This is a genomic window from Marinobacter sp. (assembly GCF_033722735.1).
Taxonomy (GTDB): Bacteria; Pseudomonadota; Gammaproteobacteria; order Pseudomonadales; family Oleiphilaceae; genus Marinobacter.
This window is the reverse complement of sequence record NZ_JAWVYN010000009.1, coordinates 1-56128: the sequence shown is the minus strand read 5'-3', so window position 1 is coordinate 56128 and position 56128 is coordinate 1. Positions and strand designations below refer to the sequence as shown.

53 protein-coding genes and 2 pseudogenes (1 of these 55 cut by a window edge) are annotated in these 56128 nt (G+C 61.0%); 32 read left to right on the top strand and 23 right to left on the bottom strand.

The window, feature by feature from the left end; translation table 11 throughout:
• The 10 genes and pseudogenes from R3175_RS18120 to R3175_RS08610 form a co-directional block, all read left to right on the top strand.
• Positions 1-97: pseudogene (locus R3175_RS18120) on the top strand (PAS domain-containing protein) (its annotated part extends 1286 nt beyond the left edge of the window); the annotation flags it as partial.
• 216 nt (positions 98-313) lie between these two features.
• A pseudogene (locus R3175_RS18115) lies at positions 314-1900 on the top strand (methyl-accepting chemotaxis protein); the annotation flags it as partial.
• 21 nt (positions 1901-1921) lie between these two features.
• Positions 1922-2764 carry a CheR family methyltransferase gene (locus R3175_RS08645; protein ID WP_318943788.1) on the top strand — a complete coding sequence of 281 codons (843 nt, stop codon included), beginning with the start codon at positions 1922-1924 and terminating at the stop codon, positions 2762-2764.
• Positions 2761-3363, top strand: coding sequence for a chemoreceptor glutamine deamidase CheD (cheD, locus tag R3175_RS08640; protein ID WP_318943786.1), 603 nt, complete (start codon positions 2761-2763; stop codon positions 3361-3363). The genes R3175_RS08645 and cheD overlap by 4 nt, the downstream gene beginning before the upstream one ends.
• Positions 3364-3366: 3 nt before the next feature.
• Entirely contained in the window at positions 3367-4431 is a 1065-nt protein-coding gene (locus R3175_RS08635; RefSeq protein WP_318943785.1) for a chemotaxis response regulator protein-glutamate methylesterase, read from the top strand.
• On the top strand, positions 4424-4747 hold the full coding sequence (locus R3175_RS08630; protein ID WP_318943783.1) for a hypothetical protein: 324 nt from the start codon (positions 4424-4426) through the stop codon (positions 4745-4747). The genes R3175_RS08635 and R3175_RS08630 overlap by 8 nt, the downstream gene beginning before the upstream one ends.
• Before the next feature lie 560 nt (positions 4748-5307).
• The gene (locus tag R3175_RS08625) at positions 5308-5829 is read left to right on the top strand and encodes a shikimate kinase (RefSeq protein ID WP_318943781.1); all 522 of its coding nucleotides are present in this window, start codon (positions 5308-5310) and stop codon (positions 5827-5829) included.
• Positions 5830-5894: 65 nt separating this feature from the next.
• Positions 5895-6179 (top strand): hypothetical protein, encoded by a 285-nt coding sequence (locus R3175_RS08620; RefSeq protein WP_318943780.1) that lies wholly within the window; start codon positions 5895-5897, stop codon positions 6177-6179.
• Between the two features lie 142 nt (positions 6180-6321).
• Complete coding sequence (locus R3175_RS08615; RefSeq protein ID WP_318943779.1) at positions 6322-7527, top strand: DUF5610 domain-containing protein; 1206 nt, start codon at positions 6322-6324, stop codon at positions 7525-7527.
• 116 nt (positions 7528-7643) lie between these two features.
• Positions 7644-7994: a DUF1428 domain-containing protein gene (locus R3175_RS08610; RefSeq protein ID WP_318943777.1), complete on the top strand. Its 351-nt coding sequence runs from the start codon at positions 7644-7646 to the stop codon at positions 7992-7994.
• Between the two features lie 76 nt (positions 7995-8070).
• Here R3175_RS08610 and R3175_RS08605 read toward each other — a convergent pair whose 3' ends face one another.
• The gene (locus tag R3175_RS08605; RefSeq protein ID WP_318943775.1) at positions 8071-8526 is read right to left on the bottom strand and encodes a YbaK/EbsC family protein; all 456 of its coding nucleotides are present in this window, start codon (positions 8524-8526) and stop codon (positions 8071-8073) included.
• A gap of 269 nt (positions 8527-8795) precedes the next feature.
• On the opposite strand from R3175_RS08605, the gene R3175_RS08600 reads away from it, so the two are divergent.
• Positions 8796-9983, top strand: coding sequence for a Xaa-Pro peptidase family protein (locus R3175_RS08600; RefSeq protein ID WP_318943773.1), 1188 nt, complete (start codon positions 8796-8798; stop codon positions 9981-9983).
• A gap of 39 nt (positions 9984-10022) precedes the next feature.
• On the opposite strand, the gene R3175_RS08595 is transcribed toward R3175_RS08600, so the two are convergent.
• Positions 10023-10784: a helix-turn-helix transcriptional regulator gene (locus R3175_RS08595; protein ID WP_318943771.1), complete on the bottom strand. Its 762-nt coding sequence runs from the start codon at positions 10782-10784 to the stop codon at positions 10023-10025.
• Between the two features lie 195 nt (positions 10785-10979).
• Here R3175_RS08595 and R3175_RS08590 point away from each other — a divergent pair, with 195 nt between their 5' ends.
• The gene (locus R3175_RS08590; RefSeq protein WP_318943770.1) at positions 10980-11249 is read left to right on the top strand and encodes a YiaA/YiaB family inner membrane protein; all 270 of its coding nucleotides are present in this window, start codon (positions 10980-10982) and stop codon (positions 11247-11249) included.
• Positions 11250-11254: 5 nt separating this feature from the next.
• Positions 11255-11959, top strand: coding sequence for a PspA/IM30 family protein (locus R3175_RS08585; protein ID WP_318943768.1), 705 nt, complete (start codon positions 11255-11257; stop codon positions 11957-11959).
• Here the strand turns inward: R3175_RS08585 and R3175_RS08580 are convergent.
• Positions 11943-12365 carry a DUF4399 domain-containing protein gene (locus tag R3175_RS08580; RefSeq protein ID WP_318943766.1) on the bottom strand — a complete coding sequence of 141 codons (423 nt, stop codon included), beginning with the start codon at positions 12363-12365 and terminating at the stop codon, positions 11943-11945. The two genes, R3175_RS08585 and R3175_RS08580, sit on opposite strands and share 17 nt — an antisense overlap.
• A 108-nt stretch (positions 12366-12473) precedes the next feature.
• On the opposite strand from R3175_RS08580, the gene R3175_RS08575 reads away from it, so the two are divergent.
• Positions 12474-12983, top strand: coding sequence for a GFA family protein (locus tag R3175_RS08575; RefSeq protein WP_318943764.1), 510 nt, complete (start codon positions 12474-12476; stop codon positions 12981-12983).
• A gap of 28 nt (positions 12984-13011) precedes the next feature.
• Here the strand turns inward: R3175_RS08575 and R3175_RS18110 are convergent, their stop codons facing one another.
• Together R3175_RS18110 and R3175_RS08565 are read right to left on the bottom strand one after the other, a co-directional pair.
• Positions 13012-13290: a peptidylprolyl isomerase gene (locus R3175_RS18110; protein WP_413231748.1), complete on the bottom strand. Its 279-nt coding sequence runs from the start codon at positions 13288-13290 to the stop codon at positions 13012-13014.
• Positions 13291-13393: 103 nt separating this feature from the next.
• Positions 13394-14926, bottom strand: a complete 1533-nt coding sequence (locus R3175_RS08565; RefSeq protein ID WP_318943760.1) for a diguanylate cyclase — start codon at positions 14924-14926, stop codon at positions 13394-13396.
• A gap of 262 nt (positions 14927-15188) precedes the next feature.
• Here R3175_RS08565 and R3175_RS08560 point away from each other — a divergent pair, with 262 nt between their 5' ends.
• From R3175_RS08560 to lpoB, 3 genes are read left to right on the top strand one after another with little or no spacing between them, the layout of a single operon-like run.
• Positions 15189-16724 carry a hypothetical protein gene (locus R3175_RS08560; protein ID WP_318943758.1) on the top strand — a complete coding sequence of 512 codons (1536 nt, stop codon included), beginning with the start codon at positions 15189-15191 and terminating at the stop codon, positions 16722-16724.
• A gap of 3 nt (positions 16725-16727) precedes the next feature.
• Positions 16728-17126, top strand: coding sequence for a DUF1425 domain-containing protein (locus R3175_RS08555; protein WP_318943756.1), 399 nt, complete (start codon positions 16728-16730; stop codon positions 17124-17126).
• Between the two features lie 11 nt (positions 17127-17137).
• Positions 17138-17737 carry a penicillin-binding protein activator LpoB gene (lpoB, locus tag R3175_RS08550; protein ID WP_318943755.1) on the top strand — a complete coding sequence of 200 codons (600 nt, stop codon included), beginning with the start codon at positions 17138-17140 and terminating at the stop codon, positions 17735-17737.
• A 36-nt stretch (positions 17738-17773) separates the two neighbouring features.
• Here lpoB and R3175_RS08545 read toward each other — a convergent pair whose 3' ends face one another.
• Entirely contained in the window at positions 17774-19732 is a 1959-nt protein-coding gene (locus tag R3175_RS08545) for a Clp1/GlmU family protein (protein ID WP_318943753.1), read from the bottom strand.
• 246 nt (positions 19733-19978) lie between these two features.
• Here R3175_RS08545 and R3175_RS08540 point away from each other — a divergent pair, with 246 nt between their 5' ends.
• Positions 19979-21709: a hypothetical protein gene (locus R3175_RS08540; RefSeq protein ID WP_318943751.1), complete on the top strand. Its 1731-nt coding sequence runs from the start codon at positions 19979-19981 to the stop codon at positions 21707-21709.
• A gap of 100 nt (positions 21710-21809) precedes the next feature.
• Positions 21810-22592 (top strand): crotonase/enoyl-CoA hydratase family protein, encoded by a 783-nt coding sequence (locus R3175_RS08535; protein ID WP_318943749.1) that lies wholly within the window; start codon positions 21810-21812, stop codon positions 22590-22592.
• 42 nt (positions 22593-22634) lie between these two features.
• On the opposite strand, the gene R3175_RS08530 is transcribed toward R3175_RS08535, so the two are convergent.
• Positions 22635-23567 (bottom strand): haloalkane dehalogenase, encoded by a 933-nt coding sequence (locus tag R3175_RS08530; RefSeq protein WP_318943748.1) that lies wholly within the window; start codon positions 23565-23567, stop codon positions 22635-22637.
• Positions 23568-23734: 167 nt separating this feature from the next.
• On the opposite strand from R3175_RS08530, the gene R3175_RS08525 reads away from it, so the two are divergent.
• The 3 genes from R3175_RS08525 (at position 23735) to R3175_RS08515 (ending at position 26329) form a co-directional block, all read left to right on the top strand.
• The gene (locus R3175_RS08525) at positions 23735-24280 is read left to right on the top strand and encodes a DUF1415 domain-containing protein (RefSeq protein ID WP_318943746.1); all 546 of its coding nucleotides are present in this window, start codon (positions 23735-23737) and stop codon (positions 24278-24280) included.
• A 177-nt stretch (positions 24281-24457) separates the two neighbouring features.
• Complete coding sequence (locus tag R3175_RS08520) at positions 24458-25234, top strand: SGNH/GDSL hydrolase family protein (RefSeq protein WP_318943745.1); 777 nt, start codon at positions 24458-24460, stop codon at positions 25232-25234.
• A gap of 63 nt (positions 25235-25297) precedes the next feature.
• Positions 25298-26329: a hypothetical protein gene (locus R3175_RS08515; RefSeq protein WP_318943744.1), complete on the top strand. Its 1032-nt coding sequence runs from the start codon at positions 25298-25300 to the stop codon at positions 26327-26329.
• A gap of 56 nt (positions 26330-26385) precedes the next feature.
• Here the strand turns inward: R3175_RS08515 and R3175_RS08510 are convergent, their stop codons facing one another.
• Entirely contained in the window at positions 26386-27423 is a 1038-nt protein-coding gene (locus R3175_RS08510) for a lipase secretion chaperone (RefSeq protein WP_318943743.1), read from the bottom strand.
• 52 nt (positions 27424-27475) lie between these two features.
• Positions 27476-28438 (bottom strand): triacylglycerol lipase, encoded by a 963-nt coding sequence (locus tag R3175_RS08505; RefSeq protein ID WP_318943742.1) that lies wholly within the window; start codon positions 28436-28438, stop codon positions 27476-27478.
• Positions 28439-28765: 327 nt separating this feature from the next.
• Here R3175_RS08505 and R3175_RS08500 point away from each other — a divergent pair, with 327 nt between their 5' ends.
• Entirely contained in the window at positions 28766-29596 is an 831-nt protein-coding gene (locus R3175_RS08500) for a helix-turn-helix domain-containing protein (protein WP_318943741.1), read from the top strand.
• Between the two features lie 24 nt (positions 29597-29620).
• Here R3175_RS08500 and R3175_RS08495 read toward each other — a convergent pair whose 3' ends face one another.
• Positions 29621-32026: a putative bifunctional diguanylate cyclase/phosphodiesterase gene (locus tag R3175_RS08495; protein WP_318943740.1), complete on the bottom strand. Its 2406-nt coding sequence runs from the start codon at positions 32024-32026 to the stop codon at positions 29621-29623.
• A 280-nt stretch (positions 32027-32306) separates the two neighbouring features.
• On the opposite strand from R3175_RS08495, the gene R3175_RS08490 reads away from it, so the two are divergent.
• The gene (locus tag R3175_RS08490) at positions 32307-33116 is read left to right on the top strand and encodes a transporter substrate-binding domain-containing protein (protein WP_318943738.1); all 810 of its coding nucleotides are present in this window, start codon (positions 32307-32309) and stop codon (positions 33114-33116) included.
• 4 nt (positions 33117-33120) lie between these two features.
• Here R3175_RS08490 and R3175_RS08485 read toward each other — a convergent pair whose 3' ends face one another.
• From R3175_RS08485 to R3175_RS08455, 7 genes are all read right to left on the bottom strand, one after another.
• On the bottom strand, positions 33121-33294 hold the full coding sequence (locus R3175_RS08485; RefSeq protein WP_318943736.1) for a hypothetical protein: 174 nt from the start codon (positions 33292-33294) through the stop codon (positions 33121-33123).
• 178 nt (positions 33295-33472) lie between these two features.
• Entirely contained in the window at positions 33473-34303 is an 831-nt protein-coding gene (locus tag R3175_RS08480) for a metal-dependent hydrolase (protein ID WP_318943734.1), read from the bottom strand.
• A gap of 152 nt (positions 34304-34455) precedes the next feature.
• A complete protein-coding gene (locus R3175_RS08475; protein WP_318943733.1) occupies positions 34456-35919 on the bottom strand; it encodes an NAD(P)/FAD-dependent oxidoreductase in 1464 nt (487 codons plus the stop codon).
• Between the two features lie 64 nt (positions 35920-35983).
• Entirely contained in the window at positions 35984-36913 is a 930-nt protein-coding gene (locus R3175_RS08470) for a succinyl-CoA synthetase subunit beta (RefSeq protein WP_318943731.1), read from the bottom strand.
• 32 nt (positions 36914-36945) lie between these two features.
• Positions 36946-37956 (bottom strand): DUF1835 domain-containing protein, encoded by a 1011-nt coding sequence (locus R3175_RS08465; protein ID WP_318943729.1) that lies wholly within the window; start codon positions 37954-37956, stop codon positions 36946-36948.
• A 117-nt stretch (positions 37957-38073) separates the two neighbouring features.
• Positions 38074-38847, bottom strand: a complete 774-nt coding sequence (locus tag R3175_RS08460; RefSeq protein ID WP_318943727.1) for a transporter substrate-binding domain-containing protein — start codon at positions 38845-38847, stop codon at positions 38074-38076.
• Positions 38848-38942: 95 nt separating this feature from the next.
• Positions 38943-40436 (bottom strand): L,D-transpeptidase family protein, encoded by a 1494-nt coding sequence (locus R3175_RS08455; RefSeq protein WP_318943725.1) that lies wholly within the window; start codon positions 40434-40436, stop codon positions 38943-38945.
• Positions 40437-40706: 270 nt separating this feature from the next.
• On the opposite strand from R3175_RS08455, the gene R3175_RS08450 reads away from it, so the two are divergent.
• A complete protein-coding gene (locus R3175_RS08450; RefSeq protein WP_413231747.1) occupies positions 40707-41438 on the top strand; it encodes a murein L,D-transpeptidase catalytic domain family protein in 732 nt (243 codons plus the stop codon).
• A 312-nt stretch (positions 41439-41750) separates the two neighbouring features.
• Here R3175_RS08450 and R3175_RS08445 read toward each other — a convergent pair whose 3' ends face one another.
• From R3175_RS08445 to R3175_RS08435, 3 genes are all read right to left on the bottom strand, one after another.
• Positions 41751-43157: a sodium-dependent transporter gene (locus R3175_RS08445; protein WP_318943722.1), complete on the bottom strand. Its 1407-nt coding sequence runs from the start codon at positions 43155-43157 to the stop codon at positions 41751-41753.
• A gap of 102 nt (positions 43158-43259) precedes the next feature.
• On the bottom strand, positions 43260-44360 hold the full coding sequence (locus R3175_RS08440) for a Glu/Leu/Phe/Val dehydrogenase (RefSeq protein ID WP_318943720.1): 1101 nt from the start codon (positions 44358-44360) through the stop codon (positions 43260-43262).
• Positions 44361-44488: 128 nt separating this feature from the next.
• The gene (locus R3175_RS08435; RefSeq protein WP_318943718.1) at positions 44489-47974 is read right to left on the bottom strand and encodes an indolepyruvate ferredoxin oxidoreductase family protein; all 3486 of its coding nucleotides are present in this window, start codon (positions 47972-47974) and stop codon (positions 44489-44491) included.
• A 583-nt stretch (positions 47975-48557) separates the two neighbouring features.
• On the opposite strand from R3175_RS08435, the gene R3175_RS08430 reads away from it, so the two are divergent.
• The 6 genes from R3175_RS08430 (at position 48558) to R3175_RS08405 (ending at position 52367) form a co-directional block, all read left to right on the top strand.
• Positions 48558-49361: a sulfite exporter TauE/SafE family protein gene (locus tag R3175_RS08430; protein ID WP_318943716.1), complete on the top strand. Its 804-nt coding sequence runs from the start codon at positions 48558-48560 to the stop codon at positions 49359-49361.
• Between the two features lie 147 nt (positions 49362-49508).
• A complete protein-coding gene (locus R3175_RS08425; RefSeq protein ID WP_318943714.1) occupies positions 49509-50048 on the top strand; it encodes a hypothetical protein in 540 nt (179 codons plus the stop codon).
• 158 nt (positions 50049-50206) lie between these two features.
• Positions 50207-50902 carry an NAD(P)H-binding protein gene (locus tag R3175_RS08420; RefSeq protein ID WP_318943712.1) on the top strand — a complete coding sequence of 232 codons (696 nt, stop codon included), beginning with the start codon at positions 50207-50209 and terminating at the stop codon, positions 50900-50902.
• A gap of 124 nt (positions 50903-51026) precedes the next feature.
• Positions 51027-51737 (top strand): AzlC family ABC transporter permease, encoded by a 711-nt coding sequence (locus R3175_RS08415; protein ID WP_318943710.1) that lies wholly within the window; start codon positions 51027-51029, stop codon positions 51735-51737.
• The gene (locus tag R3175_RS08410; protein WP_318943709.1) at positions 51734-52045 is read left to right on the top strand and encodes an AzlD family protein; all 312 of its coding nucleotides are present in this window, start codon (positions 51734-51736) and stop codon (positions 52043-52045) included. The genes R3175_RS08415 and R3175_RS08410 overlap by 4 nt, the downstream gene beginning before the upstream one ends.
• 106 nt (positions 52046-52151) lie before the next feature.
• Complete coding sequence (locus tag R3175_RS08405; RefSeq protein WP_318943707.1) at positions 52152-52367, top strand: dodecin; 216 nt, start codon at positions 52152-52154, stop codon at positions 52365-52367.
• Here R3175_RS08405 and thpR read toward each other — a convergent pair.
• From thpR to R3175_RS08390, 3 genes are all read right to left on the bottom strand, one after another.
• Positions 52364-52888 (bottom strand): RNA 2',3'-cyclic phosphodiesterase, encoded by a 525-nt coding sequence (thpR, locus tag R3175_RS08400; RefSeq protein WP_318943705.1) that lies wholly within the window; start codon positions 52886-52888, stop codon positions 52364-52366. The two genes, R3175_RS08405 and thpR, sit on opposite strands and share 4 nt — an antisense overlap.
• Complete coding sequence (locus R3175_RS08395) at positions 52885-53565, bottom strand: hypothetical protein (protein ID WP_318943702.1); 681 nt, start codon at positions 53563-53565, stop codon at positions 52885-52887. The genes thpR and R3175_RS08395 overlap by 4 nt, the downstream gene beginning before the upstream one ends.
• A 133-nt stretch (positions 53566-53698) precedes the next feature.
• Positions 53699-54862 carry a GNAT family N-acetyltransferase gene (locus tag R3175_RS08390; RefSeq protein ID WP_318943953.1) on the bottom strand — a complete coding sequence of 388 codons (1164 nt, stop codon included), beginning with the start codon at positions 54860-54862 and terminating at the stop codon, positions 53699-53701.
• Between the two features lie 451 nt (positions 54863-55313).
• Here R3175_RS08390 and R3175_RS08385 point away from each other — a divergent pair, with 451 nt between their 5' ends.
• A complete protein-coding gene (locus R3175_RS08385) occupies positions 55314-56108 on the top strand; it encodes a SulP family inorganic anion transporter (RefSeq protein WP_318943700.1) in 795 nt (264 codons plus the stop codon).
• Positions 56109-56128: the final 20 nt, after the last annotated feature.

Sequence of the window (56128 nt, the reverse complement as noted above, 5' to 3'; positions counted from 1 at the left end):
CGACACCGAGCGGGAAGTGGTCTACATGAACGAGGCGGTCACCGACATGTTGCGCAACTCCCAGTCGGAGATCCGTCGGGACCTGCCGCAGTTCGACGTGGATAAGGTGCTCAACGGCAGCATCGACCGCTTCCACAAGAACCCGGCCCACCAGATGAAGATGCTCAACGAGCTGACCGGCACCTACAACACCGAGATCAAACTGGGGGATACCACCTTCGGGTTGATTGCCAACCCGATCTTCTCTGAGGACGGCGATCGTCTCGGTACCGTGGTGGAGTGGAAGGACCGTACCCAGGAGATCGAGGCCGAGAGCGCCGCCATCTACAACACCCGGATCCGCCAGGCGGTGGACAACTCCAGCAACAACATCATGATTGCCGATGCCGACCGCAATGTGGTCTACATGAACAAAGCGGTAGAGGGCATGCTGCGGAATTCCCAGGCCGAGATCCGCCGGGATCTGCCACAGTTTGATGTGGACAAGGTGCTCAATGGCAGCATCGACCGCTTCCACAAGAACCCCGCCCACCAGATGAACATGCTGAGCAGCCTGCAGGGTACCCATCGGGCCCAGATCACCCTGGGTGAGAAGACCTTTGGGCTGATCGCCAACCCGATCTTCGGGGCCAACAACGAGCGCCTGGGTACCGTGGTGGAGTGGTTGGACCGCACCGATGAGCTGAAAGCCGCCAACGACGTTACCACCCTGGTCGATGCCGCCTCCGCCGGGGACTTCAGCCTGCGGATTCCCAAGGAGGGCAAGGAGGGCTTCTTCCTCGAGCTGACCAATGGCCTCAACCAGGTCATGGAGACCTCCGACAATGCACTCAGCGACATCGCGCGGGTGCTGGAAGCCATTGCTGAGGGTGATCTGACCGAGCGGGTTACCGCCGACTATCAGGGTACCTTCCTCAAGATGAAGGACTTCTGCAACCGCACCACTGAGAACCTGACCCAGATGATCGGCGAGATCCGGGCGGCGTCGGATACCATCCAGACTGCCTCCAGTGAGATTTCCCAGGGTAACGCGGACCTGTCCAGCCGGACTGAGCAGCAGGCCTCCAGCCTGGAGGAAACCGCGTCCAGCATTGAGGAACTGACCTCAACTGTTCGCACCAACACCGACAATGCCAAGCAGGCCAATGTCCTGGCCGAGCAGGCGACCAATGTGGCCACCGACGGCGGCGACCTGATTCGCCAGGTGGTGACCAACATGGAGTCCATCAACGAGTCCGCCCAGAAGATCAGTGACATCATCGGAGTCATCGACGGCATTGCCTTCCAGACCAACATCCTGGCACTCAACGCTGCGGTGGAAGCCGCCCGTGCCGGTGAGCAAGGCCGGGGCTTTGCGGTGGTGGCCTCCGAGGTCCGGACCCTGGCTCAGCGTTCGGCCGATGCCGCCAAAGACATCAAGCAGTTGATCTCCGATTCCGTGGCCAAGATCGAAGGCGGCAACGCACTGGTGAACAAGTCTGGCGAAACCATGGACGAGATCGTCACCTCGATCAAGCGCGTCAACGACATCATGTCCGAGATTGCGGCGGCCTCCGTCGAACAGGCCAGTGGCATCGAGGAGGTTAACACCGCGGTGGGGCAGATGGATGAAATGACCCAGCAGACTGCGGCCCTGGTGGAGCAGGCTGCCGCGGCCGCCCAGAGTCTCCTGGGTCAGGCTGGTCAGTTGCAGCGCAACGTGAGCGTGTTCCGCCTGGATGACTCGGCGCTGCAGGCGACTGCGGCGACAGCACCGCGGGAGGGCGAGCCCAGGGCGCCATCGGGCAAGCCGACCTTGCGGCCAGTTAAGACCCAGCCCCCTGAGACGGCCAAGCCGGCAAAGGCGCAAAGAATCCAGCCGCCCAGGGACGACGATGAAGACGATTGGGAATCGTTCTGATGACGAGGCCATAACCGATCGATGAGCGCCCACCAGGAGCCCCGGCGGGAATTTGAGTACCGCCGGACGGATTTTGAAGCCATCCGCCGCAAACTCTACCAATGTGCGGGGATCAGCATGGCCGACAGCAAGCAACAGCTTGTCTACAGTCGCATTGCGCGTCGGCTCCGAGTTCTGGGGCTGGCGTCATTTTCCGACTACCTGGACTTCCTGCAGCAACACGATGAAGAGCTCGAACAGTTCATCAATGCCCTGACTACCAACCTGACCGCCTTCTTCCGGGAAGCCCACCATTTTGACACCCTGGCCCAGTACCTCCGCCAGCACGCCGCGCCGGGGCGCCGCTTCCAGCTCTGGTGCGCTGCCGCGAGTACTGGCGAGGAGCCCTATTCGATGGCGATTGCCGCCCTGGAGGCGCTGGGGGATAACCCACCGGTTTCCATTCACGCTACCGATATCGACAGCCGGGTGCTGGCACAGGCTGCAGGGGCCAGCTACCCAATAGAGCGGGTCAAAGAGATCGGCAGCCAGCGTCTCAAACGGTTTTTCCTCAAGGGCACCGGCAAGAACGCCGGCCGGGTGAAGGTTCGCCGCGAGGTTCGTCAACTCGTCCGGTTCAGCCAGTTGAACCTGCTGGCACCGGGGTGGCCTCTGGAGCCTCCCTACGACCTGATCTTTTGCCGCAACGTCATGATTTACTTTGATAAGCCCACCCAGGCCCGGTTGCTCGACCGGATGGTGCCGCTACTGGCGCCCGGTGGGCTCTACATTGCCGGGCATTCGGAGAGTTTTTCCCACGTCTCCAAGCGAATCCGGCTGGTGGGCAAGACGACCTATCAGGTGGCGGATGGGTCGGCGGCATGAGCCTTTCCGTGGGCCACTGGGCCACCAATGTCTATTACGACCGGCGGTTCGAACGTCAGGCGGCCAAGCTGCTGCCCGGTGAGTACTATGTCTCAGCCGAGCCCATGGTGATTGTGACGGTACTGGGCTCCTGCGTGGCGGCCTGTCTGCAGGATCCGGTGGCCCGGATGGGCGGTATGAACCATTTCCTGCTGCCGGACAACACCAGTGACGATGACTGCAAGTCCGCCCGCTATGGCAGCTTTGCCATGGAGTTGCTGATCAACGAACTGCTGTCCCGGGGCGCCCGGCGCGACCGGCTGCAGGCCAAGGTCTTCGGCGGCGGGCGGGTGATCGAGAGCTTCAGCGCCAACCCGGTCGGCGATCGCAACGCCGAGTTTGTCCGGCGATATTTGCAGGCGGAGAAGATACCCATTATTGCGTCGGATCTGCTGGGGGATTATCCCCGCAAGGTCTACCAGTTTCCGGATACGGCCCAGGTGCTGGTGAAGAAGATTCGTCACATCAGGAACGATACCATCTTCATCCGGGAGCGCATCCTCCGGGAGCAGGCCAGCCAGGATGCCGTTGGTGGTGAGATTGACCTCTTTGTGGAGTAGCGTATGGCGATAACCGTTCTAGTGGTGGACGACTCCGCGTTGATCCGCCAGGTGCTGGGAGAGATGATCCGAACCGCGCCGGGGTTTCAGTTGGTGGGCACCGCCAACGATGCCTACGCCGCGCGGGACCTGGTGAATGAGTTTGCGCCGGATGTGATCACCCTGGATATTGAGATGCCGCGGATGGATGGGCTCTCATTTCTGGCTCGTCTGATGAAGGCCCGGCCAACGCCGGTGGTCATGGTGTCCACCCTTACCGAGAGCGGTGCCGACGCCACTCTGAAGGCGCTGGAGCTGGGGGCGGTGGATTTCGTGACCAAACCCAAGCTGGATATCAAACGAAACCTGGAACAGTATCGTCAGGAACTGCTCGAGAAGTTACGGGCGGCCGCTATTGCCGGAGAGGCCGTCCGCCGTTCCGCACGCAAACCACCGGTGCCAGGTAAACCGCTCACTACTCACCTGAGTGTCCAGGGTACCGAGCACCTGGTGGCCATTGGAGCCTCCACCGGCGGCACCGAGGCCATCAAATCGGTGCTGGCGGCCTTACCGGTGGGGATGCCGGGTATCGTGATGACCCAGCACATGCCGCCGGGGTTTACCCGCTCCTTCGCCGAGCGGCTCGATCGCCTCTGCCGAATTCGTGTACTTGAAGCGCAGGGAGGCGAGCGCATCCTGCCCGGGCACGCCTACCTGGCACCGGGGGACCGGCACCTGTTGGTCGATCGGTCGGGGGCGGACCTGGTGTGTAAGCTGTCCGATGCCCCACCAGTCAACCGCCACCGTCCGGCCGTCGACGCCATGTTTGACTCGGTGGCCAGGGTTTGTAGCGCTACCGCCACGGGTGTCCTGCTCACCGGCATGGGCAAGGATGGTGCCCAGGGACTGCTCACCATGCACCAGCGGGGCGCCCGGACCCTGGCCCAGGACGAACGCAGCTGTGTGGTGTATGGCATGCCCCGGGAAGCGGTCAGACTGGAGGCGGTGGATGAAGTCCTTCCGCTGCCCGCAATTCCCGCAGCGTTAGTGGAACACATCAAACGCGTGAGCCGGGGTAACCGTGTCTGATCATTGCAAACCGGACAGGCCGCTAACGCCTGGCCGGAACACCTCCTCCAACGATGACCTCCTTGGGGATTACATCGGCGCCATGTTTGCTGAGCCGCCCCAATCGGGGGTGTGGCTGAGCTGTTCTGCCGAGTGGGTGGACGTGAAACAGGCCCTGCAGTGTACCTGGCGGGATGCCCCGAATCCGGCCAGTGCCGTGGTTGCAGCCTTGTCGCTCTGGCGGCTGTACCGCCAATTGCCGGCTGGGCGTCTAAAGACAGCGCTTCGAAGCCGGGGGATGACGTTGCTCGGCCAGAGTGTTGAGGGCGGTCAGTAACACTGGCCAAGTTCCCGTTCTACAGCCTCCCCTTAGACCGGTTTCAGAGGCAACACTATCCTTTGCCGGCAGCGAAGTCGGCGAACAGATCCTCGATCACCCGCAGGAACAGGAATGTCTGCCTCGACAAGGAGGCTGCATCGGTCGGAGACGGGGGCTGGGACATGGCGAATACCTCTCTCAAGGCCCGTGGCACTCAAGTTCATTAGAGAAGAGTTCACTGGTTTATGCAATTTTCCGTGGGAAGGCGTGTAACCAAATGCGGCGACTTATCTATTTGTAAGCCATAACGTTTTCTCGATTCTCCTAAAAATGGCTACATTCGGACACGGTATTTTTCAGTATTTGACCCCCGGTACGTTGAGACATCAATGACTCCCGTGCGTTCGCGCTTGCCGGCGGTGTCGTTTAACCTCTTGGGATAGTTCGTATTGACGCAGCTACGCCCATCACGGACATTTGGGCCCAGTCATTCCAGTGCGCTTTGGGTTCAGCATCGGACGCGGGAGAGCCAAAATCAATACCGCCGTTTTCACCTACTGCACAGGTAACACCATTCCATGACAGCGCAGAAGAGCAACATTGTCTTGATCGGCATGCCCAGCAGTGGCAAGAGTACCGTTGGCGTGCTTCTGGCCAAGGCGCTGGCCTACGGGTTTATCGATACCGACCTGCTGATCCAGTCTGACCAGGGACGAACCCTGCAGGAGATTGTCGACCGGGAGGGCTATCTGGCCCTCCGACGGATTGAAGAGCAGGTGCTGTGCCGATTGGGTGGGGACCGGCAGATCATTTCCACCGGTGGCAGCGCGGTGTACAGTGAACGAGCCATGGCCCATCTCCGGGAGCTGGGCGTGGTGGTGTTCCTGGACATTACCCTGGACACGGTCAAGGAACGGCTGGGCGATTTCAGTCTTCGGGGGATTTCCAAGCGTCCGGATCAAAGCCTGGAGTCGCTATTTGCCGAACGCAGTCGCCTCTACCACCAATACGCCGACGTGCTGGTCTCCGGCGAGGGCCGTAACCAGGATGAAGTGTGTCAGGCGGTGCTGGACACGCTGCCTGCAGGGTTTGCTGAATAATGCTTCAGGGCATCCCTGGCAGGAGGTCATGGCGCCTCGTCGGTTGTCTCTGGCTAACCCTCCTCGTGACTGGCTGCCAGACCGCTCCCACGCAATCCCAGCGCATTGGCGAGATGGTAATGGCCATTGATCAGGCGCTGGCCCACCCGGAAGCCCCACATGCGCTGGAAACCATTGCCCGCTACGGCACCGACAGCCGTCATTATGTGATGATCCGCGGTTGGCTGGTGCAGGAGCTGCGGGCGGCGGAGAGTCAGATGGCGGCTGCCAGCGACCCGGTGTTGCAGCATCGCTTCAGTGCCCGGGTGCAGTTCCTGCGCCAGGCCATTCGCCGGATCGACCTGGAATAATGCGGTTAGATGGCCGGGTGTTCAAAAGTTGCTTTGCTATGTCGAATCGTTCCTAAAGTCCTCTGTCCCGCTGCTGGCAACCATTGGATACTGGAATAGGTGCTTCTAGTGCCTGATTGTGTGAATAGCGAGGGCAGTACCAATGGCTTCTCCGATTACTGGCCCCGGATCTGATTCCGCTGGCCGCATCCTACCTGACTCCCGAACCAGGCAGTCTCCCCAACCCGGTACGAACCAGGCAGCCGGGGGCGAACGGCCTGTACGTACTGTTCAGGACGCCATCAACATTCTGCGTACCCGTCTGGACCAGCGCCTGCAGCAGAGTCTTGGCAGCGTGGAAGCCAACGAGAGTGGCTTGGTGTCTGCGCAGTTTGAGCCGCCCAGCGCGGCGGATGTCGCCGCCCGGGTGTTGGGCTTCATTCAGGGGCGGCTGCAGCAGGAGGCGCAGTCCGGTGCTGATCAGGGGCGTCTGGCCGAGCTGTTGTCCCAGGCCCGGGCCGGGGTGGAACAGGGGTTCCGGGAGGCCAGGGAACAGATCGAGGCTTTGGGCATGATGAACGATACCCTGTCCTCAGACATCGATGACAGCTTCAATCGCATACAGGACGGGCTGGGCGATCTGGAGGAGCGGTTCCTGGGCCAGGCACCGGGCCAGCCGACGCCGGTGGAGGCGACCTCGCTGAGCCAGGTGGAGGCCATGGCCCGGGATACCCTGGCCTTTGAGGTTCGTACCCGGGACGGCGATGTGGTGCAGCTGCGCATGGACGAAAGCCGCTATGGAGGCATTCGTGTGGCCAGCGGTGGTGAGGGGGAGCAGGCCCGGACCGAGGCCACCGCCGGCACCCTGTTTGCCGGTCGATACAGCTTCTCCGTGGAGGGTGAACTCGACGCCGGTGAGCGGGAGGCGCTGACCGCACTGTTTGGCGAGGTGCAGAATGTGGCCGGCCGCTTCTTTGACGGGGATGTTCGGGGTGCCTTCGAGGCAGCGCAATCCCTGGGGCTCTCCGGTGACGAACTGGCCAGCTTCAGCCTCAACCTGACCGCCAGTCGCACGGTTCGGGCCGCCACCTATGAAGCCGTGTCCGGGCAGCCTGAGTCGTCGGCCCGTCAGCTTCGCCCCCTGGGTGGGCTGGCCCGGGAGATCCAGGATCTTGGCCGGCAGGCCCAGGCCAATGGCCTGGACCTGCCGGCCCTCGACGGTCTGATGTCCCGTATCCTGTCGGATATCCGGAACGCCCTGCCGGCATCCGAACAGGCAGCGGATCAGGAGCTGAGCCAAATGGACGACTTTTTCCGCCGCGTCCTGGAGCGGCTCCAACCGGAGACCTCCGGGCCGCCCGAGCCTTGATGGTCGGTTTTGATCGACCGGCCCCCGACGTTTGTCGATTTCCCGCCCCGCCGTTCGACCAACCATGGTAGTCGGCCTGGGCCGACCTTTGATTAATCCGGGAAAGGAGTAGGACGATGAGCTATATCGACGGCTTCGTGGCGGCGGTACCAACCGCCAATAAGGACGCCTACATCAAGCATGCAGCCGAGGCGGCAAGGGTGTTCAGGGACCATGGGGCCCTGCAGGTGGTGGAAGCGTGGGGAGACGATGTGCCGGAGGGCAAGGTGACCTCTTTCCCCATGGCGGTCAAATGCCAGGACAATGAAACCGTGTGCTTTTCCTGGATTGTCTGGCCGTCCAGGGAGGTGCGCAACCAGGCCATGGAGAAAGTGATGTCCGACCCCAGGCTACAGCCGGAAAGCAATCCCATGCCGTTTGATGGCAAGCGGCTGATCTATGGGGGGTTCGAGGTGGTGTTGGAGTGACTGACGGAATAGGTGGGCGGTCAAAAGACGGCCACAATGCGTTGCATGTGGCCGTACTGACGCCTGGGGCAGGACCTTAGAAGTGAACCACGTTAGGATGAACCAGCCGTTCATAATCCCGATAGCTCATTTTCATGACTTCATCGTGGCTACCGGCATTGAACGCGATGTTCTCATCGGCCCGTAAATGTTCACTGACAAAGACTTCCATATCGTAGAGATTGCCGAACGGCGGCATGGCGCCGAGGTCGCAATCCGGGAATGCCTGTTTTAGTTCGTCTTCGCTGCACAGGGACACTTCGGTGGAACCGAGCGCCTTGCGCAGTTCTGCCAGGTGGACCTGGTCAGTCGCCGGCAGTACCGCCATGCCAATGCGGCCATCGGCTTTGAAGATCACGGTCTTGGCAAACTCGCGGCCGGGCACATGGGCGGCCTGGGCCGTGCGCATGGCGTCCGCTGTGGAAGGGTGCATTTCCGTATGGTATTTGACGAGGTTCTGCTCCAGGAAGTTTCGCAGTCTTTCGCTGATCATGACTTGTCCCTCCGGTTGGTGGAGTTACAGCGACCATTCCCTGGGAATTCCCCAAATGAACCGGATCATCCATCTGAAGGATTCACCTTTATTATAGCTGGCCCGGGAACACAGGAAACCAAGAAATGACCGTCCCAGGTCAGTGGTCATTCCGAACTCTTTCAGTGATCCGCCTATATTGAGCCACTTGATTCCGGTGGAATTCGGAACCACGCTTCTGGAGAAGTGGTGAGGCCCGGTTGTCGAGGGACACTAGAGGGGGCGTAGTGATGGATTTCCTGGCATATCAGCGAGCATTGGCCCAACGGTACCGGGGGGTGGAGTGCCCCTTTCCGGCCCAGGAGTTAGAGCGCCGACTCCGGCTGGTCAGGGAGCAGATGGTGTCCCATCAACTGGATGCACTGGTGCTGACCAATCCTGCGGACATCTATTACCTGACGGGCTACAGCACCTTCGAAGTGTCGGTCCATACCGCGCTGGTGGTCCTGCCTGGGGACCTGCTGCTGCAGGTGCCGTCCATTGAAATGGGGCCGGCGATGACCGCCACCCATGTGCGACAAGTGGTTGGCTACCGTTGGGAGCGTGTCGAGCTGGTGCTGGAGCCGCTGGTGGATGTACTGGCCGGTGCGGGCACCGTGATCGGGGTGGATTTCTGGCACGGCTCCTTGCGACATGGCGTGGTTACCGGCCTCCGGGCACGCCTGCCCCAGCACCGGTTTGAGGATGCCAGTGGCCTGTTGAAGGGCATTCGAATCGTCAAGACAGCCGCGGAACTGAGTTGCCTGGAAGCCAGCGCCCGCATCACCGGCCGGGGGATTGAGGCGGCTGTGGCAGCGGTGCGGCCCGGTGTCAGCGACGGCGAGGTGGCCGCCGCCGGCGCCCGGACCATGTTGGTGGAGGGCAGTGAGTTCATGAGCATGCAGCCGATTGTCACCGCAGGCTGGCGCAGTAGCGTGATTCACGCCAGTCACCGTCGCCACACCATTAATCGGGGAGAGCCGGTGTTTCTGGAATTCGGTTCCGCCTATCAGCGCTACACGGCACCGATGATGCGCACCGTGGTGGCGGGTCAGCCAACGATGGACATGGTGGACGTGTTCGATGGCTGCCGGCGGATTCACGATGCCCTGTGCCAGGCCATGAAAAGCGGAAAGAGCTTTGATGAGGCCGCGCGGGCAGGGGAGGAGGCCCTCCGCCCACTGTCGAACCGGGTCTTCTTCTCCGGAGTGTTTGGCTATGCCGTGGGGGCCCAGTTCCCGCCATCCTGGGTAGAGGGGTCCGGGTACATTGCCCGGGGCGTGGAAGCCGTCTTCCAGCCGAACATGGTGTTTCACCTGCCCATTTGCCTGCGGGTTCCGGGCGAGTGGGGGATCGGCTGCAGCGACACGGTTCGGGTCACCGATCGGGGGGCCGTTGCCATCACCGATAACCCCTGGGAGCTGAGCGTCGTGGCGTAGGCCGAACACCGGTTGGCGAGCTGACGGCGGTCGGGGGCGCTAGCGACTGCCCGGGTACGGCTTGTCGGTGCCGGGGCGACGGTACTGCTGGAACACCGCCACCTCCCAGGGCCGGATGGCCAGCATCATGCTCATGCCAAAACGCTGGTCCAGTGGCAGCCCCAGGTCCTCCTGGTGGCAGTGTCGGAAGTCCAGTGCCAGGCGGCGCAACTTCTGTTGCATCGTCTCATTGGAGCGGGGTGACAGCATGCCGTTGAGAAACAGCCGCAGCTCGCCGGGGCGATTGAACCGGCACTGGAAGAAGTCCGCCTGTACCTGGGATTCGAAGAACCGCTGGATGGGGCCGTTCTTCTGCCACTGGAAGTCGTGGGTGATCAGCGGCTTGATGCGGTTGCCTGGCAACAGCTCAATCAGCCCCATTCGGTCCAGCCGGGCCAGTCGGGTAATTACCTCGTGCTCGCTCAACCGGTAGTTGTCGAGAATCTGCTGGAACCGCCACCGGTTCAGCGCGCAAATGGCCACCAGCAGCATCGCCGTTTCCGACACCAGCTCCTGCTCCTGTTCGACCGTCAGCCGGTCGATCCGGGCTTCCGGTTCCAGTCGCCGGACCAGGTCGCTGATTTCCAACCCCAGCAGGTTGCAGACCTGGTCCAGCCGTTTCAGCGAGAACTGGCGTTCGGCAAACAGCCGCTTCACGCTGGCTTCTGACAGCGCAAGCTCCTCGGCCACATGCTGGTAGGTCAGGCCGTGTTCTTTCAGTGCCCGCTTCAGGGCGTCGACGATGGCACGGGTCTGGGCCATGAGTACTCTCTTAGATCGGTTTGCCAAGTCGCCAGCATACGGCAGAAGGTCTCATTATGTAACACCCGCTGGAGTGAGGAATGCGACCATTTGGCTTTCACTGGTGATACCGTCGGTACCGCGAGATAGTCGGCGCTGAAGCAACGACACGGGGCGGTCTCGGTGACGGCCCCATTGGTAGAGTGGGAGGCAAACGTGGATAACGAACTGAGCAGTAACTCAAACAGCTGGCTGTTTTTTGTGAAGGTGTCCTTTGCGGTGGCACTGCTGGCCACTGGCGTGGGCATTGTGTTCGCGCCGACCGACATGCTGGTGAAAGGCTACATGGCCATCTGTGCGCTGTTCCTGGTGAGTACCACCATTACCCTGTCCAAGACCCTGAGGGACGAGCATGAGAGTCGTCGTATCCATAACCGGATCTCGGAAGCGCGGGCGCAACAGTTGCTGAAAGAATATACGGAGTAATCACAATGATGATCTGGAGAAAGGTTGGCACGCTGTTTCGGGCCTCCGCCTGCGAGCCGGCGGAGAAACTGGTGGACGCCAATGCCCTGCGCATCATGGCCCAGGAAATCCGGGAAACCGAGCAGGCGATGGTCCTGGCGAAACGGGAACTGGCGGGGTTGATGGCCGAAGGCACGCAACTGGCACGGAGCAATACCGAACTGGGGGCGGCCGTGGCGGAACGGGAAGCCCAGGCCGGGGAGGCCTTGAGCAAGGGCGAGGAAGCCCTGGCGCTGGAACTGGCAGAGCGGATCGCCGATGACGAGAACCTGTTGCAGGAACAGAGGAAACACGCCGAATACCTGTCTGAACAGGAACAGCTCTTACGCCGTCGGCTTCGGGAGGCCGCCCGCAAGCTGCAGCATTACAAGCGGGAGATGAGCCTGGCCCGGGCCAACCAGAATGCCGAGAAGGTGATCGCCCACCTGGGCCGGCAGACTGCGGGGCTGAACGCGCACATGGGCGACCTGGCGGAATCGCTGGAGCGGATCAAGCACCGTCAAACCCGTTTCCGGGATGTGGACGAAGCCCTGAATACTCTGGACTGGGAAGACGGCGGAAGCGACCTGGAGCAGAAGCTGCAGCAGGCCGGAATCCGGACCGGGCAAAAGGATGCCCGGGCCGTTCTGGACCGGTTGCGACAGCGTTCCGGGGCTACTCCGAGACAGTGACGGTGATCTTGTCCGACACCACCGGCGGCGTATGGGGGACGTGCATGTGGTCCCCCAGCAGGAGCTGCAGGGTGTGCTCGCCCGGTGGCAGGTCCAGCATCACCTCGGTCTGGCCGCCGCCAAAGTGGCGGTGATGGTCATCGGAAGGGATGGGCTGGTCGCCGGGGGGCAGGTGGTCAACGTCGACGAGCAGGTGGTGGTGGCCGGTCTTTTCCCGCTCGACACCCGCGGGTGCAACGCCCATGCCGGAGAGCCCAAAGGTGACCGTGAACGGGGCGGATACGGTCGCGCCGTCCTGCGGCGAGAGGATTCGGGTTTCGGCGTCTTCCGGGGCAGGCGTCGCCTGTCCGGACAGTGGGACCGCAAGCAGTGCGGACAGGGTGACTGCAGCGAGCGATCGTGGCATGGCATATCTCCTTTGCCGGTTGGAGGCTCCCTAAGCATAGGCGAGTGTGCAGGTTCAGCAACCTGAACTAGGCTAACCATATCAACTTCTTGCCAGGCTGGAAGCACCATGAAACTGCAAGGATCCTGTCACTGCGGCGCGGTTCGATTCACGGTGGACTGCCCGCACCCCTATCCGTTTAACCTGTGCTATTGCTCGATCTGCCGAAAAACCGCCGGTGGCGGGGGCTACGCCATCAATCTCGGGGGGCGGTACGATTCGCTGAAGGTGGAAGGGTGGGACCACCTGTCGGTCTATCATGCCCGATTGGTCGATGAGCACAGGGGCGAAGTGAGCCGCAGCCCCGGCGAACGACATTTCTGCCGTCATTGTGGCAGTGCCCTCTGGCTCTGGGACCCGCGCTGGCCGGATCTGGTCCATCCCCATGCATCGGCCATTGATACCGAATTGCCCATCCCGCCGGAACATACCCACCTGATGGTGGGCTCCAAGGCCAGTTGGGTGCCGCTTCATGCCCAGCCTGGGGACAAGGTGTTTGACGAATACCCGGAGGAGTCGCTGGCACAGTGGCACCAGCGGCTGGGGCTGGAAGACCCACCCGAGCCTTCGGGCGGGTGAGTCGATCCGGTCAATACGGAGTGGTGCCTTAACTGCGGCTGGTAATTTCCAGCAGGTGGTAGCCGAACTGGGTTTTCACCGGTCCCAGCACCTTGTTCAGCTCACCGCTGAACACCACCTTGTCGAACTCCGGGACCATCTGGCCCGGGCCAAAGGCGCCCAGGTCGCCACCATTGCGACCGGAGGGGCAGTTGGAATGCTGCTTGGCGACTTCGGCAAAGTCCTCGCCGCCTTCAATGGCTTTCTTGAGTTCTTCACACTTGGCTTCGCTGTCTACCAGGATGTGGCGTGCGGTTGCTTGAGTCATATTCCTGTTCCTGTTGTGGGCGGATTGAATGGAGTCAGAGGGTGATGCTGCCTTGCCCGGCCCCCAGTGGCAAGTGTTTTGGCCGGCCGGGCCCGGAAAGGGGTCAGGAATCGGTAATGGGGTCGTTGGCGTTGTTGATTTGCATGCGGTTACGACCGGCACGTTTTGCCTCATACAAAGCGCGGTCCGCCTGGGACACTAACCGGTCAAAATAGCCGCCTTTCCAGGTCGCTGCACCTATCGAAACCGTCAGGCGTAACGAGTGCTGATTGATGCGAAAACGATGGTTGGCAACGCTGCGGAGAATTTTTTCGCCCAGTGCCGCCAGGTTTACGTGGTGTGACTCGGGCACAATGATCAGGAACTCCTCGCCTCCCCATCGTCCTACCTGATCCATGGAGCGGATCTGTGACGACAGGATCTGGGCGAACTGTTTCAGACAGGTATCGCCGGCGTCGTGGCCATGGTTGTCGTTGACCTGTTTGAAATGGTCGATATCCAGCAGCAGTATCGCGAAGGGATGCCCGGTGCGCTGGCTGCGCTCCTGCTCGCGAGTACCTGCGGCGTAGAGCTGGCGCCGGTTGGCGATACCGGTAAGATCGTCGGTCAAGGCCAGATCCCGTAGCTGTCTGTTGGCCTGACGCAGTTCGGTGGTCCGTTGCCGTACCCGTTCCTCGAGTTCTTCGGCCAGGGATTGCAGTTCCGACAGGGCGCTGGTCAGTTCACGGGTGTGGCGACGATTTTGCTGAACAAAAGCTGCAACGTAGATCAGCAGCACCGTGAACAGACCCGTAAACTCCTGGGTCAGTAGCGCGCTCTGATCCTGTTGTTGGCGGATAAACGGGCCCAGGTCAGCGGCTGTGGCGAACGCTGCATACAGCGCGACGCTGGCAGACAACAGGCTACCTGGCAGGGAGCCGAAGCGGATGGCAATCCAGACTGGCAGTACAATGGCCAGCAGCGGTGTGACGGCCAGGTAGTTTTGCGACTGGATTTCCACTGAGAAGATGGCAAAGCAGATAGCCAGGGTGCAGAGCCAGGCGGCTGTTATTTCCGCCTGGTTGGCGATCGTCAGTGCCATGTCCCGCCAGTGCCGCCGTATATGGAGCAGCATGTGGATCAACGGGGTGAGGACGATCAGGCCGGTGGCATCTCCCACCCACCACAAACGCCAAAACGTCAGAAACGGGGATTCCCGTTCCAGCACGAAACTGTAGATGGAGGCGCCGCCGACCGCGGCCATCGGAGACACCACAAAGAACACGACAACCAGAAACACCGTGACATCTCGCGGCACCCGCCAATCCATTTCCCCCTTGTTGTATCGGCTCAGTGCGTATCGAATCAGGCCGGCCGCAAGCAGGCACTCCGCCACGTTGACCAGTCCGAAGAGCAGCGCCTCGACCACCGTAAATGCCGGAACATCCGCGGCCACTTCCGCAATCAACGCCGCGGCCGCCAGGGCCGGCCAGTGACGGGAGTGGGTACTGAGCATCGCGGCAAGCAGTACAGCGTTGGGAGGCCACAGGATGACGATACCGCTGGACAGTGCCGCGAAGTGGACACCTACCCATGCCCCCAGGTAATAAAGAGAGCCCGTTACGATACAGAGGCAAGCGAGACGGTAAAGGTGCAAGGTAACGTCCTCGGGTTCGCTCCTTGCATATGGATAGCCTTTGCAGCAACGCGTCCGTAATGCTGAAGGTACGTCCGGATGTCGTTTGGGGGGCGGGATGTCAGTTGAATTAAGGCCCACGCCCCGCGCATTCACTAGTATGGTGGTATGGAGCAAACGAACGTCCACTTTCTGATCAGTGTAGTTCGAGGTTGCCCCACTGATATGGGAATTTTGATATCACCTTGATATAAGACAGTTTTGGTTCTGGGTAAACTATGACATGAGTCTTCGGGCCTATCGCGGGTTGCCGGTTCGCTGGCTGCGCTGGACCGTGCTGTGGGCGGTGCTGATGACAGACGGCTGCGCTTCCCTTCAGCAACGAAACCAACAAGCCAGGTTCAACGCTGCGTACCTTGTCGGTGACTATGCGGCCGCCGCCAATGCCATGGCACTGTCTGGACAGGATGTCGGAACGCCTGTACTGGAACTGCTGCATCAGGGCGGCGCTTATTGGCTGACGGGAGATTACCAGGGTGCCATTGCGGTGTTTGACCAGGCCGAGGCCGGCATGAAGCATCTGGACACGGAGGGTGTGGTGGCCGGCCTGGGGCAGGACCTGATGTCCCTGCTGGTGAACGAGTCGTCCCGGGACTACCGGGCGCTGATGTCCGAGGCCATTCTGGTCAACACCTTCAAGGCCCTGGCGTTCCTGGCGCAGGCAAACACCGACTACGCCAGGGTGGAGTTCAACCGGGCCGATGATCGCACCCGGCGGGCCGTGGATTTCTTTGCGGACGATATTCGCCGGCAGCGGGACTCCATCCGGGAGAGCGCTGCGGATGCCGGGGATGTGCGGCGCTCACTCAATAGCGACGACCTGCGCTCGGCGGTTGCGCAGAACTACGGTGACCCGTCCATATGGGGCGTGTACCCGGACTACATGGTGCCGGTCAGTACCTACCTCCATGGACTCTACTTCCTGGCCAACGGGACCGGGCCGACGGAACGCGAGCGGGCGCTCGACTCCTTGTCCCGGGTGGCGCAGATGATGCCGGACAACCCGGTACTGAAAACGGATGTGCGGCTGGCGGAACGTCAGGCTTCCGGGCAGTTACGTCGTCGGTCATTGCCGCCACAGGTCTGGGTGGTCTATGAGAACGGGCTGGGCCCGGTGCCGGAAGAAGTCCGGTTCGAAGTCCCGCTGTTTGTGTCCGGCGATCATGGCAGCCAGCTGATCATCACCGCCATTGCCCTGCCGCGATACCGCGATCGGCTGGCTCTGCCCGGAGCCCTGCAGCTGGAGGGGGACGCCGTGGTCATCGCCGAGCCACTGGCGGAAATGGGGCGGGTCATCCGCACCGAGATGCAGGCCCGCTTTCCGGGTATCCTGATGCGGGCCCTGGCCTCGGCGGTGGTCAAGGGCGTCATGCAACGGCAGGCGGCGGACTCAATGGGGGCACTCGGCCAGTTTGGGGCGATGCTCTATACTGTTTCCACAACCCAGGCGGACCTGCGCAGCTGGCAAACCCTGCCCGACCATTGGGCGGTGGCCCGCCTGGCACGGCCAGAGTCGGGCCAGTTGCGGGTGAGTGACACCCTGACGGGCCAGTTGGGTGAGATATCGTTGCCGAACTGGCCATTCACCCTGGTGTATGTGAAACGGCCGACGGCCCAGGCCCCGGCGACGGTCATTGTGCTGGACCTCCAAGGTCGGCATGCGGCCGTGAACTACCGGTTGCCGAATGCGGACGATCAGGCGGCGCTGGCGGAAGCTCAGGACGGCACGGCCGGTCCAGGTTCATCCCAAATGGAGTGAGGAATGTCCAGATTTTTTCATACCCTGATAACCGTGGCGCTCGCATGCCTGGTGATCGCTTGTGCACCGCTGCAACCGGAGCGCGAGTATGTGCAGCGAGATGACCTCAAGGTGGACCCGGAGGTGCGCCACAGCCTGTCCGTGACGGAGCTTCTGCAAAGCCGCCTGGAACAACCCGGCGGTGGTAGCCTGTTGCAGATCCAGTTCTCGGTGGAAGCGTTCGAGGATACCGACATGGAATGGGCCGTCACCTGGTTTGATGAGGCTGGGATGGTGGTTCCCGGCGTGGGGGAAGGCTATCGGGAGGTGCGAATTCTGCGCAACCAGGTTCGGTTCTTCATGGCGACCGCGCCCCATGAGCGCGTTGTCAGCTTTCAATTACATCTGCGGGAAGATCGCTGAGGAAAAGCATGATGAAAAAACTGGCTGTGGTCACCCTGACCACCGTGTTAGTGGCGGCCTGCGCCGCACCCACCCGCTATGTGGACCCGGCAGCGGACACCGGACCGGTGACCATGACCATGGACTACCGGGATTTCGAACGGGCGGCGGATGCCGCCGTGCAGGACCTGCTGGCCAGCGGAGCGGTGGATCACCCGGGTGGTGAGCGCTATGTGATGGTGGTGAGCCGCATTGTGAATGATACCATGCAGCGCATCGACACCGACCAACTGGTCAAGAAAATCCGGGTGGCCCTGCTGCGTTCCGGCAAAGTGGTGACCACCACCGCCGTGGGGCTTGACGGCGGGGAAGACGAGATGAATAAAGCCGCACGGGAGCTGCGGGATTCGGAAGAGTTTGACCAGTCCACCGTTCAACAGAAAGGCACCCTGCAGGCTCCCGACCTGAGCCTGTCCGGCAAGATCATCCAGCGTAATCACCAGGTGGAGGACGAGCAGCAGGTGGAGTACTACTTCCAGTTGAGCCTCACCGACCTTCGCCAGGGGTTGGCCATCTGGGAGAACGAGACGCCCATCATCAAACGTGGCCCGGACGACACTGTGGCCTGGTAAGCCGACCATTGCCAGCAAGGGAGAGCGGGTGTTCCTTCAGGACAGTTCCTCCTTGCGCGGCACCACCAGCCGGTCGGTGAATTGCTGGAGTTCTCGGTAGACCTGGTCGCGCTTCTTCTCATACCGGTGCGAGAAATGAAACGCCACCAGCTGGTTGACCTGGGCCTGATTGGCAATCCGGGCGCAGGCTTCGGTGGTCAGGTGATGGGTGCGGGTGGCCTGCTCCCGGTCGGCGCACAGGAACGACGATTCGCAGAACAGCGTGTGAGCCTCCTGGGCCAGCTGGCTGAGCCTGGCGACGTTATCGGGGCTGTCGCCGAAGTCGGTGGCGTAGGTCAGTTTTTCCCCCGGTTCGGTCAGCAACAACGCCTGGGACAGCTCATCCACCGTGGGGGCGCTGCCATCGTTCAGGGCAATGCGGTGCTGCCAGTCGCTGGCCAGATAGGCCTGTTTCAGATCCTGTAGCCAGGGGCCGGGGGCCAGCCCCAGTTCCTGCAGTTTGTCCTTGCGGACATTGATCTGGCAGCGGGGCTCGTAGGCATAGGCAAGGACCGGAATGCCGTGATCCAGTTCCGTGGCACGGACCTGGAAGCCGGGTTCCCGCAACACCACACCGTCCGCCACCGGTACCGTAGCGAGGGTGTCGATATCCCGGTTGCCGGCAGTCACCCGCCAGCGCTTTAAATGGTCGCCGTGCCATTCATGGACCTCGAAACAGGGGCCGCGATCCTCCACCCGATCCCACAGGATGCCGTTCATCATACCCGCCACCTGATTAAGCAGCCCCGGCGGGCCAAACACCCGGCAGGGCGGGAAGTGGCCAATGCGGCTGCGAACCAGCCAGATGAAACCACCAATGTGGTCCGCGTGGGCGTGGGTGAGGAACAGGTCCGAGACCTGGTGGGCCGCCCGCAACGGCATGCGTCCAGTGTCGCCGATATCGAACAGCAGGCTGCGGGCGTGGTGCACCATCCGGACCTGCAGCAGGGGGTCCCCCATCACACCATTGACCAGGGTGGCCACCACGTTGCCAACCCGAACCGCCACTTGTGGTTCCCGGGCCACGCTGGTGAGTGCGCCCAGTTCCACCCGAACTTCCACTGCCCCGCTGTTGTCTGGCACTTCCGGTGCGTTGCTGGGTTTGCCCTTGGGCAGACTGCGCAGCCGCCCGCCTCGGTTCACCGCATCCCGCACCAGCAGTTGATCGGGGTGGTCCGGTGGCTGGGCCAGTCGGAGGCGAAAGCCGGATGGCCCGGCGCTCACCACTTCCCCCAGGGTCTGCAGCTCGTTGTTCTTCAACAACGCCACCTGTCGGCCTTTCCAGGCATCGGGCCGGTTCAGTGGCGGGGGCGTGCCGGTCAGGTTGAGGGTGTTGGGGTCGAGGGGCACCGTGATCGAGTTCGCCAGGTATCCGTTCCACATCTGGCTACGCCGCTGGAGCCGATCGGAACGGGTAATCGGGCGGGCCTCGGCCGCCGGGGGCAGGCGTTCGATGCGAACCGGCAGGCTGCGCAGAGTTGATGCCACCGGCAGTGGCTCATTGTTCGGCACCAGGGCCAGCAACAGGTCCACGTTGGCCAGCTCGGCGAGGGCGGGGATCAGTTCCGCGGCGCCGGTGCCGCGGGTCAATCCGGGACTGTCGACGAACAGGGTGCCCGTGGGTGGCACTTTCTCCAGCAGCGACCGGGTCGCCATCAGTAACGGCAGGCGAAAGCGTCCCGCGTCCAGCGTGCACAGAGGCTGGCTGGCGAGGACATTCCAGCGAGTGCCTTCGAAGCGTCCCAGGGAAAGCGTTCCGGGAACGCCAATCCCCGGCAGGCCGGGATCGCAGTTCAGGCAAAGGCTGTCCCGCCCGCGCCGATTCAATTCGGTCATCAACGCGGCAATCAGGCTGGACTTGCCCGAGCCGGAATCGCCCAGCAACAGGATGCGCTGGCCATCCGGGCAGAACCGGTCCACCAGCTCCGCCGGATTTGCAGCAACTGAAGTACCCATCCAGGAGAACCTCATCAAACCGCACCTCCTATCACTATGCGCCTGATGATCGGAAAAACAAAATTCGTTCAGCGGGGGGAGATGGAGGGGCGTGACGCTGTCTGCTGGTGACAACTTAATGTGAGTCACAATTGGGGGGCGGAAAACTGGCACTTTACCGCCAGACTGTTTTAATAGGGCGCCATGAGTGACACATAGCAATAAATCGTGGGCATTTCCCGCCCAGTTTGGTGACAAGGACGTTGTATGAAGCCGTTTTGCCTGATTTTCCCTTTGGTCGCGTTGTTGAGCGCTTGTGGCTCGGGAGACTCATCCAGCTCTCCTGAACCTGAGACCTATACCATTGCCATCGCCGAATCCGGTGTCAGGGCACCAGTTCAGGTGGCAATCAACGGCGAGCAACCCCACAGGATGCAAGTCGGCCAGAGTATGGAATACACCTCCCATCAAGCCCCATCCAGTTGGGATTGGCAGGTCCGGAGTCTGTCCAGGCTTCAGGGATGTGCTCCAAGCGATATTTCACCGCGTCCGTTAACGATTGAAATCGTATGCCAGGACAGCCTCTGGTTTATTGGTGGTGGCAATCGTGCGGCTTACCAGGGGGATTTGGGCTGGTATGTCACCGACGGAACCAGAGCTGGAACCAGCAGGTTGGAGGATCCATCCTTGGCGCCGTACGGGCGAGATGTGTTCAGCGATGGCCTGCGGGTACTTGAAAAGAGTGACACTGAAGATCCTCTGACCAAGCGTTTTTGGGTGACGGATGGTAGCAACGAGGGGACTTACCCTGCGACGTGGTCCACTAACGAAATTCGGGCCGTGGCCAGCGTGTCTCAGACATTGTACCTGTTGCGGGTTAGCGACTCGCAAGGTAGTGGCATCCTGCGGTTGGTGGATGGGGAGGCTGCGCCTACTCAGTATCTTTCTCTACCGGAACTGGACGAAGGGCAGGTCTATAACGATTTGGTTGCAATCCGACACGGCCTGGTGGTTAAAGTCGGGTCCACGGCTGAGGAACGGCCCTGGCCGGCGAATCAAGCGGGCCGGTTCTTCGTGACCGATTTCGCTTCGCCTGGATCCTTGGCAGGTCCCTTCCCGCTTTTCGAGATGGGAACAACCGTATACGCTCAACGGGTGGAGACGGAAGCCGGGGCCTACCTCTCCTGGAGTGATGACGGAGCAGATGAACACGATCAGCATCTTGACGGGAACGTGATTGTTGTTGATGAGTCCGTCGGTTCCCCCAGGAGTGTGGGCTTGCCGCCGGTCAGTCCATCCAGTATGGAGCCTGCTGATTTCGAACCATTGGGTCTTGTAGACGGTCGCCTTGTCGCTTCTCAGAGCTATTATGTTGAAGGCGTCGCTGGTCGATGCGTTCTGCTCTTCGTGCTTCAGGACCAAGGATGGGAACAATTGCATGATTTCTGTGGCGGCACTGACCCTATGTATTGGCGAACGGTGCATCTGGAAGAGGGGATGCTGTACGGAATCTCCGAACGGTTGGAAACCGGTCTGCAGGTTTCGGTTGTGCGGGATGTAATGGAACCCGGATCTGTGGAGTCCGTGGCCGCAGGGCGATTGGAGGGACAGCCAGCGCGCGTCATTGCCGGCGGCAACCTGCTTTACGTTCAAACTTTGGACGACGTTTCTGGGGGAACCGACATGGCACCCTTCCAGAGTGTGCATCAGGCCAGAGTCTATAGGCTTGATAGCGTGTCTCTACGTCCTCTGCTTTTGGCAGAGGGGTTATCACCCAGCGTGTTTGGGACAACCGGCTTTGCTTTGTCACGCCCTTATACCATGCACGGAAATCTGCTGTTTGGTCTGGCGCAGGAGGAGTCAGGTTTCGAACCTTGGGTCACCGATGGGTCTGTATCTGGCACTCGGCTACTGAAAGATTTGTTACCCGGGCAAGGACATGGTCTGGATCCATTTCATATGGATCTACGCAGAGGCTACGTTATGTGGTTCGATTAGGTATTGAGGTCTTCAATACATGTTGCAGGGATAGTTATCCAGTAATCTACCAAATTAGTTCGCAGCGCCAGGCCCTGGCGAAGAGCCAAAGGAGTCGAATATGGGAAGTCTCCCTGTTCAGGTAGCGCATCGGGGCGCCGTATGCATCATTACCATCAACCGGCCGGATAAACGCAACGCGGTGGACCGTCCCACCGCCACCGCCCTGCGCGAGGCCTTCGAGACGTTCGAACAGGACCCTGCCCTGAGAGTGGCGGTGCTGACCGGTGCGGGAGGGAACTTCTGTGCCGGGGCGGATCTGTCCGCCATGGGGGATCCGGAGTTGCGCAATGACGTGGAGCCGGAGGGCATTGGGCCGGGGCCCATGGGGCCGACCCGGATGCTGCTGTCCAAGCCGGTGATTGCCGCCGTGTCCGGTTACGCCGTGGCTGGCGGGCTCGAGCTGGCCCTTTGGTGCGACTTGCGGGTGGTGGAGCACTCCGTGGTGTTCGGCGTGTTCTGCCGGCGCTGGGGGGTGCCGCTGATTGACGGTGGCACGGTGAGACTGCCCCGCCTGGTGGGCCAGGGGCGGGCGATGGATATGATCCTCACCGGCCGTCCGGTGTACGCGGACGAAGCATTGCAGATCGGACTGGCCAACCGGGTGGTACCTGACGGAGAGGGGCTGGTGTCTGCCCTGGCGTTGGCCGAAGAAATTGCCGGCTTTCCTCAGCAATGTCTACGTGCCGATCGCCTGTCTGCTTACGGTCAATGGGACATGCCGCTCCCGGATGCCTTGCGTCATGAAGGGGCGGAGGGCTACCCGGTGGTCTTCGAGGAGGCCATTCAGGGCGCCGCCCGCTTTGCCAAAGGGGCGGGGCGCCACGGTCGGTTCGATGAATAACCGGTGCCGGTCGCCCCGCACAGTTGAGTTACAACGATGTGCTCAGCCGCTGGCGAGCTCAGACGCCTGACTGGGGGTCTTTTTCCTGTCCATCCTGGCCACCAGGTCGTTCACCGCCCGCGCGAACTGCACCGGCGAATCCTCCTGCAGGAAATGACCTCCGGTCAGAGTCTGGTGGGGCTGCCCCTGGGCGCCGGGAACCCTGTCCTGCATGTAGCGGTCGCCGCCACGGGTAATGGGGTCGCCATTGCTGAACGTGGTCAGGAAGGGCTTCTGCCAGTTTTCCAGCACCTGCCATGCCTTGAGGTTGGCGTCCCGGCCCGGGTCGTCCGGGGTGACCGGAACCAGGCGGGGGAAGGCGCGGGCGCCGGCCTTATAGCGCTTGCCGGGAAACGGGGCGTCGTAGGCTCGCAGTTCGTCCGGCCCCAGCTTGCGAAAGGTGCCGGTGTTAATGATTCGGCCAATCGGAAACCAGGGACTGTAGAGGGCAAAATTCTTCCAGAGCTGGAATGCCGCCGGCACCTTCTGATCCCCCGTGGGGAGCATACCGTTACCCACCACGATGGCTCGAAACCGGTCCTCATTTTCAGCTGCCAGCCTGAGACCCAGCAGTGAGCCCCAATCCTGACAGACCAGGGTGATGTCGGTCAGCTCCAGTTGATCCAGTAATGCCTGCAGCCAGTCCATATGGGACTGGTAGCTGTAGTCTTCAATCCCGGTCGGTTTGTCGGATTTGCCGAAACCGATCAGATCCGGGGCGATCACCCGGTTTCCGGCAGCCGCGCAAATGGGAATCATGTGGCGGTACAGGTAGGACCAAGACGGTTCGCCATGGAGCATCAGGATAGGCGCCGCGCCCCTGGCCCCCTCATCCACGTAGTGCATCCGCATGCCATCCACCTCGGCGTAGTGGGGGGAAAACGGATAGTCCAGCAGTCCTTTGAAGCGATGTTCCGGGGTGCGCACAACGTCCATGGTCTCTACCTCTCTGTCGGGGGTGGGAACTGGTATAATCCTTCAACGTTAGCAGGATCTGCCGGAATTGCCTCCTGGTGTCGTCGTGACAGGCTCACTCAAGCCGCGACCGGGTGACGGGCAGCCCCCTGTGTCTCTTTGCCGAATCTTGAACCCGGAATCCCAACTTGAATCCTCAGACCTGTATCGATACGACCCGCCAGTGGGTTGAACGGGTGGTCATCGACCTCAATCTCTGCCCCTTCGCCAAGCGTGAATTGGTCAAGGAGCGAATTCGATTTGCCGTCTGCCATGCGGATTGCGAAGAGGCACTGGCCCTGAGCCTGCAAGAGGAAATACGCCATCTTGACCGCCACCCGGAAACAGAGACTACCCTGTTGATTCATCCGGACGTGTTGACCGATTTCCAGGATTACATCGAGTTCCTGGCGCTGGCAGAGGGTATGCTGGAGCATTTCGGGTATGAGGGAACCTATCAGCTCGCCAGTTTCCACCCGCACTATCAGTTTGATGGCACAGACCCGGACGACGTCGAGAACTACACCAACCGCAGCCCCTACCCAATGCTTCATCTGCTCCGAGAGGCGAGCCTGAGCCGCGCCATTGATCACTATCCGGAGCCGGAGGCCATCCCCGAGCGCAACATGGAGCGGGTGAGACAGCTTGGGCCGGCACACATGAGAGCCTTGCTGAGGTTCTGTCAGGGCAAATAACAACGGCGTACCGATGGGGGAAGTGTTGGACGATCGCTCGGTCTTTTAGCCGTCCCTCAAAATAGGTGATAGGTCGTTTTGTCTGTGCAAATGTTAACCAGTCGTCGTTTCTCGGTTCGCGTCTTTGTTTAAATTTGTTTTGCAGTTCTTATACAAATACAACAAAAGGGAACGACGATGAAACAGAGAACCAATCTAAACGGGCAAGCCCTGCCCAAGGCATTGACCTTCGCTCAGTATCTAATGACATCGATTCTGGCGATCGCGCTGACCGGGTGCGGTGGCGCCGGCGGTTTGCTCAGCAACCCGAGGGTATCGGACGCCGATAACGACCAGGTTATTACCATCGGCGACTCCATTTTTGCGCTCTCCGGTGAGCTCCAGGACTTTCTGGAGGAGCGAGCGGGCGAGAGCTTTCGGCGCTACACCCTGTCCGGGGCAGAGCTGACCGGTGGCGTTGTGGCCACCTCGATTGCGGATCAGTATGCCATTGCCCGCGCCGACAACCCGGCCATCGACACGGTGGTGATGGATGGCGGCGGCAATGACATCCTCATTCCGGCCATCCTGTTTGATCCCTACGATTGCAAGACCCAATGGTACGAATTCGGCCAGCTGAGCAGTCGCTGTAAGGCGCTGATTGATGACCTGTATGTGGAAGGGGTCAATCTGCTGAACGACATGCACGCCGATGGTGTGGATAACGTCATTTATCTTGGTTACTACTACACCAAGAACGGGCTTTTCCTGCTCGATAGCATGGAGGAGGCGGTGGACTACGGGGACATGGCGCTTGCCAATGCCTGCCATTACTCTGCGGTGAGCTGTCAATTTGTGGACCCGCGCAGTGCGATCAATGACAGTGACATCATTGCCGATGGCATTCATCCCAACACCAACGGCTCCAGAAAGCTCGCTGATCTCGTCTGGCCCCGGCTACAGCCGCTGCTGTGAAGATCGTCGGCCGGGTGGAAAGTGCGCCCGGCCGCCCTTTCCCAACAGATCGGAGCCTGAGTTATGACTGGAAAACTCCTGCCGGTACTACTGTTTCTGTGCGCACTGGTTGCGGTCTATGGCATTGGCGAGTTGGATGCAGTGCCTGCGACGGGTAACGCGACTGCTGACGCAGAGATCGCCCTCAACAGCGCTTTGGTCGGGCCGCAACACCCACTGGAACAGGTTGATGCGGAACGACAACGCCTGGTCCGCAAGCTGGCGGTTGAGCTGTTGGAAACGTATGGCGAAGACATTCACGACAGGGCGGCGCAGGCGCTTTTGCTGGGGTTTCGGGAGCGGCTAATGGCGGATCACCCCATGATGGGGCGGGGCCTGTTTGAACAGGCGATCATGCTGGCGTTTCCAGACCATGCCAATGACATATTTACCACCTTGGCGAAGCTGGCGGCTTACCAGGATTGGCTGGAAGACAACTACCTGGTGCTAAACGAGATGACCTATCTGGAGCGTGAGGGCGCCAAATGGAATAAGCGGTTGGCTCTGTTTGGTGCCGATGCCGAGCGTATCTGGGCCGAGGAGCGTCAGCTTTGGGCGAAAAATCAGCAAACCGTTCGGCGAACCATAGAAACCCTCGATCAGGCGAGCGAGTACACACTGGATGAGACCCTGTTTCAATTGCAGAGCCAGTTGAAAGAAACCTACGGAACCGGTCCGGAAGCTCTGGTCGTGAACAATGGCTTGATTGCCCAGGTCTACTTTGGTCTGGGCTCTGTTCAGGAAAAGCTGAGGCAATTGTCCGCAGACGATCGCCAACAACAGATCAATCGAATCCGCCGCCAACTCGGGTATTCCCCAGCGCAGGTCGAGCGGCTGGCCAATCGCGACCAGCGCCGCAATGAACGATGGCAAAGAGGGCTGGCCTACATGACCGAGCGCCAGAAACTGGTGGAGCAGCAGCCCCGCGACCCGTTGGAGCCTGCGCTACAGTCGTTGAGGGTGGACTACTTCGGTCATGAGGCTGAGACCATCGCCCGGGAAGAGCAGAACGGTTTCTTTCGCTACCGACGGCCTCGGCTCTATGGTCGCAACTGACTATCCCGGTGATGGCGACTGGCACGCCCCAGCGGCCAGTGACTGAACGCCAGCCATCAGAGTTCTGGCGCCAGTGCCCGTACCCGCAGCGCTTCGGTGCCACTGAACTCGCTGCTGATCAATTGCTCGATCGCCGCTCGCTGGGCTCCCGGGCTCATTTCTGACTGACGGATACGTTCCTGCTCCACAGCGAAGGCATCCAGTCGCTGTTGCCATTGGGCGCGCTGTTGATCCAACTCGGCAAGGTTGGCGGCCGCCTCGTCGCCGAGCGCCTGGGCCCGGACCTGATAGAGTTCCGCACCGCTGGCTCCCTGCTGCTGCATTTTCCGGGTTTGTTCGTACAGGTCGGCGTTCCGGGTCACCCGCTGGCGCAGCTGGCGGACTTCGTCCGGCAGCGAATGTTCCAGCGCAGTCAGCGCCTGGGCGCGTTCCGGCTCGCTGAGGGCCGGGTTTTGCTGCACGCTGAGGTAGTCGAGCATGTACTGGTCCTGTACCTGGTCGAGAGCAAAGAACACCTCCGTTTCCTCGGCGCTGAAATGGGTGGCGCGCAACGCCTGCAACTGTTGGTGACGACTGCGCAGTGCTTCCAGGTTGAACCCGTCGGACGTCCTGACCGCCGCCGATGCCGATTCCAGATCGTCCAGCCCCAGGCGATAGTCCACGTAACGGGTCAGCAGGTTCCGTGCCTCGGCCAGGGCCCTGGGGCTGTCGGCCAGCTGTCCGGTCAACGCCTGTTCGATGCGATGCAGCACCCGTTCCAGGGGCTCATCGGTCAGGCCGGACAGGAAGAAATCGAACAGCCGGCGAAGGTCTGGCGTTGGTATCAAGGCCCCCTTGGCGTTGACCTGCAGTTGGAGGTCGGGGTGCGCATTGGCCAGGTGGGACGGAAGTGGCGGGAGAGTCTCGGCAGTGCTGGAGGTAATGGGAAGCGGCATCGGGCCGGTAACGGCCAACGCCGGTGTGGGGCCAGTGGCTGGTGCGGACACCGGGCCTGAAATCTCCGGCGTTTGTGGCGTTCCCGGAACCAACAGGTAGCCTGTTGCTACTGCCGCGGTGATGGTCAGAATCAGGATAAAGAGAGTCTGTTTTCGCATGGTCAGCACCTAGCTCGCCCGGCACGAACGGCCGGGCAGCGTGATCAGCGGATCAGAGACCTGCCCGCTTCAGGCGGTTGGCGTGGTTACGGAACAGGCTTTCCGGGCTGATTTCGAACAGCGATACCAGGCCCAGAAGATGGTTGTTCACGTCGATGTGGTTCATGGTGTAGTTGTCCTTGATCACCCGGCCGAAGTGGCTGGAACAACGACCGGTAACGCCGTCGTTCGGCTCGTCAAAGGCCAGACCGGTGATGGCGAACATCGGGTCGGACAGGTCGACGCCGGTGGTCACTGTAGCGGTTCCACTCCAGGAATAAAGCGCAATGTCGTGGCCGGCAATGGTGACCTGGCTGGCACCCTCGCCACAGGCAGAGGTTGGAACGCCGGCAGGAAACTGCTGGTTGAAGGCGGCAGCGCCAGGCTTGTTGAACTCTGACAGCATGGCGTAGATATCGGCGTCATCATGCTGATTGCCTGAAAGCAGGTTGACCAGGTCACCAACGGCGTTGGCGAAGGTTTCGAACGCGACGCCTTGCAGGGTGCCTTCCGGTGCCACGCCGGTGACAATGTCGGCCAGTGGAGAACCCTTGTGGGGGGTGTGCATGGTGGTCACGGAGGCGACCAGGTCCGGCCGCACGTTCATCACATAGCGGGACGTCACACCACCCTGGCTGTGGCCAACCAGGTTGAACTTGCTGATTTGGCCGTTGGAGGCGGCGCGGATCTCGTCCAGCTGTTCGATCAGCCGTTCTCCGCGCATGGCAGAGCTGTCGAAGGCGTTGATCTTGGGAACAAAAACGGTAGCGCCTTCGGACTCCAGGGCGGCGGGAATGCGATACCAGTAATCAACACCGGCGATGGTGTCGAAAGCAAAGATGCCCGGCACCAGCACGATGGGATGCCGGGTTTTGGCGTCGTCGTTGCTGAACCAGGCGCTGAATAGACCTGCGTGCGCAGAAGCGGTGGTGCCCAGGCCGAGGATGACGGCCAGGGCGAGGATCAGTTTTTTCATGTTTTCCCTTCCTGTTTATTGTTGTTACTGCATGAGTGATTACTGCAGGATGGATACAGCCGGGTGCGGGAAGCCCGATACCATCATGAGGAGCACCATAGCGGTGCAAAATGACGTTGGGCTTGTAAGAACTGATGAAGTTCTGCCGACTTCGGGGAAAACGCGGTTCCGGTCACGAATTGAACGAGCCGTTGCGGAATTGATCAGGGATTGGCATAGAATGCTCAAAGACCCAACAATAACAATCGGCAGTTTCCATGGGCGCCCGGTCTTCCTGATGCTGTTTGTTTCTTGCCGGGGCGGTCTGGTTCTGCCGGGGAATAACCAGTGCCAGATCAATCTTCTCCCAATCTTCTGTATCTATGGCCAAGGCGGACGCTGCATATTGGCCAACTGCTCGAACCGGTTCAGTTCAGTCAGGCGGCAGCGTCACTGACCGTGACCCTTGAAGGGGAGTTCAGTTTCCGAACTTCGGGCATGGCGACGCCAAGGTGGTGCCGGAGCCTGCTCCTTCCCCCGGGTGATTCGGTCACCGTGGACACCGGTGAGGCCATGATCGGCATCTGTTACCTGGATGCCCTGGGACAGGATTACGCCTGGTTGCACGGGCAGATGACGGATGTGGGGGAGGGAGCCGCCATCGACGTTCCCCGGGAAACTGAATTCCGTTCATTGTTCCGGGCTCTGCACCAGGCCCCCCAACCGTCTGACGCGGCCTATGCCGCCCTGGAACGCATCATTAACCCGCGTCAGAGTCCCTACCCCGAGGTGGATACGAGGGTGGCGAAAGTAGTGGCGCTGATCCGCGAGTCTGTTGAGGTTAACCGGTCCGTGGAAGAGTTGGCGCAGGCGGTCAACCTGTCCGTGCCCAGGTTGATCCAGCTCTTCCGTCATCAGGTAGGTGTGCCCATTCGACGTTACCGGCAGTGGCATCGGCTTTTTATAACCACCCTTGGCGTCGCTCAGGGCAAATCGTTGACGCAGGCGGCCGTAGACGCCGGATTTACGGACTCGGCCCATTTTTCCCATACCTTCCGATCCACCCTGGGGCTCAAACCCTCCGACGTGCTCACGGTTCTGGGCCGCACGCAGCTGATCGCTCCGACCCAGGCCGTCAGCGGTTCGGAGCAATCGGTGTCGTTCAGGCGTGAACCGTAGAGACGCCAGGTGACAAGCGCGCTGTCAGCAAGGCGGGTTGTCTTGGACCCGTCGGGCCTCCCCGTTCAGTAATTGGTCCAGAGGGCAGGGTGGGTGAATGGCGTGCCCCTGGAGGTAATCTATCCCCAATTTCCGCAACGCACTGGCAACTTGCTCCGATTCGACGAAGCTGCAGATGGTCTTGATGCCCATGGAATGACAGATATCATGAATGGCCCGGACCGTGGCCAGTTCGGTGTCGTCCTGGAGCAATTCCTTCATGTAGGCCCCGTCAATCTTCAGTTTGTCCACCGGTAGCCCACGCATGTAGCTGAACGACGTCAGGCTGCTGCCAAAATTGTCGAGGACGAAGTGACACCCAAGGCCGCTGAGCTGGTTCATGAAACTTTGGACGTCCACCAGGTGATGGACTGTGGTTTCCTCCGTGATCTCAAAGCACAGTTTGTTGCCGGGAAATTCGCGCTGCTGAAGCAGGCTGGCCACATAGGCCGCAAAATCCGGCTGATCGAAGGAACGGCTGGCCAGGTTGATGTGGCAGGCGGCTAGCTGCTCCAGGTGCTGCGGGGCTGCCGTTAATCGGTCCAGTACTGTCCTGATCACCCAGCGATCCAGTTCGTGCATGACGCCAAAGCGCTCCGCGGCCGGTAGAAAGTCGGCCGCCGTGACGACTCGGCCGTCATCGTCTGCCATCCGAATCAGGATTTCATAACGCAGTTCGCCACTGCCCGGTGTCGTCGGTGCCAGCTGTTGTGCGTTGAGAAGCAGACGGTTGCCGTCGAGCAGTTCATCGATGTTGTTCAGCCAGCTGTGGTGACGACGTTCATGCCACTCAGCAGGTAGCTCCTGGCTGGACAGGCACACCCGGTTGCGGCCCTGGTCCTTGGCGGTGTAGCAGGCAATGTCGGCGGCTTTCAACAAGGCACTGATATCCGGGGCATGCTTGTCAACCCGGACGATACCGATGCTGCAACCGATGTGGTGGCGCCGGTCCCCCCAGACAAAGGTCAGCTGTTCCGCTGTGGTTCGAAGTTTCTCGGCAATGGCGGCGGCAGTCTGCAGGTCGCAGTTCTCCAGAATGATACCGAATTCATCACCGCCGAGTCGGGCAAGAATATCCCCTTCCCGAATGCAGCCCCTGATAGTCTGGGATACCAGGCGTAGCAACTGATCACCGGCGCCATGGCCGGAAGTGTCGTTAACCTGTTTGAAACCGTCCAAATCGACAAAACAGAGGGCGTGGGCGGTTTCGTCATTCCTCGCCCGGCCCAGGGTGCTGGCCAGACGGTGCTCGAACGCCCGTCGGTTCAGCAGGTCGGTCAGCGGGTCGTGGGTGGCCTGATGGCTGAGTTCCCTGGAAAGACGGTGGGACTCCGAAATGTCCTCCAGCATCACAATGAAGTAGGGGTTGCGGTCGCTGGCGTCGTGAATAACCGACACCGTAAGCCGCGCCCACATGATATCGCCATTGCTCTTGACCAGGCGCTGCTCTCGGGTGTGGCTCGCCATGCCCCCGGCAACCAGGCTTTCCTGGACGTTGGCGGGCGGCTCCCAATCTTCCGGATGAACCAGGTTCTGGAACCGGATGGCCCGGAACTGCGACTTGTCGTAGCCCAGGATATGACAGCACGCGTCGTTGGCATCCAGCACGGTACCCCGATGATCCAACTGAAGGATACCCATCACCGACTGCTCGAAAATGGTACGGAACTTCTGTTCGGTGCCACGCAGGATTACCACCAGCCGGTTTGACAGTAGCCAGGCACCAAGCGCGACGAGTGCCAGAAAAATCAGACTGACCACCGACAACAGGGCTGTGGCGTTACGGGCCGCCCGCCCCAGCGCAAGGCGGAACTCCAGCGCGACCACTTCCAGGTTGGCGGCCAGCCGGGCAATGTCCTGTCGGGCCTGTTGGAGCACGGCCGGCGACGGCGGCGGATTGACCCAGGCCTGCTCAAGTCGGTTCGCGACCTCTGACAATGTTAGGATGTCCCGGTCTGACCGTTCCCATTCCTCGATCGCCCGATTGAAATCCGGGTACTCGGAAAAGTAGCGGTAGAGCCAGATCAACCGGCCAATGTCGTCTGGATGAATGTTGGCGCGAATCAGCGCCGAGCGGGTAGTCCTGAGATCGGGGGCTGGCCCGTCGAGTTCGAGACGGGCGCGGAGAATGCTAAGAGGAATGTCGAGCCATTTTCTGGCCAGCCTGAGGTCATCCGGATCGCCGGACTCGGCGTAGTCGTCCAGGTAGTTGACCGAGGCCAGTTGTGCCCGGGACCAAATGCCGTTGCCCGCCACGCAGGCCGCCACCGCCGCTTGGAGCTGGACGACCGCGACGGTGAAGATGACCGCGGCCAGAACCAACGCCATCAATCCGGTGACCAGGGAAACGATCTTCCACTGTTTTTTTGAACTGACTGAAAGTTCGAGCATTGATGCTGGGGTCCCGGCAGCGTCGTCCACCTTATCACCCATTTTAGCAGGCGGGTGCAGGGAGGTAGATCTTGGCCGAGATCGAGTACCAGCAGGCCGGAGCGGATTGGCCGATGGATTTTGCAAGAGTTTAAATTGCGCCCATGGTGTTTTCAGGGGGAATATCAACAATGAGTGTAAGCTGGAGCCTGAACGCCTGTTGGGGAAATGGCCAACGGGGCGGTGTGGTCTGTGTGCCGGGGTCGGCGGGCGCGGTGTTGTCAAACGGGAGAACGAGAAAATGGCCAAATTGAACTGGCTTCTGCTGTCGGGCGTACTGAGCCTGTTCACCTGGCAGGTGACCGGCGCGATGCCGAACAGCCAGTCGGATGGAGATGATGCCATCCCGACCAAGCTGACCGCGGCCCTGGCGGAGGCCGATTATCCGCCCTTCTATTTTGTCGATGATGGCCGCTTGCAGGGCATTTCCATTGAGGTGCTGGAACGGATAGCGGAACGTCTCAATCTGGAGGTTTCCTATCGTCGCTTGTCCTGGCCGCGGGTACTGCAGTCCTTGCAGGACGGTCAGGTGGATATGGTGACCACCTTTTCCAACACCGCAGAGCGGGCCCCGTCGGTGGTTTACGCGGGGGTACCCCATGCTGTTGAGAATAACCACCTGTTTAGCCGCGCAGGCGACGATATCTCATTTCATGGCCAGCTGGAGGATCTGGCGGCCTACCGCATCGGGGCGATCAGGGGCTATACCTATGGTGAGGCCTTTGATTCGGCGGATTACCTGCTCAAGGAAAGTGTGCTGGATGAGCCTACCCTGGTACGCATGGTCATGGGCGGACGGTTCGATGTGGCCGTGGGCAACCCGTTTGCCATCCGTCGTGCCGCTGGTGAGGAACAACGTGCAGCTGCGCTCCAGTTTATGGACCCACCCGTGAATCGGAGCCCGATCTACATGGCGTTCAGTCGCCGTAATCCGGCGGCCCTGGAGCTCGCCGCCCGGTTTACCACGACCCTGGTGGAATTCAAACAGACCCCCGCCTACCGGCAGTTGCTGGACAAGTACGGGCTCACCGTGTCTGAAATGGGGGAATAGCGGGTTAGCCCGCGGGCTTGGCTGCCAGGACCTTCTCCAGTTTTTCGTGCAGCTTGGCCCCTCGTTTGAGGAGTTGTTGGAGGGTCTTCTCGTCCCGGCGATGGGTGTACAGATCCACATAGGTCTGGGCGACCTCGTTCATCACCGGATGTTCTTGTTTGAACTGCTCATCTCTCATGACCTTTCTCCACTGCTGAATAGAAGCAATTGGCCTGGGAAGCATTCGTTAGGCTCCCTAACTACTTATCCTACGCCGGGCCCGGAGGGCTGGGAAATAACTTTTCGGCAGAACAAACAAAAGCCAGGATAGCAAAACGCATATCCTGGCTTTTTGAGATCGGCAGTGAAATCCGGAATCAGGCTGTGAGACCGGTCTTCTTGCGCCAGCGCTGGAGCAGGAAGTTGGTGTCGTGATCCCAGGGATGGAAGCTGGGCTTGAAGTAGTCCAGGTATTCCGGAATGATCGCGCTGAACATGCCGTGGCGGCCCCAAAGCGTGTTCAGGCCCTTCACCCAGGATTTGATATTGCCCAGTTGCTTGTCTTCGCGCATCAGTTCGACGATGAAGGCGTGAATGGCGACCATGATCAGGGTAGTTGCCAGGACCATGATGCCCATCCGCAGGGCGTAGCTTGCGATGTCCTTGCCGTAGATCTTCTCGAAGGTGTCGAAGGCAACCGCCTTGTGCTCGTTTTCCTCGACGCAGTGCCAGGCCCACAGGTTACGCATGGACGGATCGATCAGTTCCACCATGTCTTCCCGCTTCAACAGCTGGGCGGACAGGATACCGGTGAAGTGTTCCAGGGCCACCGTGACTGCCAGATGTGTCTTGTCGTTCTTGAAGATCGGCAGGTCGGCCACCGACAGGAACTTGCGGGTCCAGCCTTCCAGCTTCGGGATGTCGAAGCCTTCCTTGATGGCACCGGCGTTGAAGTTACCATGTTCCTTGGCGTGCATGGCCTCCTGACCAATAAACGCACCGATGTCTTTCTGCAGTTGCGGATCTTCAATTTTCTCACGAACGGCGCGCACACTGGCCACGAAGAACCGCTCGCCATCCGGGAACAGCGCGGACAGGGCGTTGAACACGTGGGTCATGAACGGATCGTTAGCCACCCAGTGACGAGGAACTTCATCAAACTCGAAATCCTGGCGACGAACCGGAAAAGACGATTTTACTGCAGACATAAGTGACCTCGGTTGAATTGTTGTCCTTGGAACCACGATACGAAAAGCAAGAAAGGAATGGTCGTTCATTTAAGGACAGAAGCTTTGCATCTGGCCTTAAATGAACGGGGATAGGGGCATTCGGGCAAATGTCGGGCTTGGCGGGAAGTCTTTCAGCCAGCGGAAGTGGGTGAAAACTCCAGATAACCGTCGTCAATCGGGTCGTTGAGCAACATGCTGCGGTCTTTTCCATAGTCGTTGAGTACCCGCCAGGGTAACCTGGCGCCCTGGCGCGGCAGGATACCGCTGGCCCGACGGATATAGCCGGAGCTGAGGCTGTCCATCACACTGCGCTCAGTGGCCGAGCCTTCCCTGTCCCGGGGCACGAACTCCTGCAGATTATTGAGCTGCATATGGTTGAGCAGTCGACACAAGTAGTTGGCGGCCAGGTCTGCCTTAAGGGTCCAGGAGGCGTTGGTGTAGCCGAAGATCCAGCCTAGATTGGGGAGCCCCTCCACCAGGACGCCTTTATAGGTCAGGCGCTCGCTCAAATCACAGGGGTGTCCGTCAAGGCTCACGGCCATGCCGCCCATCAGTTCGATCTGCAGGCCAGTGGCAGTGATCACGATGTCTGCCGGTAGGTCCTTGCCGGATTTCAGGCGGACACCTGTCTCGGTAAAGGTATCGATCTCATCCGTTTCAATGGAGGCCTGACCGGCTCTCAATACCTTGAACAGGTTGCCGTCCGGTACCGGGCAGATACGTTGGTCCCAGGGATTGTAGCGCGGGGTGAAGTGCCTCGGTTCAAAGTCCTTGCCCAGCTGCTTTCGCGCGTGCCTCAGCAGCAGCCTGCGAGTCGCGGACGGAAACCGTCGGGCTCCTTTGTAGATGGCAAGCTGGAGCAGAATGTTGCGTTGCCGGGCCAGCTGATATACCCATTTCTCCGGCAACACCTTGAGTAAGGCCGCGGAGACTGCATCATAGGATGGCAAGGCGAATACATAGGAGGGCGATCGTTGCAGCAGGGTGATACGAGCGGTGTCTGCTGCCATTGCCGGAACCAGGGTCATGGCGGTTGCACCGCTGCCGATCACCACCACCTGCTTACCCCGGTAATCCAGGCCCTCCGGCCACTGCTGCGGGTGAATGCAGCGTCCCTGGAATCGTTCAATGCCCGGAAAGTCCGGTAGGTAGCCTGCGCTGTAGCGGTAGTAGCCGGTACACACGACCAGGTAGTTGCAGGTATAGGTCCGCTCATCACCGGATTGGCTGTGATAACCCGTGACAGCCCAGTGCTGGTGCTCGCTGCGCCAGTTCGTTGTCCTGGCCTCAACACCGAAGCGGATTCTCTCTTCGATGCCGAAAGCCCTGGCGGTGTCGATGATGTAGTGCTTAATGGAGGGGCCGTCTGCCAGCACTTTCAGCTCGTTCCAGGGCCGGAATTCGTAGCCGAAACTGAACATGTCGGAGTCTGAACGGATACCCGGATAGCGGAACAGGTCCCAGGTTCCCCCTATGGCCTGGCGACGCTCCAGTAACGCAAAGTTCAGGTCCGGGCACTGGCGGGTGAGATGACAGGCCATCCCGATGCCGGATAATCCGGCGCCGAGAATCAGGACATCGTAGTGCTCATGCATGGTGCCAGTACCTCCGGCCGAACGCTGTGGCTATCGGTCATCAGGAATCAACGAGCGCTTACGTTTAGTGTAGTGGCTGTGTCGATGTTGCATCGCGAAGCAGGCGGATCTCGGTGAGATACACGGTTTCCGGGGAGGGAAGATAGGTGGTAAACAGAACGATGCGCCGTATCTCGTTCATGTCCATACTGCGGGTTGCCGGGGCGGTGCGAACTTCGTCCAGGTCGATGGTGAATTCATTGATACCCGGCTGCAGGAAGAGCCGGGTATTGAAGCGGTCGCCGTAGGCGTTGTCGCCCCGGTCGTGCCTGACATCGTTGACCCGCAGCGTCATGGTAAGCGGGGCGTTGGATGGATTGTGCAGTTCGAGATGGAGCGCATCATAGCCCAGCCAGTCACTCGGCAGGTTGTGGAGGGACACGCCGGAATACCGCTCCGTACCCAGGGCGATCTCAAGCGCTGGCCGGTTGGAGCCGCGAAAGTTGCTCACTCGGTTCAGGGCGCCGGACCAGTAACGCCTGGGGTGTTCCAATGAAAGATCGTAGAGGCGAGGCAATTGTCGATACACCTCGTACTGTTGGTAGGCCACCTGAGCGACCGACGAGATTTCCAGCAGCACCAGCGCTGCGGTGGCAAAGCGAGCCGTGCGCTGGAGGCTGAGCTGGATGGGTGGCGTACCGCAGGACCTCGATGGTTGCCAGGCCAGGACGAGCCAGGCCCCCATGAGGTTGCGCAGTAGATCGTGCCAGTCCGCCTGGCGGTCGATGCTGTCTTGAATGACCTCCACCCCGATGCCGATCAGGGTCGTCGCAACGGTCACCGACAGCCACAGCGACCAGCCCGACAACCATCGCCACGGATTGGCCCAGAGGGTGAGGAGGGCGAAGAATAACGGGTGTCCCAGATTCCAGGCAGCCTTATACAGCGGACCAGAGCTCCAGTCCGGGCCGCCAAAGAAAAACAGTGGAGCCAGCAGTACGAGGGCCAGCGCCACGAATCGCCTGTGCCAGGGGCTATACCGACGCGTTAGCTGAGCTTGAGGCATTGGCCAGCGTCGTCCCAGCGCCAGTCAGGCTGTTGATGCCCTAGCTTGGTGCCCCCCAGCCAGCGGTCCGGGGGGGCGCATTGCATCCAGTCCAGCTCGCCGTCCAGCAGGGCCAGGCCGGTCTCGGTCAGTCGCAGTTGATGGTGTGGCCAGCTGGCGTGGTCGGTGTTGGCAGTGATTGCGATGGGCGGATTGTCCGCGGACAGCAGTGATTCGACGACAAACCAGAACATCAGATCCCCCAGCCAGGGGCGGGGGTCAAGGGTCATGATGAGAGCCCGGAAAAGCTCCGCCACGGTGTGCGAGCCGGCCCGCAACTGCTCGAGGGTCAGTTGTTCGGTTAATCCCAGCCCATTGCTGGCCGAGGGTAACTCCTGCAAGTGGCGGTGCAGGGCGCCAGCCAGATAGGGCAGTGCATCCGTGGTCGGCTCGGTCATCAGGGCTGCCAGCGAAGCGGGGGAGGGCTCCCGCAAGGCCTGCCAACAGCGGGCGCCGAGCCGGATCTGTTCGGGTGTCACTGAGAGGCGCCGTTGCCAGAGATCCCTGAGGGCAGCGCTATTCAGTTGCCCCAGGCCGATGAAGCGTTCATACCCGGGGTAGTGGTCGGTGGTTACCATCTCCAGACACCCGGGGAGGTCATGGGTATGGAAGTGGTTCAGAATCCGGCACAGGATCAACTGGTCGAAGCTGTCATGTTCAAACCAGAGCACAACGCGATCATAATGACTGGCTGCCCCGGCCAGGGTGGTTTCCCAGGTCTGGAGCAATTCCAGGGTTTCCTCAAACCCCTCGGGCGTGTCCGCCTCGTAGGCACGGTTGATGAACTCTGCCCGTACCGTCAGCAGCTCTTCATCACTCGGGGGCACCGGGCCCTGGCAGACCGGGTCGGCGTATTCCAGAAAATCGCCTGCAAAACCGGCCGTTTGCAGGGACAGGCGTAAATCGGATCCGCAGCGAATGTGCAGGGTAGACTGATCGTCGTCGAGAGGCATGGCGTTCCTTCCTGGGTTGAACCTGACTCTGGGTCCTCTAACTTCATTTATAGCAGGCCCCCGGCGCTCGCCGCCGGGGGCTGGCCGCATGGGCCAATGGTACCGGTAACTTTACCCTCAGGGGAGCAGGCGTTGGCTGGTGCCCCCAAAGGTGGCCGCGTAGGTGCCGTCCTCCATCAATGCGTCGATTGCCTGGTCGAACCGGGCTTGCAGACGTTCGCCTTCCGGTGTCGCCTGGAATCGATAGGCCAGTTGCTCGACACCAAACTCTTCACCGTGGTGAACCCGGTTCATCAGGCCCATGGCCTCAAGCTGGCGGAGGCCATCGGACCGGTACTCGACGGTGGCATCGATCCTGCCGTAAATCAGTTTCTTGAAATTCTGTTCCAGGGAATTGGCCTCCTGGAAATCGACGTAGGGGGTGTCGACCAGCTCGTCGGGGTAGAAGCGGCCACGTATGAGACCCACCTGCCGTCCCCGGAGCTCGCTGGGGCGATCGAACACCTGGGTATCGATTCTTGAAAATATGACAAAGCCATAGGTCAGGGCCACCGGTTGTCCGGTGAAGCCAGGTTGGGTTGGGTCTCCGACGATTTCCGGGAACAGTACGTCAATCTGTTGCTCGCGAAACATCAGGTTGGCCCGTGCCCAGGCATCAACGAACAGGACATCGCACTTTGTGCCTCGTTCGTCCAGGTAGCGAGTAAGGTGCCGGGTCCATTCCAGGTTGGCGGCGGTGAGGTCGTCGTCGCTGGTGGGGCCAACCATCACGCGGCAGGGCGCGGACTGGGGATCCTCTGCCAGGGCGGGGGAGGCGCAGAACAGAGCAAGCCCGCACAGTACCATCAGGCCAACAATGCGACGGCACTCAATTTTTACATCTCTCGCCATTACCTATACCGATACACAATCAGGTTGCTTATGCCGGAATACCTCAACCATCGCTGCGGTCGATGTTAGCAACTGGGCAGGCCGATGCGGAGTCGTCAGATTGAACGGATGGGGATGGTATTCAGCTGACTCAGCTCAATGAGCAGTTGGTTATCAGTTTGGTAGGTATCGGGCCGAAAGTACAGATTGCCTTCGCCATCCGCTTCTGCGGTCCAGTAAGCCAGCAGGACCGGCACCCCCCTTGGCAGGTGCACGTTCTGTGTTTCACCGGACGCCCGCAGGCTCTGAACTTCCCGCCAGGGGGCTGTGTTTTGGTGCTCAAACAGCTTGGCGGTCAGGCTCAGGGCGTTCTCCACCCGGACACACCCGGAACTGAAGAAACGGCTGGACGACTCGAACAGCCAGGACGACGGCGTGTCGTGAAGGTACACGGCGTAGGGATTGGAAAACCGGATCACCACCTTGCCCAGTGCGTTTCCGGGCCCCGAGTCCTGGCGTAGCAGGATTCCCTCTGGGTTACGCCAGTCCACCTCCGCCTCACTGATTTCATGACCTTGTCGGTTGTAAATGCGGATATTACGCTGGTCCAGATAGTTGGGATTCTGCTGTATTTGCGGCAGCTGGTCTTTCAGGAAAATGGATGTGGGGATGGTCCAGGTCGGATTGACCGTGACGTGGGTAATCACCGATTTGAGCCTGGGCGTCTCCCGCAATGGACGTCCGACCTGTGCCCGGCCTGACCAGACGATACTCCCTTCGCGATAGTAGCGGATGCGGGCGGCGGCAATGTCCACCAGTAACAGATGGGGTTCCATATCCGCAGCCAGCCAACGCAGCCGTTCCAGGTTGGTTTTTATCTGCTGCAGGCGTGTGGTGGGGGGGATGTTGAGTTCGGCCAGGGTGCGTTCGCCGAGCTTGCCGTCCGCCTCCAGGAAATGCCGTTGCTGAAACAGCTTCACCGCGTCCTGCAGGGCATCGTCATAGCGGTCCGGTTGATCCAGCGGCTCTGCGTTCTCGGTCAGGTAGCCTTCTGCCTGGAGCCGTGCCCGCAGGATGGGGATTCGGGGTGAGCGATCTCCGGGTTTGAGTAAGGGGCCGTCGGGAATTTTTGGCCAGTGGGCGGGGAAGTTGCTCAGCGCTCTGTCGAAGGCGGCTCGCAAATTCACATACAGCGGCAGCGTTGGCCGTGCCTTCGCAAAGGCGGCCGCCGGCTGATCGGCATGGTTGAGGGCCAGGGAGGCCAGTTCGCTGGAGCGCTGCCGATCACCCAGTATGGGCGAGTACCAGATAGTCTCCCGCTCCAGGGTATTGAAACGGCCATAGCGAAGATCGGACAGGGCGCTCAGGAAGGCAAAGCTGGCCAGATCCGCGTCACAGGGCAAGACCGCTCCCCAGGTTGTCAGGAAATCCTGCACCTGCATCAGGGTCTCGATGTAATAGGCCCCCGGTTCCAGGCCATCAGCCTTGAGTTGCTGCAACTGCTCAATCAGCGCCAGCAGTCGACCCGGCTTCTCCCAGAAGTCGTGGGGTATGCCTCGCTGGAATTCCGTAAGCGCCAGTTGGTGGGAACCGGACAGCTCCGGCAACACCACGCAGTCCTCAGGTGTAAACCGGAAACTGGCGGTGGTCGACCATGGGAGTAGCAGCAATAGGCATAGCGCGGCGCTGGCGAGATTGGCGCGTGGAATGCGACAATTTGTATAAAATATGTACATGTTGATGGCCGTCCCAGACTTCCCTGCTAGAATGCGGCAATTTTCAGGGAACGAGGCGGTGTTCCCCCGGCGCTCCCCCGTGACCGGGCGGCCGTGCTGCCCAGCCCAAACCGTTATCCGCAGGAATCCAGTAGGGTTGATCGAATGCCAGAACTTCGCCGAATCTCAAAACTGAACCCCGCGCTGGGGGTGTGTATGGCGTTGTTATCAGGTGTCAGCATGGCGAACACTTTTCACGTACACCTGTACAGTAAACTAGCCAATGCGGCCCCAAATCTCAATCCTGAAGTCCTGCAATCGGCGCTTACGGCCTATGAGTGCGCGCGGGTCCATGGCATAGAGTCCTCAAGCCGACTGGCGGTGATCGATTTTTCCCTCCCGTCCAGCGAACAGCGGCTGTGGATCTTTGACCTGGAATCCCAGGAATTGGTTCTGCGTGACCTGGTGGCCCATGGCAAGAACTCCGGCCTGGCGTCCGCGACGGCCTTTTCCAATATCGAAGGCAGTCATCAGTCCAGTCTCGGTCTGTTCATGGGGAGCGAGAGTTATCGTGGCCAACATGGCTATTCACTCCGCCTGGACGGTCTGGAACCGGGGGTCAACGACCTGGCCCGGCAGCGGGCCATTGTGATTCACGGGGCCGACTATGTAGACCAATCCTGGGTTGCCGAATACGGCCGCATCGGCCGCAGCCATGGGTGTCCGGCGGTGAGCCAGGGTACTATTCGCGAGGTGGTGGACAACCTCAAGGGTGGGCAGTTGGTGTTTTCTTACTATCCGGATCAGGAGTGGCTGGCGTCTTCGGCTTTTTTGAACTGCAAGTCGGAGGCCCGGTTGGCGGAGGCTGATTCTCCACTTGGGTCTGCCGATGGTTGATGTTTTGTAGCCTGAGTTGTTCGGGGATGCGGCTGTCGGGGGTACTTGCTCCGCGGCCCTCTAAGGTACGTCCTGTACCTGTCGGGCCCCGCGGCATCCCTGCCGCTGCTCCGAAAGTAACCCCAACAGCCGCTTCTGAGCTTCCGTAATATCGCTATTGGTTCGTCCTAAAGGGGGGGCGCTTCAGGAGGGGTAAACCTTATTTAGGACGGGACCCAGAAATCAAAAAGGGCGTAGCGGCTTGAGCCGCTACGCCCTTTTGTTTTCTGGAGAAGGGGACAGGTTTGAAACCTGTCCCCTGACCGGAACCGATCAGCTCAGGTTGTAGATGAACACCACCAGTACCGCCACCGGAGTGAAGTACCGCAGGGTGTTGTGCCACAGCTTGAAGCTGGATTCGGACAGGGACAGCTCGTTCTTCAGCGCCTGTTTGGACATGAACCAGCCGGCGAAGACCGCTACCAGCAAGCCGCCCAGCGGCAACAGGATGTTGGCGGTGAGGAAGTCCAGCAAGTCGAAGATGGTCTTGCCCTCGAACATAGCGAACATGCCCAGCGGGGTGACGTCCGACCACAGGTTCAGCGACAGGATGGAGGCGATGCCCAGGCCCCAACAGGCCAGGCCGGCGGCCAGGGTGCTGATGGTGCGGTTCATGCCCTTCTGCTCTTCCAACCACTCCACCAGCGGCTCCAGCAGGGAGATGCCGGAGGTCCAGGCGGCGAAGATCAGCAGCACGAAGAACAGGGTGCCGAACAGGCTGCCCATGGGCATCTGACCAAAGGCCAGTGGCAGGGTCTGGAAGATCAGGCCCGGCCCGGCGCCCGGCTCCATGCCGTTGGCGAACACGATCGGGAAGATTGCCAGACCGGCCAGCAGGGCCACGGCGGTGTCCATGACGGAAACCGTGATCGAGGTCTTGGCGATGGAGATGCCTTTGGGCAGGTAAGAGCCGTAAGCCATCATGATCGCCATACCCAGGCTGAGGGTGAAGAACGCGTGACCCAGCGCCACCAGCACACCCTCGGTGGTGAGCTTGGAGAAGTCCGGCTGGAACAGGAAGCTGACGGCTTCGCCAAAGTGGCCGGTGGTCATGGCGTACACCACCACCGCAATCAGCAGCAGGAACAGCCCCGGCATCAGGATACTCACCGCCCGTTCCAGGCCGGCGCGCACACCGCGTGCCACCACGACCATCACCAGGGCCATGAACACGGTGTGCCACAGCAGCAGGGTACCCGGATCACTGAGCAAGCCGGAGAAAATCGCGCCGATGGACTCGGCGGTTTGTCCCGCTAGCTCTCCACTGGCGGCGGTGCCCACGTAGGAGACCGCCCAACCCCCGATCACGGAGTAGAACGACAGGATCAGGAAGGCGGCCAGTACGCCGATGATCCCCACCAGTTTCCAGGCCGGGTTGAGTTTGTCCCGCTCGGCAATCAGCCGAATGCTGTTGACCGGGCTGCGACCGCCGCGGCGACCGATCAGCACTTCCGCCATCATGATGGGAATACCCACCGCAGCGATGCACACCAGGTACACCAGCACGAAGGCGCCACCACCGTTCTCACCGGTGATGTAGGGGAACTTCCAGATATTGCCCAGGCCGACCGCGGAACCGGTGGCGGCGAGGATAAAGGCCAGTCGGGAAGACCAGAGTCCGCGCTTGGCGGAGGCCCCCTCCAGGGCACCAGTGGCGGTGGCAGAGGATGAATAGGACATAGCTGTCTCCTGCTTACGAATTTTTGTTTTCGGGGGACAGGGCTTGAACAGGAGCGCTCAAGCCCAGTGTATTCCGTCAGCTCTCGGGATCAGTGCGCCCAGTTAGCCGGCCTTGGCGAACCGGTGGGCGTGCTGCTCCTTTGAGGCGGGGATATGCTCGAAGCGCTCTTCCGCCAGTTCGTTGGCGATGGCGCCGGTGGGGCGGCCGTCGCGGTCGGAGCGGGTGAAGATCTCTTCCAGGGTGTCGCCGATGGATTCGACGTGGGCCCGGACCTTGTCGGCGTCGTGGTCGGTGCGCTCATGGAACACATCGATGATGCCGCCGGCGTTGATCACGAAATCCGGGGTGTAGAGGATGCCGCGCTTCATCAGCGCCTCGTCGTGGTGCGGGTGCTCCAGCTGGTTGTTGGCGGCACCGGCCACTACGGTGGCCTTCAGGTTGGCGATGCTCTGGTCGTTCAGTACCGCGCCCAGGGCGCAGGGGGCCACAACATCCACGGGCAGGGAGAGGATCTCGTCACCGCCGACCGGGGTTGCCCCAAACTCTTCCACGGCACGGTCCATCTGTTCCTGGTGGATGTCATACACCCACAGCTTGGCGCCGGCTTCGTGCAGGTGACGGGCCAGTCGATAGCCAACATGACCGATGCCCTGAACGGCGACTTTCAGCCCTTCCAGGTCGCTGCGGCCGAGCTTGTGCTTGACCGCCGCCTGGAGGCCCACAAAGGTGCCGTAGGCGGTGGCCGGTGACGGATCGCCGTTGCTGGGCTTGCCGTCGAAACCGATGTGGGACGAAATGCCGGCGACGTGCTTGGTGCACCGGCCCATCACCTTCAGGTCTTCAACGCTGGTGCCGGAGTCTTCGGCGGCAATGTACAGGCCATTGAGCTGCTCGACAAAGCGGCCCATGGCCTCCAGCAGGTCGTCGGTCTTGTGCTTGCGGGGATCGCCGATAATCACCGACTTGCCGCCACCCAGGTCCAGGTTGGCCAGGGCGGACTTGTAGGTCATGCCGCGGGACAGCCGCAGGACATCCCGCAGGGCTTCCTCGTCCGTGGCGTAGGGAAACATGCGGCAGCCACCGAGGGCCGGGCCGCGCGAGGTATTGTGTACGGCTACAATGGCCTTGAGGCCGGTCTTGGGATCGCAGAAGAACGAGACATGCTCGTGGTTGTCGAACTCGGGATGGCTGAATACGTTCATGGCGTTTCACCTTACTCCGTGGCCACTGGAACCCTTGTGAGGACAATGGCGCGTTTTTGTTTGGGCCGTCCCGGGATCGCCGGTCGGGCCCTCTCTTGTTAGTTTAGTTCGTAATACGATGATTCGGTTCAAGCCGCTGCACTGGCAATCCGGTTGTGCTCGGTGGACGCCGGATTGATCAGGGTGCGCAGTTGCTTGCGTTCCTTCTGGGCTGCCTCGTAGGCCGCTTCCTTCACCGGGCCAAAGCCGCGGATCTTGCCGGGCAGCGATGCCAGGTTACGGGCGGCGTCCAGATGGTCGCGGCTCAGGTGCTTGAGCAGCCACTGGATGTCGGCCTCGTACTCGCGAATCAGTGCCCGTTCCAGGCGACGGTCGGCGGTGTAGCCGAACACGTCCAGCGGTGTGCCACGCAGGGACTTGAAGCGGGCCAGGATGTGGAACACCTTCTCCATCCAGGGGCCGAACTTCAGCTTGCGGGGCCGCTCGCCGTTCTTGCCGCGGCTGAGCATGGGCGGTGCCAGGTTGAACTCCAGTTCCACGTCGCCTTCAAACTGTTCCTCCAGCTGCTTGCGCAGGCTGCCGTTGCTGAACAGCCGGGCCACCTCGTACTCGTCCTTGTAGGCCAGCACCTTGGCGTAGTTTTCCGCCACCGCACGGACCAGCAGCGGGTCGTTGCCGACCTTGGCTTCCACGCTGCGCTGGACCTTGCGGACCAGCATCTCATAACGCTTGGCCAGGGCCTCGTTCTGGTAGTCGGTGAGGTGACGCTTGTTCCGCTCAACCAACTGATCGATGGTCTCGACGATCTGTACCGGGCTTCCCGCGGATTCGGCGGCGCGTTTCGGGTAGGCGAGGGCCATGACCTTGTCCAGGTCGTAGGCTGCCCGACGGCCCCAGAGGAAGGCCTGCTTGTTCTTGTCCACCGCCACGTTGTTGAGCTCGATGGCGCGTTCGATGGACTCGGCGTTCAGCGGCAGCAGACCCTGCTGGTAGGCGAAGCCCACGGTAAACAGGTTGACCGCCATGGCGTCGCCCATCAGCTTCTTGGCCAGGTCGCCGGCATTGAGGAACCAGCTGCCGTCCGGCTTGGACGCCTCGCGCACGGTGTTCTCCATGGCTTCGCCCGGGTACTGCAGGTCCGGGTTGCGGGTGAAGGCCGCCGGCATGGCGGTTTCGGTGTTCACCACGCTGCGGGAGAAGCGGTTGTCCAGTTTCGCCAGGGCGTCGTCGCTGGCACCCACCATCAGGTCAAAGGCGATCATCAGGTCGGCTTCGCCGGCGGGAATGCGCACCGCGTGAATGTCTTCCTGGCTCTTGCCGATGCGGATGTGACTCACCACCGCGCCGAACTTCTGCGCCAGGCCGGCCTGGTCCAGTACCGAGACGCCCTTGCCTTCCAGGTGGGCCGCCATCCCCAGCAGGGCGCTGACCGTGACCACACCGGTGCCGCCAACCCCGGTCAGCAGGATGCCGTAGGGATCGTGCTCGCCGGCAAAGGTCGGTTCCGGCAGGGTGGGGAAGTCCACGTCCCGGCTGACACCGGCCGGCTTCTTCAGCTTGCCGCCCTTGACGGTAACGAAGCTGGGGCAGAAGCCGCGGACACAGCTGAAGTCCTTGTTACAGGCGGACTGGTCGATGGTGCGCTTGCGGCCCTGTTCGGTCTCCTTGGGCAGGATTGACAGGCAGTTGGACTGGATGCCGCAGTCGCCACAACCTTCGCAGACGTCGGAATGGATCATCACCCGCTGGTCCGGGTCCTCCATGGTGCCGCGCTTGCGGCGGCGGCGCTTCTCGGCGGCGCAGGTCTGGTCGTAGATGATCACCGAACAGCCTTCGATTTCGCGCATCTCCCGCTGCACCGCATCCAGGTCGTCGCGGTGATGGAAGGTGGTGCGGTCGGCAAAGTCGGCCCGGGACGGGTACTTGTCGATGTCGTCACTGACCACGGCGATGCGGCGTACGCCTTCACCGTAGAGCTGGTGACTGATCTGCTGCACGGTGAGGGTGCCGTCCACCGGCTGGCCGCCGGTCATGGCCACCGCGTCGTTGTACAGGATCTTGTAGGTGATGTTGGCGCCGGAGGCGATGGCGGCACGGATGGCCAGCAGCCCGGAGTGGAAGTAGGTGCCGTCGCCCAGATTCTGGAACACGTGCTTCTGGTTGGTGAACGGCGCCTGGCCCAACCAGGTGACGCCTTCGCCGCCCATCTGGGTGAAGGTGTCGGTACCGCGGTCCATCCAGGTGGCCATGTAGTGGCAGCCAATGCCGCCCAGGGCCCGGCTGCCTTCCGGCACCTGGGTGGAAGTGTTGTGGGGGCAACCGGAACAGAAGTGCGGGGTGCGCTCCAGGCGTTCCTTGGGCTGGGCCAGGCTGGTTTCCTTCTCGGTGAGGAAGTCCAGGCGCTGACGCAAGGTGTCGTTGCAGTAGTGATCCTTGATGCGCGCGGCGATGGCCCGGGCCACCATGGCCGGGGTGAGCTCGTCGTTGGAACGCAGCAGTTCGGCACCGGTCTCGTCGCGCTTACCAATGATGCGGGGCGCCTTGTGGTCCTGCCAGCCGTACAGCTGGGTCTTGATCTGGTCTTCGATCAGGCCGCGTTTTTCTTCCACCACCAGGATCTCTTCCAGACCGCTGGCGAACTCAAAGATGCCTTCCGGTTCCAGCGGCCAGGGCATGGCGACCTTGTACACGGTCAGTCCCAGCGCCTCCCGTTCGGCTTGACCCAGACCCAGGTCCGACAGCGCCTGAATGGTGTCCAGGTAGGACTTGCCGGTGGTGACAATGCCAAAGCGGGGCTTGCTGGCACCCAGCACCGTCTTGTCCAGGCGGTTGGCTCGGCAGAAGGCCTTGGCCGCCTCCAGCTTGTAGCGGTGCAGGCGTTCTTCCTGCTCCAACGGCTTGTCCGGCCAACGGGAGTTGAGGCCGCCTTCGGGCAGTTGGAAGTGCTCGGGAAACCGGATGTTGATGCGGCTCAGGTCGAGGTTGGCGGTGAGGGAGGAGTCCATCACCTCCGCCAGGGCCTTGAAGCCGATCCAGCAGCCGCTGTACCGGGACATGGCCCAGCCATAGAGGCCGAGGTCGAGAATCTCCTGAACACCGCTGGGGTTGAGCACCGGCATGGAGGCGTCCATGAAGCCGTAATCGCTCTGGTGCGGCAAGGTGGAAGACTTACAGGAGTGGTCGTCGCCGGCCACCGCGAGTACGCCGCCCAAGCGAGAGGTGCCGGCGGCATTGGCGTGCTTGAACACGTCGCCGGTACGGTCGACACCCGGGCCCTTGCCGTACCAGAGGGCAAAGACGCCGTCGTACTTGGCGCCCTCGAAAATATTCACTTGCTGGGACCCCCACACGGCGGTGGCGCCCAGGTCTTCGTTCACCCCTGGCAGGAAGTGGACGTTGCGCTGCTTGAGGTAGTCCTTGGCTTTCCAGAGTACCTGGTCGAAGCCGCCGAGGGGGGAGCCCCGGTAGCCGGAAATGAAGCCGGCGGTGTTGTGGCCGTGTTGCTGGTCGAGCTGGGCCTGCAGCAGGGGAAGGCGGGCCAGGGCCTGGCTGCCGGTCATGTAGACCGGGCCGGAATCGCGTTCCCACACGTCGTTGAGGCTGACATCACGCATAACTGTTCACCTTTTTCCGGTTAAGGCTGTCCGTGGCTGGCAATCGCTAATGAGCCAACCGACGACATCAATTCGTTGTGAAATGCGAATTCAGGACCGCATTCAGGACTGAGTTAACTGCAAGCGACCGAGGGCCGGACTGGCAGAACCCAGAACGATGGTCTGTACGGAAAACGGTGAACGTTGAAGCAGGTGCGGATGGCCGGATGCAGGGCTCCGACCAGCATGGGGGTATGCTGACTGTGGCATGGTTGAAATCCTCTCCCACCTGACCGGATCACGGTACGAGTGGTCGTCTTGTTGTTGTGTTCCGGCTTTTGGCCGGCATCTCGATTTCAGTGTCCATTGCCCTTGTGGGGCACGAACAAGGCCACAAACTAGATGCTTTTTCTAAACAGGTCAATGATTATTTTCTAACCAAAAAGTCGATGGTGGCCTGGTGCCATTTCCGGACGAGCGGACAGTCCGTTGATTTATGGGCGCCTCTGCGCCCTTGTAGTGGATTCTACGTAGGCTTCGGCCAGTGAGGTCCGGTACACTCCCATCCTTTGCCCAATTCCCTTTGTTCCCGACCAGGACTGTCATGACCGACCTGTCGATGCTGCAGTACGCCCTCATTGGCCTGATCTTCATCTGGAGTGGCTTCGTCCGCTCCGGCCTCGGCTTTGGTGGTGCGGTACTGTCCCTGCCGTTCCTGCTGCTGGTGTACAACGAGCCGCTGGTGTACCTGCCGATCATCTCGGTGCACCTGTTGGTGTTCTCGTCGTTGACCATTGTCATGAACAACCGCAAGAAGTCCGCGTCAGCGTCCGCGCACACAGGCCACACAGGCGAGGGGACGGTGGACTGGCGCTATCTCTGGCGAATTCTCGGGATCATGATTGTACCCAAGCTGATCGGCGTGTTTGGTCTGATCACCCTGCCGGCCAGCGTGATGAGCGGGATCATCTTGGCCATCGTGTCGGTGTATTCGCTGTCCTACATCCTCAACCGACCGTTTCGCAGTAACAGCCGGGCGGTGGACACCGCATTCCTGATGCTGGGGGGGTACATCAGTGGTACCTCCCTGATCGGTGCGCCCCTGATCATCGCGGTGGTGGCCCAGCAGTTACCGAAAGAGAAACTGCGGGACACCCTGTTTGCGCTCTGGTTTATCCTGGTGACCATCAAGATGGGCGCCTTCATCTGGGCCGGTGTGGACTTGCAGTTGATCCATCACCTGTGGCTGCTGCCCTGCGCCGCCATCGGCCATGTCATCGGGCTACGTTTTCACGATCGCATGCTGCAGGCGGAGACGCCGATCTTCTTCCGCGTGCTGGGTACCATTTTACTGGTGATCAGCGCCATCGGCCTGTGGAACGGCGTGGTGTCCCCCATGCTGTCCTGACCAGACTGCGCCACCTTAGTACTCACCGCGCTAAGTTGGCGCTTCATATCGCCAGACAATCTTAACCCCTTGAGATTCCAGGCACGTGCCCAGCGTATAATGGACTTTGAGGTGGTGTAACGTTCTCTCCGAGAGGGGAGGTGGCTTATGAAACGCTTATTCTATCTGGTTGACGACATCGAGGATGTCCAGGACATCTCCGACGACTTGCATGCCCGGGGTATCAGTGATTGGCGATTCCATATCGTCAGCAAGGACGAAGCCGGGCTGTACACCCATCGACTGCATCGAGCCAGCGTACTTGATCGGACCGACTTGGTGCGTTACGTGGAACGGGGCATGTTGATCGGCCTGGTGATCGGACTTAGTTTCATCCTGCCCGCCGCGTACTACGGCAATATGGAATGGCCCACCCTGGCGTGGGTTGCCCTGGGTGCATTCGCCGTCATGGCCGGCGGCTGGCTGGGAGGATTTGGCGGGATCAACGCCGAGAACTACCGTATCCGCAAGTTCCACAACGCGATTGAGGCCGGCAAGTACCTGGTGATGGTGGATGTGCCCCGCAAGTACGCAGAAGAGATTGAGCAGGAGATGCTGGAGAATCATCCGGAGGCCACCCTGGGCGGCGAAGGCAGTAGCATCAACAATCCCTTTGCCGGCAATGATGGCCGCGTCCATGTCGTCTAGGACATGAGAGCCCTGGACGAGGGTACCGGAGCGTCCTTCGCCTGAGGCGCTGCTCCCTGCCGTGTAAGATCCGGTTCGGGGAGAGGGTGGGTGTGTTATGTTTGCAAGGCTTTCCACCGACAGTGGAAGGCCTTTTTTGTTCAGGGAGGTGCATGGATATGAGGGTATTGCTGCTCGGCGCCACCGGGCTCACCGGTCACCAATGTCTCAAGGGCCTTCTGGCCACCCCGGAAGTCGAGCGGGTGGTGACGCTCACCCGTCGGCCGCTGGCGCTGGAGCACCCCCGGCTGACCTCCGCCGTGGCGGATTTCGACCATCTTGAGGCGTCGGCCCGTCATTTCGAGGTGGACGTCATCCTCTGTTGTCTCGGGACCACTCTCAAGCAGGCCGGCTCCCGCGAGGCGTTTCGCCGGGTGGATTATGGCTACTGCCTGGAGGCGGCGCGCATGGGCAAGGCGCGTGGCGCCAAGGCCTTTATCCTGATGTCGGCGGTGGGGGCTGCGCCCCGGTCACCGGTGTTCTACAACCGGGTCAAAGGAGAGCTGGAACGGGATATCAAGGCGCTTGATTATCCTTACCTGTCCATCTACCACCCCGGCCTGCTGCTGGGCGATCGTGCCGAACACCGGCGCGGCGAGTCGGCCATGGCACTGGTGATGCCCACCCTCAACCGGTTGCTACCGGGCCCCCTGTCGAAATACCGCGGTGTTGACTCAGCCGACGTGGCCCAGGCCATGGTGAACGAGATCCGGGAGCTGGAACTGCCCCGGGACATGACGCCCAGGGTACTGGTCCGGCACTACGAGGACATCATGATGTTGGCCCATGCCGCGCCCGTGGCCCAGGAAGCCTGACGCAGTCGCTTCGGAATCTACCTATACGCTCTCGAGGCCAACCTGACTAGTGTCCTAACAGATTGACATCTGATTGCCCCAGATCCGATTGCTACCCACTCTGCCAGGACGCCGGTTTGCCAAGATGGCCACGTTAGCCCCCAGTTACCAGTTACAGCCCGCCCGCGTGCGGGCGGAATTTGTTCGGTTGCTCCCCATCTCCCTGTTTGTGGTGGCGTTTGGCGCCGCCTTTGGCCTGGCTGCGGTACAGGCCGGCCTCGCCCCGTGGCAGGCGCTGTTGATGAGCACCTCGGTGTTTGCCGGCGCCTCCCAGTTTGCCGCCCTGGATATGTGGGGGGCGACGGTGGCGGTGGTGCCGCTGATGGCGGTGGTCTTCGCCATCAACTCCCGGCACCTGCTGATGGGAGCGTCCCTGTACCCGATGCTGAAAGACCTGCCGGTGGGCCAGCGTTATGGCATCCTGCTGGTGCTCACCGACGCCAACTGGGCGGTGGCCGCCCAGGATTACCAGAACGGCCAACGCAACCTGGAAGTGATCCTCGGCGGTGGACTGGTGCTGTGGCTGGCCTGGCTGGCGGGAACCCTGCTCGGGGTGCACTTTGGTGGCTTGCTGGAGAATCCCGAAGCCCTTGGCCTGGATATGGTGCTTGGCTGTTTCCTACTGGCCATGGCGCTGGGTGGCAAGAAGTCACCGCGGGTGCTGGTGGCCTGGGCGGTATCCGCTACTGCGGCCATGGCGGCCTATTGGTGGCTGCCGCCACACACCCACGTGGTGGTTGGCGCACTGGCCGGTGGTGTCGTGGGATACTTCTGGTTGGAGCATAAGCCGGCATGACCATCGAAACCACCACTGTCGGTACGCTGGCGCTCATTGTCATTATGACTGCCGTCACCCTCATCACCCGTTATGGTGGCGTGGTACTGATGTCGTTCGTGCGGATCAGTCCACGGGTCGAGAGCTTCATCAACGCGATGGCCAGCTCGGTCCTGATCGCCATCATCGTGCCCCTGGCCTATGAGGGCGACCTGGGTGCAAGGCTGGCCCTGCTGATCACTGCCGTGCTGATGCTGCTCACCCGAAAACCCCTGCCGGCCATTGCCGCCGGTATCGCCGCGGCCGCGGCCACCCGTTACCTTTTTTAACGACGTTTTCAGCCCCACGGGCCAGTCAGTCGAGACCGGCCTGACATTTCCGCCCTCCATGGACTAGGCTCAAGGAACAACCGTGACCGAGTAAACGGAGGTTTCCATGTCCAACCATCATACCTATAAGAAAGTGGAAGTAGTCGGTTCGTCCAAGTCAGGGATCGAAGAGGCCATCAACAACGCCCTGGAGGAATGCAGTAAGAGCATCCGTAACATCGAATGGTACGAGGTGCAGGAGATCCGTGGCCATGTGGTGGATGGGAAGGTCGGCCATCACCAGGTGGTGATGAAGGTTGGCTTCCGCATAGAGGGCAGCTAGTACCTCGGGGGTTTCGCAGTGCGGGCGATCACCTCATAGTGGGACCCCTGCGGTCCCTGGGCGCTGGAAAACAGGACGGCCTGCCGGACGGTAAACGGCGGTGACCGGAAATCCTGGTGAGTCTGTAAATAATCGGTGCAGTCGCTGCGCCGACCCAGCCTGGCAACAGTAACGTGGGGCCGGAAGCGGCGGTTTTCCGTTGGCCAGTCCTGCTCCGCCAACAGCGCCTTGAAGCTCTCATGCAGCTGGATAACCGGCTCATCAGGTGATACGCCCAGCCACAACGCGCGGGTTCCGAAACGGCCTGCACCAGTCAGTTGCAGACTGAATGGTGCGAATTGAAAAGCCGAGACCAGTTCGCAGAGGGCGGGGGCCTGGTCCTCCGGGACCTGGCCGATAAAATTCAGGGTCAGGTGTAACTGGTTGCTGTTCTGCCAACGGGCATGGCGGATGCCGTGCTGGGTTGCCCGTATCTGTCTCTTGATTGCTCCGGGCAACGTCAGCCCGATAAACAGTCTCACGAGTATCCCGTTCCCTCCCCCCGGCGCACCACCCGACGCCGGATGGCGTCGATCAGCTCGTTCATTAACTCCGGAACTTCGCCGTCGTAAAGCAGGCGATACTTCTGGTGCTGTACTTCCAGGTCATGGTCGCCACCATCGGAACGGGTGTCTCTCTGGATTTCCTGGTATTGGCAGCCGGCCAGGTGGGCCTTGATCTCGGCGTCGATCAGCTGGGTGGCCAACTCCTCCACCCGCTGGTGGCAGAAAGGGCGAACCTGATTGAGGACGGTCCTTGCCTCCAGCGCCGCATTCCTGGCGGAGAGGCGGCTGTCGTTCGCCGGCTCTTCGCTCTCCAGGGCCCTCAGGAAGGCCCCGAGTTTTTCATGCAGGTCGCAGACGGGCGGCCAGAGTCGATCGTAAGCGGACTTCTCAATGGCCAGCTGCTCCCGGCCCAGGCCGTCGGAGGCTGGGCCAGCGGCGTGATGCGGTCTCTCCATCTGGCCGATTCTCATGTCATCCAGCTCTTGCCAAAGCGTATCCAGACGTTGCTTTTGAACTTCCTGGTTTGCCTCCGACTGAGAACGGAAGCGATTGAACAAAATCAACAGCACCAGAGCCACCAGAAGGGCGCCGCTGGCAACGTAGAGCGGCAATTGATCATCGGCGAAAAGGGCCAGGAAACTGCCAGGGTCCATGAAATCCGCTCCGCATGAAATGGGGATTCAGCTCAAAGGTCACCGTCCTTTGGGCTCAAGGGCATCGCTGATGGCTTCCTAGAGTGTAGTCCAACTGATGTCATGGGATGAAATTCGTAAGGAAATCCGGGAACTACTCTGGAGGTGCTTCGGTCCGGTAGGGTAACGCCGTCAGTGCCTCGTCCCGATAGCGGATCACCTGCTCGGCCTCTTCCTGGCAGAATCGCCGGATGGCATCGTGAAAGCCCGGGTGGGCGATACCGTGCCAGGAGTGGGTAAGCACCGGGGCGAAGCCGCGGATCAGCTTGTGCTCCCCCTGGGCGCCGGCATCAAACCGGGCCAGGCCACGCTCGATGGCCAGCTCTATGCCCTGGTAGTAACAGGTTTCGAAGTGCAGGTGATCAAACTCCTCCAGACACCCCCAATAGCGGCCGAACAGTGTGTCGTCCCCAGTCAGGAACAGGGCGCCGGCAATGAACCTGCCGTGCCTTTCCGCCATCACCAGGTGCAACTGGTCTCCCTGTCGGTCGCGCAGTATCCGGAAAAATTCCAGGGACAGATAGGGGCGTTGGCCACGCTTGAAATAGGTCGCCTGATAGAAATCGTAGAAGGTCTCGAGAACATCGTCCGGCAGCTCAACCCCGGGATGGTGTTGGAAACGGATGCCCTGTTCCACCACTTGTCGGCGCTCCCGTTTGATGGATTTTCGCTTGCGGGAGGTGAGTGTGGCCAGGAAGTCCGTAAATTCCCGGTATCCCCGATTGTGCCAGTGAAACTGGCAACCCAGCCGATGGATGGCCTCGGCGTGATCGAGCAGTGCCTGGTCGTTGGCATCGGGAAACAGCAGGTGCCAGGACCGGGCCCCGAGGTCCTCGATCAGGCTATCCAGGGCTCGATGCAGGGCGTGGGGTTCAATCCGTTGGCGGGCTTTCGCGTCCAGTAACAGTCTCGGTCCCTGGGAGGGCGTGAAGGGTACGGCGATGACCAGCTTGGGGTAATAACGCTGGCCATAGCGATGGTAGGCGTCCGCCCAGGCCCAATCGAACACATACTCGCCCATGGAGTGGGTTTTCAGGTAGGCCGGGGCCACACCGACCAGCTCGTCATCGAGCAGCAACTGAAGGTGGCAGGGCGTCCAACCGGTGGCCGGGCTGGTACAGCCGCTGGCTTCCAGCGCGTCCAGGAAGCGGTGGCGGAGGAACGGGATTCCGGACCCACTGAACCGGTCCCAGGAGGCCTCCGGGATGTCACGAATTGTAGAGACGGGCTTCAGAGTCAGGTTCGGCATGGCATCCATGGGACTGGTCGCGGTCACCAGTAACCATACCGGCAAATCCGGTTTCAATCATCCCGGAACCAGTGTTTGTCGAGTGCGCGCCAGACGTGGATTCCGGCGTGTTCCCGTGCGTGTCTATCCCGTCAGACATAGGTCAGTGTCGTGAGCGGTCGGACGGCAGATACTGGTAGATGGCTGATGGCAATGGACCGGCGTAGGGATAAGGCTGTTGGAGGTCAGGAGCGTCATTGGGTGGGGCGAGAACCCTTGATTGGGGAAAGCTATTGGCGGTATTGATTTTAATATTCCAAAATAGTCTATGCATATAACCAAAAGTGTGTTTTAGTGTGGCCAGGTATTTAACCGTCTGATTGGAGAGTCGACTGCGTAAAAAATCCTTCCCGTTGTGTGTCTGCGGCCGCCTGTTGCCGGCAAACGACTCCCGAAACGGGGAGGGCAAGTCGCAACCATTATGATGAATCGAGTTGAACGCTACCTGCCGCTCCTGCAATGGCTGAAGGGATACCGGAGCGGGACTTTCATCAGCGATGCCCTGGCCGCGGTGATCGTAACCCTGATGCTGGTTCCCCAGGCCCTGGCGTATGCCATGCTCGCTGGGCTCCCGCCGGAGGTGGGCCTGTACGCCAGCATGATTCCCCTGGTGCTCTATGGGCTGTTTGGCAGCAGTGCCACCCTGGCCATTGGTCCGGTCGCTGTGGCTTCTCTGATGACCGCCTCGGCCCTGGCTGGCATGGCCGAGGTTGGCAGTCCGGAGTACGTGGGAGCGGCGTTGATTCTGGCAATCCTCTCAGGGCTGGTGCTGATGGCCATGGCAATGCTGCGTCTGGGTTTTTTGGCCAACTTCCTCAGCCATCCGGTGATTTCCGGGTTTGTCACCGCCTCCGGCATCCTGATCGCCGGCAGTCAGTTGGGCCAGGTCCTGGGTATTCCTGGCGGCGGTCATAACCTGCTGGAGATGGGCCAGGGGCTTTGGCAACAGCTGGATAACGTGAACCCGATGACCGTCGTCATTGGTGGCGGGGTCCTGGTGTACCTGTATTTATGTCGGCGTTTCCTCCGCTCTGGCCTGCTTGCGCTCGGCCTGTCCGAGCGTATGGCGGATCTCACCGGCAAGGCAGCCCCGGTGTCGGGGGGGGGGGGGACCCCCCCCCCGGGGGGGGGCATGGGACGTGTGGGGGGGCGGGGGGAACGGGTGGGGGGGGTGGCGGGTGGGGTGGGCCCGATAAGCGTGACAATAACGGCGTAAGAAATCTGGGGGGCGGTGGT

Excerpts from the sequence above, each read along its gene's own strand:
- R3175_RS08645 (WP_318943788.1), top strand. The coding sequence starts at position 1,922 with ATGAGCGCCCACCAGGAGCCCCGGCGGGAATTTGAGTACCGCCGGACG.
- cheD (WP_318943786.1), top strand. The coding sequence starts at position 2,761 with ATGAGCCTTTCCGTGGGCCACTGGGCCACCAATGTCTATTACGACCGG.
- R3175_RS08635 (WP_318943785.1), top strand. The coding sequence starts at position 3,367 with ATGGCGATAACCGTTCTAGTGGTGGACGACTCCGCGTTGATCCGCCAG.
- R3175_RS08625 (WP_318943781.1), top strand. The coding sequence starts at position 5,308 with ATGACAGCGCAGAAGAGCAACATTGTCTTGATCGGCATGCCCAGCAGT.
- R3175_RS08615 (WP_318943779.1), top strand. The coding sequence starts at position 6,322 with ATGGCTTCTCCGATTACTGGCCCCGGATCTGATTCCGCTGGCCGCATC.
- R3175_RS08610 (WP_318943777.1), top strand. The coding sequence starts at position 7,644 with ATGAGCTATATCGACGGCTTCGTGGCGGCGGTACCAACCGCCAATAAG.
- R3175_RS08605 (WP_318943775.1), bottom strand. The coding sequence starts at position 8,526 with ATGATCAGCGAAAGACTGCGAAACTTCCTGGAGCAGAACCTCGTCAAA.
- R3175_RS08600 (WP_318943773.1), top strand. The coding sequence starts at position 8,796 with ATGGATTTCCTGGCATATCAGCGAGCATTGGCCCAACGGTACCGGGGG.
- R3175_RS08595 (WP_318943771.1), bottom strand. The coding sequence starts at position 10,784 with ATGGCCCAGACCCGTGCCATCGTCGACGCCCTGAAGCGGGCACTGAAA.
- R3175_RS08585 (WP_318943768.1), top strand. The coding sequence starts at position 11,255 with ATGATGATCTGGAGAAAGGTTGGCACGCTGTTTCGGGCCTCCGCCTGC.
- R3175_RS08580 (WP_318943766.1), bottom strand. The coding sequence starts at position 12,365 with ATGCCACGATCGCTCGCTGCAGTCACCCTGTCCGCACTGCTTGCGGTC.
- R3175_RS08575 (WP_318943764.1), top strand. The coding sequence starts at position 12,474 with ATGAAACTGCAAGGATCCTGTCACTGCGGCGCGGTTCGATTCACGGTG.
- R3175_RS18110 (WP_413231748.1), bottom strand. The coding sequence starts at position 13,290 with ATGACTCAAGCAACCGCACGCCACATCCTGGTAGACAGCGAAGCCAAG.
- R3175_RS08560 (WP_318943758.1), top strand. The coding sequence starts at position 15,189 with ATGAGTCTTCGGGCCTATCGCGGGTTGCCGGTTCGCTGGCTGCGCTGG.
- R3175_RS08555 (WP_318943756.1), top strand. The coding sequence starts at position 16,728 with ATGTCCAGATTTTTTCATACCCTGATAACCGTGGCGCTCGCATGCCTG.
- lpoB (WP_318943755.1), top strand. The coding sequence starts at position 17,138 with ATGAAAAAACTGGCTGTGGTCACCCTGACCACCGTGTTAGTGGCGGCC.
- R3175_RS08545 (WP_318943753.1), bottom strand. The coding sequence starts at position 19,732 with ATGGGTACTTCAGTTGCTGCAAATCCGGCGGAGCTGGTGGACCGGTTC.
- R3175_RS08540 (WP_318943751.1), top strand. The coding sequence starts at position 19,979 with ATGAAGCCGTTTTGCCTGATTTTCCCTTTGGTCGCGTTGTTGAGCGCT.
- R3175_RS08535 (WP_318943749.1), top strand. The coding sequence starts at position 21,810 with ATGGGAAGTCTCCCTGTTCAGGTAGCGCATCGGGGCGCCGTATGCATC.
- R3175_RS08530 (WP_318943748.1), bottom strand. The coding sequence starts at position 23,567 with ATGGACGTTGTGCGCACCCCGGAACATCGCTTCAAAGGACTGCTGGAC.
- R3175_RS08520 (WP_318943745.1), top strand. The coding sequence starts at position 24,458 with ATGAAACAGAGAACCAATCTAAACGGGCAAGCCCTGCCCAAGGCATTG.
- R3175_RS08515 (WP_318943744.1), top strand. The coding sequence starts at position 25,298 with ATGACTGGAAAACTCCTGCCGGTACTACTGTTTCTGTGCGCACTGGTT.
- R3175_RS08510 (WP_318943743.1), bottom strand. The coding sequence starts at position 27,423 with ATGCGAAAACAGACTCTCTTTATCCTGATTCTGACCATCACCGCGGCA.
- R3175_RS08505 (WP_318943742.1), bottom strand. The coding sequence starts at position 28,438 with ATGAAAAAACTGATCCTCGCCCTGGCCGTCATCCTCGGCCTGGGCACC.
- R3175_RS08495 (WP_318943740.1), bottom strand. The coding sequence starts at position 32,026 with ATGCTCGAACTTTCAGTCAGTTCAAAAAAACAGTGGAAGATCGTTTCC.
- R3175_RS08490 (WP_318943738.1), top strand. The coding sequence starts at position 32,307 with ATGGCCAAATTGAACTGGCTTCTGCTGTCGGGCGTACTGAGCCTGTTC.
- R3175_RS08485 (WP_318943736.1), bottom strand. The coding sequence starts at position 33,294 with ATGAGAGATGAGCAGTTCAAACAAGAACATCCGGTGATGAACGAGGTC.
- R3175_RS08480 (WP_318943734.1), bottom strand. The coding sequence starts at position 34,303 with ATGTCTGCAGTAAAATCGTCTTTTCCGGTTCGTCGCCAGGATTTCGAG.
- R3175_RS08475 (WP_318943733.1), bottom strand. The coding sequence starts at position 35,919 with ATGCATGAGCACTACGATGTCCTGATTCTCGGCGCCGGATTATCCGGC.
- R3175_RS08465 (WP_318943729.1), bottom strand. The coding sequence starts at position 37,956 with ATGCCTCTCGACGACGATCAGTCTACCCTGCACATTCGCTGCGGATCC.
- R3175_RS08460 (WP_318943727.1), bottom strand. The coding sequence starts at position 38,847 with ATGGCGAGAGATGTAAAAATTGAGTGCCGTCGCATTGTTGGCCTGATG.
- R3175_RS08450 (WP_413231747.1), top strand. The coding sequence starts at position 40,707 with ATGCCAGAACTTCGCCGAATCTCAAAACTGAACCCCGCGCTGGGGGTG.
- R3175_RS08445 (WP_318943722.1), bottom strand. The coding sequence starts at position 43,157 with ATGTCCTATTCATCCTCTGCCACCGCCACTGGTGCCCTGGAGGGGGCC.
- R3175_RS08440 (WP_318943720.1), bottom strand. The coding sequence starts at position 44,360 with ATGAACGTATTCAGCCATCCCGAGTTCGACAACCACGAGCATGTCTCG.
- R3175_RS08435 (WP_318943718.1), bottom strand. The coding sequence starts at position 47,974 with ATGCGTGATGTCAGCCTCAACGACGTGTGGGAACGCGATTCCGGCCCG.
- R3175_RS08430 (WP_318943716.1), top strand. The coding sequence starts at position 48,558 with ATGACCGACCTGTCGATGCTGCAGTACGCCCTCATTGGCCTGATCTTC.
- R3175_RS08425 (WP_318943714.1), top strand. The coding sequence starts at position 49,509 with ATGAAACGCTTATTCTATCTGGTTGACGACATCGAGGATGTCCAGGAC.
- R3175_RS08420 (WP_318943712.1), top strand. The coding sequence starts at position 50,207 with ATGAGGGTATTGCTGCTCGGCGCCACCGGGCTCACCGGTCACCAATGT.
- R3175_RS08415 (WP_318943710.1), top strand. The coding sequence starts at position 51,027 with ATGGCCACGTTAGCCCCCAGTTACCAGTTACAGCCCGCCCGCGTGCGG.
- R3175_RS08410 (WP_318943709.1), top strand. The coding sequence starts at position 51,734 with ATGACCATCGAAACCACCACTGTCGGTACGCTGGCGCTCATTGTCATT.
- R3175_RS08405 (WP_318943707.1), top strand. The coding sequence starts at position 52,152 with ATGTCCAACCATCATACCTATAAGAAAGTGGAAGTAGTCGGTTCGTCC.
- R3175_RS08395 (WP_318943702.1), bottom strand. The coding sequence starts at position 53,565 with ATGGACCCTGGCAGTTTCCTGGCCCTTTTCGCCGATGATCAATTGCCG.
- R3175_RS08390 (WP_318943953.1), bottom strand. The coding sequence starts at position 54,862 with ATGGATGCCATGCCGAACCTGACTCTGAAGCCCGTCTCTACAATTCGT.
- R3175_RS08385 (WP_318943700.1), top strand. The coding sequence starts at position 55,314 with ATGATGAATCGAGTTGAACGCTACCTGCCGCTCCTGCAATGGCTGAAG.